General features: G+C 36.9%; 38 protein-coding genes and 1 pseudogene (1 of these 39 only partly in view). 12 read left to right on the top strand and 27 right to left on the bottom strand.

Annotated features, from left to right (window positions below):
- The 3 genes in view from K3T81_RS14715 to K3T81_RS14725 are tightly spaced (at most 5 nt apart) and all read left to right on the top strand, a layout consistent with a single transcriptional unit that may run on beyond the window.
- Window positions 1–1,731 carry the 3' portion of a tyrosine-type recombinase/integrase gene (locus tag K3T81_RS14715; protein WP_238020817.1) on the top strand. Its footprint begins 483 nt before the window's first position, so the window shows 1,731 of its 2,214 coding nt (coding positions 484–2,214); the start codon falls outside the window, past its left edge; the stop codon is at window positions 1,729–1,731.
- A complete protein-coding gene (locus tag K3T81_RS14720) occupies window positions 1,718–3,367 on the top strand; it encodes a tyrosine-type recombinase/integrase (RefSeq protein WP_238020766.1) in 1,650 nt (549 codons plus the stop codon). The genes K3T81_RS14715 and K3T81_RS14720 overlap by 14 nt, the downstream gene beginning before the upstream one ends.
- Before the next feature lie 5 nt (window positions 3,368–3,372).
- Complete coding sequence (locus tag K3T81_RS14725) at window positions 3,373–3,891, top strand: DUF6262 family protein (protein WP_238020768.1); 519 nt, start codon at window positions 3,373–3,375, stop codon at window positions 3,889–3,891.
- Window positions 3,892–3,909: 18 nt separating this feature from the next.
- On the opposite strand, the gene K3T81_RS14730 is transcribed toward K3T81_RS14725, so the two are convergent.
- The 3 genes from K3T81_RS14730 to K3T81_RS14740 form a co-directional block, all read right to left on the bottom strand.
- Window positions 3,910–4,254 carry a YolD-like family protein gene (locus K3T81_RS14730; protein ID WP_238020769.1) on the bottom strand — a complete coding sequence of 115 codons (345 nt, stop codon included), beginning with the start codon at window positions 4,252–4,254 and terminating at the stop codon, window positions 3,910–3,912.
- Window positions 4,255–4,277: 23 nt separating this feature from the next.
- A complete protein-coding gene (locus K3T81_RS14735; protein ID WP_238020770.1) occupies window positions 4,278–5,507 on the bottom strand; it encodes a DNA polymerase IV in 1,230 nt (409 codons plus the stop codon).
- A gap of 407 nt (window positions 5,508–5,914) precedes the next feature.
- Entirely contained in the window at window positions 5,915–9,565 is a 3,651-nt protein-coding gene (locus tag K3T81_RS14740) for a YobI family P-loop NTPase (RefSeq protein ID WP_476703943.1), read from the bottom strand.
- A 420-nt stretch (window positions 9,566–9,985) separates the two neighbouring features.
- On the opposite strand from K3T81_RS14740, the gene K3T81_RS14745 reads away from it, so the two are divergent.
- Entirely contained in the window at window positions 9,986–10,576 is a 591-nt protein-coding gene (locus K3T81_RS14745) for a hypothetical protein (protein WP_238020772.1), read from the top strand.
- A 626-nt stretch (window positions 10,577–11,202) separates the two neighbouring features.
- Window positions 11,203–13,116 (top strand): AAA family ATPase, encoded by a 1,914-nt coding sequence (locus tag K3T81_RS14750; RefSeq protein WP_238020774.1) that lies wholly within the window; start codon window positions 11,203–11,205, stop codon window positions 13,114–13,116.
- 595 nt (window positions 13,117–13,711) lie between these two features.
- Here the strand turns inward: K3T81_RS14750 and K3T81_RS14755 are convergent.
- Together K3T81_RS14755 and K3T81_RS14760 are read right to left on the bottom strand one after the other, a co-directional pair.
- A complete protein-coding gene (locus K3T81_RS14755; protein WP_238020775.1) occupies window positions 13,712–14,014 on the bottom strand; it encodes an HNH endonuclease in 303 nt (100 codons plus the stop codon).
- Window positions 14,007–14,600, bottom strand: a complete 594-nt coding sequence (locus K3T81_RS14760; RefSeq protein ID WP_238020776.1) for a hypothetical protein — start codon at window positions 14,598–14,600, stop codon at window positions 14,007–14,009. Before K3T81_RS14760 ends, K3T81_RS14755 begins: the two co-directional genes overlap by 8 nt.
- Window positions 14,601–14,707: 107 nt before the next feature.
- Between K3T81_RS14760 and K3T81_RS14765 the strand changes: the two genes are divergently transcribed.
- Window positions 14,708–15,067, top strand: coding sequence for a helix-turn-helix domain-containing protein (locus tag K3T81_RS14765; RefSeq protein ID WP_238020780.1), 360 nt, complete (start codon window positions 14,708–14,710; stop codon window positions 15,065–15,067).
- 247 nt (window positions 15,068–15,314) lie between these two features.
- Here the strand turns inward: K3T81_RS14765 and K3T81_RS14770 are convergent, their stop codons facing one another.
- The 4 genes and pseudogenes from K3T81_RS14770 to K3T81_RS14785 all read right to left on the bottom strand — a co-directional run bounded on the left by K3T81_RS14770 (window position 15,315) and on the right by K3T81_RS14785 (window position 20,286).
- Complete coding sequence (locus K3T81_RS14770) at window positions 15,315–17,036, bottom strand: P-loop NTPase family protein (RefSeq protein ID WP_238020782.1); 1,722 nt, start codon at window positions 17,034–17,036, stop codon at window positions 15,315–15,317.
- 144 nt (window positions 17,037–17,180) lie between these two features.
- Window positions 17,181–17,837, bottom strand: coding sequence for a hypothetical protein (locus K3T81_RS14775; protein ID WP_238020783.1), 657 nt, complete (start codon window positions 17,835–17,837; stop codon window positions 17,181–17,183).
- Between the two features lie 332 nt (window positions 17,838–18,169).
- Window positions 18,170–18,364: pseudogene (locus tag K3T81_RS14780) on the bottom strand (GNAT family N-acetyltransferase); the annotation flags it as partial.
- 47 nt (window positions 18,365–18,411) lie between these two features.
- Entirely contained in the window at window positions 18,412–20,286 is a 1,875-nt protein-coding gene (locus tag K3T81_RS14785) for a hypothetical protein (RefSeq protein WP_238020785.1), read from the bottom strand.
- A gap of 333 nt (window positions 20,287–20,619) precedes the next feature.
- On the opposite strand from K3T81_RS14785, the gene K3T81_RS14790 reads away from it, so the two are divergent.
- Window positions 20,620–21,828 (top strand): Y-family DNA polymerase, encoded by a 1,209-nt coding sequence (locus K3T81_RS14790; protein ID WP_238020818.1) that lies wholly within the window; start codon window positions 20,620–20,622, stop codon window positions 21,826–21,828.
- A 149-nt stretch (window positions 21,829–21,977) separates the two neighbouring features.
- Here K3T81_RS14790 and K3T81_RS14795 read toward each other — a convergent pair whose 3' ends face one another.
- Window positions 21,978–22,862 carry an AraC family transcriptional regulator gene (locus K3T81_RS14795; RefSeq protein WP_238020786.1) on the bottom strand — a complete coding sequence of 295 codons (885 nt, stop codon included), beginning with the start codon at window positions 22,860–22,862 and terminating at the stop codon, window positions 21,978–21,980.
- A 237-nt stretch (window positions 22,863–23,099) separates the two neighbouring features.
- On the opposite strand from K3T81_RS14795, the gene K3T81_RS14800 reads away from it, so the two are divergent.
- The gene (locus K3T81_RS14800) at window positions 23,100–23,351 is read left to right on the top strand and encodes an Atu4866 domain-containing protein (RefSeq protein ID WP_238020787.1); all 252 of its coding nucleotides are present in this window, start codon (window positions 23,100–23,102) and stop codon (window positions 23,349–23,351) included.
- 19 nt (window positions 23,352–23,370) lie between these two features.
- A complete protein-coding gene (locus tag K3T81_RS14805; RefSeq protein WP_238020788.1) occupies window positions 23,371–24,102 on the top strand; it encodes an SDR family oxidoreductase in 732 nt (243 codons plus the stop codon).
- Window positions 24,103–24,265: 163 nt separating this feature from the next.
- Here the strand turns inward: K3T81_RS14805 and K3T81_RS14810 are convergent, their stop codons facing one another.
- Genes K3T81_RS14810 through ectA form a run of 3 tightly spaced genes read right to left on the bottom strand, consistent with a single transcriptional unit; the run spans window position 24,266 to window position 26,503 of the window.
- Window positions 24,266–24,652 (bottom strand): ectoine synthase, encoded by a 387-nt coding sequence (locus K3T81_RS14810; RefSeq protein WP_238020790.1) that lies wholly within the window; start codon window positions 24,650–24,652, stop codon window positions 24,266–24,268.
- Between the two features lie 28 nt (window positions 24,653–24,680).
- Entirely contained in the window at window positions 24,681–25,955 is a 1,275-nt protein-coding gene (ectB, locus tag K3T81_RS14815) for a diaminobutyrate--2-oxoglutarate transaminase (RefSeq protein WP_238020791.1), read from the bottom strand.
- A gap of 14 nt (window positions 25,956–25,969) precedes the next feature.
- Window positions 25,970–26,503, bottom strand: a complete 534-nt coding sequence (ectA, locus tag K3T81_RS14820; RefSeq protein ID WP_338044663.1) for a diaminobutyrate acetyltransferase — start codon at window positions 26,501–26,503, stop codon at window positions 25,970–25,972.
- Window positions 26,504–26,790: 287 nt separating this feature from the next.
- Here ectA and K3T81_RS14825 point away from each other — a divergent pair, with 287 nt between their 5' ends.
- The gene (locus tag K3T81_RS14825; protein ID WP_238020793.1) at window positions 26,791–27,462 is read left to right on the top strand and encodes a peptidylprolyl isomerase; all 672 of its coding nucleotides are present in this window, start codon (window positions 26,791–26,793) and stop codon (window positions 27,460–27,462) included.
- 463 nt (window positions 27,463–27,925) lie between these two features.
- Here the strand turns inward: K3T81_RS14825 and K3T81_RS14830 are convergent, their stop codons facing one another.
- The 14 genes from K3T81_RS14830 to K3T81_RS14895 form a co-directional block, all read right to left on the bottom strand.
- Window positions 27,926–29,128, bottom strand: coding sequence for a phosphopentomutase (locus tag K3T81_RS14830; RefSeq protein ID WP_238020794.1), 1,203 nt, complete (start codon window positions 29,126–29,128; stop codon window positions 27,926–27,928).
- A 3-nt stretch (window positions 29,129–29,131) separates the two neighbouring features.
- Window positions 29,132–30,292: a YhfX family PLP-dependent enzyme gene (locus K3T81_RS14835; RefSeq protein WP_238020795.1), complete on the bottom strand. Its 1,161-nt coding sequence runs from the start codon at window positions 30,290–30,292 to the stop codon at window positions 29,132–29,134.
- Window positions 30,293–30,391: 99 nt separating this feature from the next.
- On the bottom strand, window positions 30,392–31,516 hold the full coding sequence (locus tag K3T81_RS14840; RefSeq protein ID WP_238020796.1) for an aminotransferase class V-fold PLP-dependent enzyme: 1,125 nt from the start codon (window positions 31,514–31,516) through the stop codon (window positions 30,392–30,394).
- Window positions 31,517–31,519: 3 nt separating this feature from the next.
- Window positions 31,520–32,434 carry a phosphotriesterase family protein gene (locus K3T81_RS14845; protein WP_238020797.1) on the bottom strand — a complete coding sequence of 305 codons (915 nt, stop codon included), beginning with the start codon at window positions 32,432–32,434 and terminating at the stop codon, window positions 31,520–31,522.
- Window positions 32,435–32,453: 19 nt separating this feature from the next.
- On the bottom strand, window positions 32,454–33,740 hold the full coding sequence (locus tag K3T81_RS14850; RefSeq protein WP_238020820.1) for a YhfT family protein: 1,287 nt from the start codon (window positions 33,738–33,740) through the stop codon (window positions 32,454–32,456).
- A gap of 28 nt (window positions 33,741–33,768) precedes the next feature.
- Window positions 33,769–34,128: a DUF2620 domain-containing protein gene (locus K3T81_RS14855; protein ID WP_238020798.1), complete on the bottom strand. Its 360-nt coding sequence runs from the start codon at window positions 34,126–34,128 to the stop codon at window positions 33,769–33,771.
- Entirely contained in the window at window positions 34,125–34,505 is a 381-nt protein-coding gene (locus K3T81_RS14860) for a PRD domain-containing protein (protein ID WP_106896468.1), read from the bottom strand. The genes K3T81_RS14855 and K3T81_RS14860 overlap by 4 nt, the downstream gene beginning before the upstream one ends.
- 72 nt (window positions 34,506–34,577) lie before the next feature.
- Entirely contained in the window at window positions 34,578–35,510 is a 933-nt protein-coding gene (gene yhfZ / locus K3T81_RS14865) for a GntR family transcriptional regulator YhfZ (protein ID WP_238020799.1), read from the bottom strand.
- Between the two features lie 142 nt (window positions 35,511–35,652).
- A complete protein-coding gene (locus tag K3T81_RS14870; protein ID WP_238020800.1) occupies window positions 35,653–35,994 on the bottom strand; it encodes a VOC family protein in 342 nt (113 codons plus the stop codon).
- Window positions 35,995–36,051: 57 nt separating this feature from the next.
- Entirely contained in the window at window positions 36,052–36,516 is a 465-nt protein-coding gene (locus K3T81_RS14875) for a DinB family protein (protein WP_238020801.1), read from the bottom strand.
- 98 nt (window positions 36,517–36,614) lie between these two features.
- Complete coding sequence (locus tag K3T81_RS14880; protein ID WP_238020802.1) at window positions 36,615–37,631, bottom strand: serine hydrolase domain-containing protein; 1,017 nt, start codon at window positions 37,629–37,631, stop codon at window positions 36,615–36,617.
- 186 nt (window positions 37,632–37,817) lie between these two features.
- Window positions 37,818–38,099, bottom strand: coding sequence for a hypothetical protein (locus K3T81_RS14885; protein ID WP_058951430.1), 282 nt, complete (start codon window positions 38,097–38,099; stop codon window positions 37,818–37,820).
- A 44-nt stretch (window positions 38,100–38,143) separates the two neighbouring features.
- Window positions 38,144–38,935 (bottom strand): GNAT family N-acetyltransferase, encoded by a 792-nt coding sequence (locus K3T81_RS14890; RefSeq protein WP_238020805.1) that lies wholly within the window; start codon window positions 38,933–38,935, stop codon window positions 38,144–38,146.
- Window positions 38,936–38,961: 26 nt separating this feature from the next.
- Window positions 38,962–39,723 (bottom strand): hypothetical protein, encoded by a 762-nt coding sequence (locus tag K3T81_RS14895; RefSeq protein ID WP_238020807.1) that lies wholly within the window; start codon window positions 39,721–39,723, stop codon window positions 38,962–38,964.
- 305 nt (window positions 39,724–40,028) lie between these two features.
- On the opposite strand from K3T81_RS14895, the gene dpsA reads away from it, so the two are divergent.
- Together dpsA and K3T81_RS14905 are read left to right on the top strand one after the other, a co-directional pair.
- Window positions 40,029–40,916: a dipicolinate synthase subunit DpsA gene (gene dpsA, locus K3T81_RS14900; protein WP_238020809.1), complete on the top strand. Its 888-nt coding sequence runs from the start codon at window positions 40,029–40,031 to the stop codon at window positions 40,914–40,916.
- 193 nt (window positions 40,917–41,109) lie between these two features.
- Window positions 41,110–42,243, top strand: coding sequence for an amidohydrolase (locus tag K3T81_RS14905; protein ID WP_238020810.1), 1,134 nt, complete (start codon window positions 41,110–41,112; stop codon window positions 42,241–42,243).
- Window positions 42,244–42,350 lie beyond the last annotated feature (107 nt).

Consider the following 42,350-nt stretch of genomic DNA (forward strand, 5'->3'; position numbering starts at 1 on the left):
TTTGAACAGTTCTTTAAATTAGCCACTTGTGAATTGTCTAAAGAGTTTAAAGCTTACCTTAATCATTGCATGGATCTTTTGGCACATGAGGGAAGAACAGTAAGTTTTCATGCACTTCTAATCACTGCAATACAGGTAAGAATTGAATTTCCCTGGTTAAATTTACAACAACAGGAATTCATCATAAATATCATAAAAGCTTGGCGAGACGCTAACGAGAAAAATAATCAACAACTTAGTATGGAGATTGGAGCTAATAATTGGACCATTCCTTATATCGATGTACAAACAACTCGAGTAATTAATATAGATTTTTCGAACCTCTACGAAATGAAACTTGAAGTACAACATTACTTACTTTATTGGTATGAGAATGGAGAATCACCTAAGGCTCTTTCCAGAAGGTACCACACATTATGTCGTGTAACGAATGCGATTAAAATTATCGGTGTAAAATATACTTCATTTCTTGATATAACATATGTTGAATCATTACAAATTCTCGATTGTCTTCAACTGATGAAAGCTACCAATGGAAGAAGAAAATATAACATAAGCTCAATTAGTGATGCTTTTAGTGAACTAAGGATATTATTTGACTGGTTGAAAGAAAAAAGCAATCGATCCTCCCTTCGTAATCCGTTTCGACGTATTATATTTTCTAATGTTGACGGTTTTACCAAGAACAGTGTATATATTCCAGATGAGGTTGTAAAACAAATATCAGCTGTTATTCATGATTGCCCTGTTCACGTGCAAAGAACATGGCTTATCATGATGCATACAGGAATGAGGGCTGGAGACGTATTAAAACTTAAAAGTGATTGCTTAACATTCAATGAAAAGGAAAAACTTCACTATATAAATTTCATTCCGAGCAAAACTTTTAAACAACGCAGGAAATCAGGACTTGAAGATTACCACAGTGTCCCCCTCTTAAGTCAAGAAGTGGTTGATATAATTCAACTACAAATCATGGAGACGGAATTGTTACGTGTTACTGGGAAAACGCCATTTATTTTTGTGAAATTAGCAAACAGTCGACGACACGACAAAGATATGACTATTACTGGGCACCAAGGAACTACGATTGCAAATTCTATCAATAGATGTATTAAACGACACAGTATTAAGGATGTTAATGGTCATTATTGGCATTATACAAACCACCAGTGTAGAAAAACTTTAGCCGTTAAGCTTCTTACATCCGGCAGTTCAATAGCAGATGTCGGTGAAATCCTTGGTCATCAAAATGAAAATACAACTCGTCAATATTATCAAGATGTTGATGCACTTAAGATTGCAGAATTAGATCGTGAATTATTTGAAAAACTCTTTGATGACATTGATGAGGAAATTCGTAGAGCTTATACCACAACTGAATTTGAACAACTGAAGAAGGAAATTTTGACGGGTTCACGCGAAACTCCTGAAGGGCATGGTAGTTGCCTAAAGCATGTATCTTTTGGCCCTTGTCAGAAACGCTCATGTGTTGGTTGCTCTTTGCTTTTAACAGGCCCTCAAAAGTTACCGATGTGGCGTAAACTCTATGTTGAGCAAAAAGCTTACCTGGAAGACATGATTCAAATAATGAAAAAACAAGGTATTCATAACTATGAGGTCTACCGAGATTATCAAGCTGAAAACCATTTACTTTCCTTGTATGCTGATACAATTAATAAAATAGAATCATTTATAAAAGAAAGGATGCCAAAGTATGACGAAAAATAATTTGGTGTTTGAAACCTTGCCTCTTTACAACAAACAGAGCCTGGAGGAATTACTTAAGAACCGAATAAACCAATTAGGTGATTTCTCATTTGAAGATGATAAGTGGTATTATAGCAAAAAGAATGATAACCCCTTAAGAAAAGAAGATTTCATAGTGAATTTTTATCAAGTACCTATCCAGTACAAAAATGAATTAAAATATTATGCATTATTATCAACCGGTCTTCCAAGAGTTATTAGAACCAAATGTAACAAGATATCACAATTTCTTAAATTCATTGATAAGACCTATCTTGAATTAACTATAGCAGAGATTACACGGTCTCATGTGAACGCTTACGAATATCAATTAAGACTAAAAAACTCTGCTACATACGTTAAACAGGGATATTACGCTGCTATTCAAGATTTTTTTATGAAACTTACTGATTTTGATGATACACCCAATACTGTTCCAACTAAGAACATTAATCCTTTTCGATATATTAAAGAAAAAAGTAAGAGAAAGCCTATTCCTAAAAAAGTTATACGCTCTTGGGATCGGGTAATGAAAGATCAAGATATCCCTATTCCTCTCGAATTTCGTACATTCTATTGGTTAATACGTTCCTTTCCAAACCGTATTTCTGAATTACTTTCTATGAGAAGGGATTGTTTGAAATCGTTTTACAGTGAGTACTTAATCCAGATCCCAACTACTAAGCAAAGCGGTGGTTTTATTCAAGAAGAAATTAAAACCATACCTGTAGCATACAGTGGCCATGGGAAATACGTAATTAATCTAATCCAACAACTTCAAGAGCAAACGGAAGAATTGTTGCTGAAAAATAATATAGAAGAAGATATAAGAACTGATTTTTTATTTATTGTTCAACAATGGGGGTTTAAAAATAACGGAGATAAGCCTAGTGTACGCTATTATGACCAAATATTTCACTTGAAAAAACATAAAATTAATGCATTATTTAAACAACTTGCTGAAATTTTAGATTTTCGAGACGATTTAAACCAACTTATTATTCCTACGTCACACCAATTTCGTCATAATGCAGTAACGGATCGTGCTTATGCTGTAGGTTATACTATGGAACAAATTCGACGGCTAACTGGACACAAGAATGAGGTAATGCCTAAGCACTATACACATCAACTTATTGAAAAACATAAGGAAATCCACCTTGGTATCGAGAACCTTCGTTCTTCTAATGTCAGTCCAGTTGAATTTCGTGGGAAAATAATGAATCTTGATGAACGTACTACAAAACAACTTTCAAGGGACCCAAGGCGTTATCTTACATGGGAGGCTAATGGAAAAAAAGGTGTCGGTATCTGTAGTGATATAACTGGTTGTAACCCAAAGGGAACTTCAGTTCATTTTGAGTGTTATGCTTGTGATTGGTTCGTACCCAAATTGGAATATTTAAAGGATTATAAAGCTGAATACGAGTACTGGATGGATGTGGTTGACCGAACATCTGGAGACACTAAACGTGCTGCACATTTTGAAAATGCTATTCGGAATGTAAGTTATTTAGAACGCATCTTAAAAATTTGTAAAAATGGAATTGAACATTTTAAAGAGGAGAAGCTCCAAGAACAACTTGATAAATTTAATACTCCTCCAGTTTGGGAGTGAAATATATGCCTAATGAAGGGTTACAATTGTTACAACAGAAAAAGCGTGAAGATAGTATCGAACGTGTAAGTTGGGCACTACAATACCTTAAGGATTTAGAAGGACCACATTGTCGTATTACAGCAGTCAAGCTAGCTGACATCGCTGGTTTAAGTAGGGCAGCTTTATATAAGCCCCATTTACGGATTTTGTGGGATAAAAACTGGTCTAAATCTGAAAAAGAAAGAAAAGCTAAGAAGGAGTCCGAACATTATAATCAAGAAAAGCAACAATTAGAAAAAGAAATAATTCATTTAGAGAAAAAGCTCCAAAAAGGTGATAATCAGATTACCAGATTAACTCAGTTAATAGAAAAAGAAAAAGCAAGAGCCAATGTCTACCGTGGTGATTATGAAGAACTTAAAGAAAAACATCAGAGGCTCCTTCTCCATAACCTTCGCCTTCTTCGTAAACTACATGTTCTCGGTATTGACACCTCTGATCTTACAGACCAGTCCTTATATGGGGATGAAGACATTGACTAATTCAATGTCTTCATCATTTTAAAGAAAAGATATGTCTAAAATTTCATTGAAATTAATCCACTCGTCTCTGTCTTTGCATTTTATTAGTACTTTATCCCGTTCAGGTGATATTTTCTTTACTTTCCCAACAATATAGGTGTCCTCGTATAGATTGAAGATCTGCATCTTAACATCTTTATTTCGTTTCATAGCCTCCCCAATACTGTGAGAAAATAATTCAATTTGTTGTTCATCAAGAATAGGTTTTGTTGTTTTGTGTAGCTCTTTTTGGTGTTGTTGAAGCACTTCTTTATGTTCAGGTAACACCATCCGGCTTGACTCCCATAATAAATTAGAACCTGGGGTAAGTTTGTTAAGTTTCACTTTAGCTTCCTCCTATATTAAGGTTATTTATAGTGACCACCAATTTTTTCAGCTCGGGCAAAAGCTTGACCTGATTTAGTTAGTGAAGACGCACGGACAATAGCTGTTTGACCATATTTAGAACGGATTACATCCATTGCTTGGTTTAATTCTTCTTTTCTCATGGAAAAGTCAAAAAGACTTAACTGAAATGAATCTGCTGATTGCAATTGAGATAATGTAATACCTGCACTTCTTATCGGTAATCTATCCCAATGTGTACAAAATAATTTAAAAGCAGCTTTAAAAATGTCCATCCCAAAATTAGTAGGTGTTGTTAATTTCACTTGCCGATGGAAGCCAGTAGGGTTCTCAAAATCAGCTCCCCTTACTCCCACCGATACAGTATTACCCCGATAGTTTTTCGCTCGAACTCGTTGGGCAACTTCTTCACTTAGCTCCAACAGTATTACTTTAATTTCTTCGAGTGTTCCATAGTCCCTCGGTAAGGTTGTTTGATGACCAATGGCCTTTTGGTTTACATGGGTATTTACTGTTACAGGTGAGTAGTCAATGCCGTTCGCAATTTGCCATAAAACCTCTCCATTAATCCCCCATCTCTTTTTAAGGATATGAACAGGAAATTGTGCTAACTGACCAATTCTCTGAATACCCATTCGCCCTAAATGATGTTCCATTCGACTCCCGACACCAAACATTTTTCCAATGGGGAGTGGCCACATTTGTTCTTTCATATTTGCAGAATCTAATTGGAAAATACCCTCTTTATTTTTCTTTGCAAAAGCATCACAAGCAATTTTTGCCAGCACCTTGTTTGGACCAATACCGATTCGGCTATATACACCAGTACCCTCCTGGATTGCGATTTGAAGTCTTTGAGCAATCTCTAAGGGATCCCCAAATAACCGTTGACTACCTGTAACGTCTAGGAATTGCTCGTCTATAGAAAAGGCTTCAACCAGGTCGGTAAACTGCTCTAATATCTGTGTAATTTGGTATGAAACCTCAATATATCGTTGCATACGGGGCCTTACAATAATTGCTTCTGAGCACTTTATTTTAGCCTGCCACAATGGTTCGGCAGTTTTTACTCCAGCCTCCTTTGCCAATGGACATGCAGCTAAAATAATGCCACTTCTTCTTTCTGGGTCTCCAGATACAATTAAAGGCTTACCTTGAAACTTTGGGTTATCTGCTTTCTCAACAGAAGCATAGAACGTTTGCATATCTACTAAAAAAATAACTTTTTTCATAAGAAACCTCCAAATTAAAGGGAACGAGTGTTTGCATTTATATTATATGCGAATATATGTTCTTTATTCAATAAATAATAATAAAATTTAAATGGAAATTTTAGTAATTATTGTAACTAGAGCCGAAATAAGAGTTCTCCCAACAAAATTCAAAAAACACACGCTAGGGAGAACATCAGTAAATTACAAATTTACAATTGTAAGGTAACACTTTGATGGAGAATTTCTTTGGCGTTTCAAGCAAGAAGCGTATTACGGGGAAATTAGTAAGCTATAAGGACTTAAGTAGGTGGATTGAAGAATATATCTACTGGTACCTACCATGAACGATCAGAAAAAAATTGGCTGGATTGAGCTCAGTGGAATACCGAACTCATACCAGCCAACCAGGTGCATAGAGTGAACTTTTATCTCATATACGTAAACACCCTAAGTCTTTTCTCTTCTGGTTTAAACTGTGAGATATAGTTATTTCTATCCAACTCACTTAGTAGTGCTTTATTCAGATCGTTATTGAGAATGGTTGGTCTTTTTCCACCTTCCGTGATGTCAGCATAAGGGGGGCCGAGCGCTTTTAATAACTCTGTGATTTTATCCTGTTCCAAGGTTTTCACCTGGCTTGTTAAAAGCCTTATCTTGCATTTCTTTGTAATATCGAAGGCGAACAGAGCGTCTGTTAATGCTGCGCCAGCCTCCATACCCTGATAAACGATAAACTCGGCTACTTCTACCGCAAAATCGAGCGCCTCGTCTGATTCTGATAAGATCACAGGATCGATTTGTTTCACCAGATTCTTTTTGTAGGTGTCGAGAACATCAGAGTGGAATAACGCATCGATTTCCTCTAGATTAAGGGCATAATCGTCCTGATGATTGACAAACCTCTCTATATTTTCCTCGATTAAAAACAAATGTAATTCGGGGTGATTCGCTTTAATATCCTCATAGTTTTCCACTGTTAAAGATAATACCTTATTTTTAATCATGATTCTTACGCGAGCTTCAGGTAAACCATTTGTTGTATAGAAATTCCATTTTGTGATACTGGCTGCTAACTTTTCAAACGAAGCATTTTTAATCTCCTCGGATTTCATGATCTCTTCTGAAAGCATATGGCGGTCCTCTTTCTCCATCGCATCCTCATCTGCTAAACGGTACTTAGCAAGTTCGCTGGCGTGGTAGGGATCATTTAGGTAGTCAACCATTGTCTCGTCAAAGGTTTGTCTCACTTTGAAATAATGAAAAACATTGTGCCAGCTGGTAGTAAGTTTATCTTTTTCTAGTAGAACCTTCCACAATTCCTGATCGACCTCGGTAATATCTTGAATCTGCAAGGCTTGCTGGTCAATAATGCGCTCCTTTAAGCTCTTATATAGATCGTTTCTATTTAATAATTCTATGATTTCATCTTCTGTCTCCTGGCTGATTTCTTGACCCAACAAAACCTCACTGACAAACACATTTATATTTTGGTCAATGTAAGCAAGGACATTTTCTACATTTGCATCCACTATAGCAGAATAAGTTAAGTTGCTAACTTTTCCCTGTAAAATATCAGACAGTGTTTGCTTATTAATTTGATAAAGATTTTTCTCTACAACATAATTAAACAATTCCTCCTTCGGTCTGAGGTGCGCTGTATTTGTAAATTTGACCAGGATCCTGGAGAGAATGGCTTGTTCTTTTACGGATGGTAAATCCTCTGCCACCTTGAGATAATCCTCAAGATCTGCAAGATAGGCTGACAGTTTGTCCTCCTTATTGAGTTCCTCAATATCGGCGACATCAGCGAAAAGCAGAATATCCGCTAAAAAGACTTGAATCTCCTCATCTGATAGGTTAGATGCTTCCTCGATATACACCCATATATTATCCCAGTTACGACAAAGCGCTTTTATAAACGATTGTTTATGTACTGTTCTTTCCTTAAATCCAGTAATGAATTGAAAGGAAGTGTCCTTTTCGTTCGTCAATTGGTCCAGGATCACCTTGAAAAGTTCCTGATACTGGTTTTTTTCTAGAATAAAATCCACTAAATCAAAATTGAGTATTTCTGACTGTTTAAATTCACTAATTCTTAGGCGCGAAATAATTTTTTCGACATGTTGTAAGGAATACGAGAAGTCACGAGCCTTATAATTTTTAACGCTAAGAATAAAGTCCATATCCCTTTTGGTCAAACTACCCGGGTAGAAATATGAAATATAATGATGGTAAGTATCATCGATATATCCATGCCGCAAGAGATAAACGAGCAGATCCTTCTTCAACAGCTCTGCTGGGAATACTTCCGTGTCGCTTTTAGCAATCAGTTCTTTTAAGGATAAATCATAAACTTCCGTTTTCTCACGTTTTAATTGCGAGATTTGCTGCTTAAGGGCCTCCAGTTTGTCTTCCTTTTTTAATTCAATACTTGTTTCTCTTTCAAAGTAATTGTCTTTCGAACCAAACACTGTTGCGATTTCATCAATAGTGCCAGTTTTATTGCCATTTCCGATGTTATAACTGACGTGTTGCGCATTCTTTAATTGTTCAAAAAAACTCGCCGTAATGGTTGCGTTGTTCCCAAAGTTAGTAGAGTTAATTCGAATATACTGATTATAACTACCTGTTCTAGCATTCAAGCCTAGTAAATAGATCTGCTGCAATTCCTCGATAGAAATCAGCTGTTCTTCCTTTGTCGCTTCAATTTTCTCCTCCATCTGTTTTATTCTGTCATCAAGCACCGTCAATTGTTGCTCAATGATCGTATCCTTCTGCTTCATCATTTGATAAACAAGCCCCCGACTATATTGGAGTTGGGAAAAATCAGCCGGATACAGATTTTTATAAATGATCAACCCGAGCAGCTTGTTCGTATCAAGTTCAAGGTCTCCCCCAAGTTTTTTCTTATAAATATCGAACTCCGTATAAATATTTTTTAGAATCCGCATATCATCTACATAGAGGCTAACATCCTGGAGGAAATTCGGATCTATATCGTCAATATATGGAGACTCTATTAATCTGTCATGTAACACCTCCACGGAATTGGAAGCATGTAGAATTGGAATTACAGGGATGATGAAATCAAAAAACTTTGTCCGGTTGCGGCTATGTTCAACTGTATCTATCTGGCCAAAGATATCATCCTTAATTGCATAAATAAAAACTACGCGCCTTTTTACAAGCTCGGAATTATTAATAAGTGCATTGAGCTCCCTTAACCGTTCAAAAATGTCAAGACTATCAAACCGATCTAGGTCCTCAAATAGCACAACATCATATTTAGTTGCTTGAAAGAAATAAAGGATTTCATCAATGAACCTATCAAAAATCGAATTGTCAAAATTGGTTTTATCCATCTCTAGTGAAGCATTCGCAATTGTTACCTTATTAAAATTGAAGTTGCCACGCAAAAATCGGTACATTTGTTTTAACAGGAAAAAACCATAGACACTAATGAAAAAGAGCAATAGAATAGATCCCATCAATGACAACGTTTCCTCACTCTGATTGAGGACAGTATTTTCATAGAGTGTCCCAAATAGATTTGGGACAAAAAAATAGATAGCCCCTGCAATAAAAGCGAGAAATAAGAAGAGCTGCTGAATCGTTTGTCTACTCTTCATATGTTTAATCTTTCTGAACCTAGAGAATGGGATAGTCCTATCCCGGACTCTATATATCATTTGCTGAAGGATACTCTTTTCTAACGCTCGTTCATCCTCCAGGCCGCCCCCTACTTCGTTATTGCCAGATGGTATGTTGATTTTACTCCCAAAGGTTGCAAGAGAAATGTTCAAAAAGTGATAGGTCTGCTTGTGATTTTTCTCAAAGGTTTTCAAAATACTACTTTTTCCCGAGCCATACGGACCGGTAATCGCAATGTTTTGTACCTTCTCATTTTCTAAGCCAGACCGAATGGCCCTAGCATAAATGCCATCCTTATCAATATCATCATTTGGCGTCAAATCATCATATAAGGGTGTAACAGGAGGGTCTTTTAATTTGCCGATAATCTTCTCCAACGAACAAACCACCCACCTCTTCCACCTACCTTTCCACGAACCCAACATAGAAGCCTCCTTCGTTCTATAAGAATATGTCTATTATACCATTTTGTAGGGGAGGCTGTTGCTGGGAGTGCGGAATTCGTATCTCCATAGACTGGCTCCAGTGCTCAATATCCAGTTTTTCGGCCAGTAATTGATTCGAAATTTGTACTGTCATTAACCGAGTGGAAAAATCTCTTGCACAGTGGGTTCGAATAAGAAAGACGAACACCCAAAAAGTGATCGTGTTCTAGATGTTTAAATTATTTCCAGTATTCTTGTACTGTGATAAAAAATTCCATTTAGAATTATAACTTTTGTTGAACTAAAGCACTCGTTAGTTCAACAATAGTAAGTAAGGATTTAAGCAAAAGTGAATCTTAATGCGAGCTTCTAACGTATTAACATGTATTGAAGTAATTAATGCAGTTTAGGAGAATGCTTATGGAACATATAGAATTTATAGAGTATATAGAAGTTGTTAAAGATATACTGCCGACTTTTGTTACTAGTCTTACCGTAGGTATAATTGGTGCATATTTAGGTAGTATATTTACTAAAAAATGGACAGTTCAAACGCAAAAAAAATTTTATCTAAATGAATTGAAAATAAACAAGCTGCAAGAAATTTCTCTTGATACTTCTCATTTAAATAGAGAAATTGCTAGTATATTAGGTAGGATGGTATCTTTAGAAAAAGGGGAAATAACACCAGTTGAATTTAAAATAAAACAAGATCAGCACCAAGAGAACCATGGTAGAATTTACAGGAGAATCTTAGTAAATTTGGTCTTTATTGAAGGAAAATACTCGGATAAAATAAAAGAAATTCATGAGACTGATTTTCTTGATATTGGTAACATGGTTTATGATAGATACCATGAAGAGAAGGAAGGTAGAAGATATTTCCCAAAAGAGGTTACTACTTTTAAAAATATAGAAGAAAGAATTATTAATTGCACTTTAAAATATTCATCTATTATAGATGATTTAAATTTAAAAATAAAAAATGAACTAGAGGACCTCAAAAAATAAACTGTCCTGCCCTTCTATTTATGATATAGGGATTTTTAGTTTCACCAAAGAAGGTGCTTATCTTTCTTTATGATAAGCACCCATTGGTGCAATACTTCTTGCACTCTTTTTGAAATATAATTCCTTAGATATATAAGTTTTTCTTTATTAAAGAGATCGGTAGTTTTCCTCCTACATAACTTCCAATTCCTTTTCTAACCGTGCTTCCTAATTCTTTTGGCGAATTTTTTAATCGAATAACTCGCTAAGCTAATAGGAGAAATTAGGCTTTTTCTTTCTTATTGATTACGGCGATAAGAATGTATTATCTTTGCCATGTTCTTCACCAATAATTGCCGTAGAATTTAACATTTGATGTCAATGCGTACACCATAGATTAAATATAATTTAAAGATGAAAAGCTTAATCTTCTTATTTTTATCGAGGAATTTAGCTAATGAATAGTATGGTTGCACTACGAAGTAAAAGACTTTTTGTTAGTTGCTTCTCCTTAAAGATTTGCCCTGTGATTGAATATCTTATCATTCCTATTTTAAATAAGTATTCAAAAAAATCACATCAACGATAAATTTTCCGAGAAATAGCTTATAATTAATATTAACATTTACAGGAAATGAGTGAGTAATTTGGGACATCACATAAAAACACTAAGTGTTAATAGTAATTTACGAAACGAATATAAATTAAATGTTCTTAATAACCTGTCGAAAGTCAATATTTTTGTAGGATCTAATAATTCAGGTAAAAGTAGATTCCTTAGAAGAATATTTGCAATCGATGGAAGTCTTTCCTTTCTGCCTCCAGAAGAAATGGTAGACGTTGAGAAGTATTATAATAACCTAATCGAATTCACGGATGCAATAATAAGCCTTATAACAAAAAGTTCTCTAGGGGGAATCGGTAATCTTAATTTAAACGAATTAATTAGTGAGATTGAAGATTCAAGACTTACCCCATTTTTAAAGGAAGATAGGGATTTATTTAAGGACTTTTATAGATTAGTTGATGAAATAAATGAACTGAATACGTCATCGATTGTGACTATAAATACAGCCACTGCAAGAGCAGCAGATACACGTGATCAGTTAATGGATCAGTTAATAGCTAACTTAAAAGCATTACCTAATGTATACCAATCAAAAATTGTTGAAATACCCCCTTCCGGTAGAACAAGTTATAAAATAAATTTTAAACGTGTTTATATACCCACTTTACGTGGCCTTAGAGGATATTCAGATACAATCGATACCGGGAAAGATGTTTATAAAGAAAGAACGAAAAACGATTATTTCAAAGAAGCTTCGAAAGCATTAGAAATACACACTGGGCTTAATCTCTATGATGAAATAACAGACATGTTATTAGGAACTGTCCAACAAAGATATAACATGCTGAAATTTCAAGAATTCTTGTCGGAAAGCTTCTTCGATAGACAACAAGTTACACTTACACCCGTTAGAGATTCCGATGTTATAAAAGTGAAAATAGGGACAGAAAAAGAAAAAAACATATTTGAATTAGGGGATGGCATACAATCCCTAATCATCCTAACATTCCCGTTATTTAAGTTTTTAGAAGAAAACTTGCTATTATTTATCGAGGAACCTGAGTTGTATTTACATCCAGGTATGCAGAGGAAATTTATTGAGGTTATTATGGATGAGCAATTTTCACATCACCAATTTTTCTTCACAACCCATTCAAATCATTTTTTAGATATGACACTTGATATAGATATGATATCCGTATATAAATTCAACAAAGAATTAGGAGAACATTCCGGAAGCCCTACTGAAGAACTAGATGCAGCTTTCTCTATAGAAAATGTTAGTAATGAGGACAAGAGCGTGTTACAAGAACTTGGAGTTAGAAATTCAGCTGTTCTTCTATCTAACTGTACCATATGGGTTGAAGGTATTACAGACAGGTTCTATATAAGACAGTTTCTAAAAGTATTTCAAGAATACCACTCTTCTTTAAAACAATTTAAAGAGGATATACACTATTCATTCGTTGAATATAGTGGTGGCAATATAACTCATTGGTCATTCTTAGAAAATGAAACAGAAGCTGATGCTAGACATGCTTCTATGAATGCTGAAAAAATCTGTAGCACTCTTTTTTTGATTTCAGACAAAGACGGTGATGATAAGCGCCCACGACAAGAAAAGTTAAAAGAAATTCTAGGAGAAAGGTATTATTGTTTGGAATGTAAAGAAATTGAGAATATACTTTCCGCAGATACAATTAGAAAGGTAATTGCTGAGTATGAAAAGAGTACACTAGAACACCTAGCCAAAAAAGACTTTACTCAAGAAGAATACAATAACATGTATTTAGGTACCTTTATAAATTCTCTTTTTGAAGAAGGGGCTAGGAAAAGAAGAGGTAGTTACGCTGCAGATTCAGGAACTATAGTAAATAAGTTGGATTTCTGCAAAAAAGCTATTGATCATATAACTACGTATGCTCAATTAAGTGAAGAAGCCCAGAAATTAAGTCAAGTTCTATACAACTTTATAAAAGGACACAATGAGTAACAAGATTTATCCGAAAGCTCTCAATTAGAGAGCTTTTTTCTTTTGTCGAATATGGATAATAATGAACTTATTGAATCAGCTAAAAATATATTAATATACTTTGCCCAAACTTGGTTATTGTATGAATCTCCAAACCCGAAAGATATCTCATGCCACATTCATATAAATGTTATCTGAATCAAGAAAGATCTCAGTTACTTATGATACAAGCCATCGTTTTAAATTGTTGATAATAATGTACAATCCATTATTCAATAATCTGGTCCGATCGCAGAAATTAATTATAAAATCGCTTTACTATAACTACATTTTTATACCAGAGACGTTATATTGCACAGTATAGTCTACTCGAAGTATAAAATTTCTATCACAGTTTCTATTGTGCTAATTAACTTAATAGCTTTCACCGTTGACGTGTTAGTTTATACCGAATCTAAAATTTCATGATGCTTGTTATGTATTTCACCGTACCGAACCTTAACGTGCCATACTATACCGAAGCGCACCGGACCTGACCCAACCTAGTCGAACCAAATTGACCTATATCATCAGCAATAAGGAGGTCACCCTTATTGAACGGTAACTGATACCGTTTCTACTCTTTGTCTTCATCCCAAACCATGTTCCTCCAATTTGGCGGAATTAGCTCATTTTTAATTGCAGCTTGTATCATTCCTCTATGATTATGATCTAATCGAAGTACGTGACATTTTTTGCAAAGCGTCCTCAAATTCTGCAATTTATTACTGCCTTTCACCCCGCTTATAATATGATCTATATGGCATTCATATAATAATAGTTGAACACCACAATTACAACAAACTCCACCGTCTCTTTTCCAAACAATTGGTCGGATAATTTTAAACCAAGTTTCTCTAGGTGGTCTTATTTTAGGCATTTAATTTTTCTCTCAAGATATTGAAGTTTACTACCTCAAACCTTCCGTACCCAATTTTTCTTCCATCTCCGAGTCCGGCAAATGCCCCAGCATCCAAACAAAATGCTTCCATTTGTTGACGATTTATTAGGGTATTCTCCCACATGATTACAAACTTCGATTCCCATCCTGCTGAACTTGCCAAACGATATCTAATGTTCTTTACTCCTCTTCTCGAAACTGGTCTTACATCGATATATACATCTTTTGAATTATCATTAGTTAATTCATCTTCATTTGGTACAAATCTATTCAAGAGAATTCTCTCATCGATAACTTGTAATGATGCAGATACTATAGATTCCATTGTTCCTCTACCTTTAGGTGTATATCTTGCTCCAGATCTTATACAAGAAAAAATATAATCAGGATTAAGGTATAACTGACCTTCCGAAGTTACCTGGTAGGTCTTCTTCCATTCTTCAGGATTATTTCCAGCAACACCTGGTTTTTCTTCTTTTATAAGAGGAATCGAATTAATGGTGAAATTATTAAATAGTAATGGTCTAATTCCTTTAATTTTTACTTCTGCTCTTATTAGAGACATATAATCCTCCTTTAGATACTTATAAGTACAATATTTGCTTATTTTTATATTTTATACATCTTATATAATTTTTACCCCTTTCTTAGTCTAAGAGAGAGGTGATATACATGTCAGATTTTCTAAAGTTAGTTGGAGAAAGAATTCGTATAATTAGAAAAGCCCAAGGCCTAACACAAGAGGTGCTTGCAGAGAAAGCAGAATTACAACATTCATATATAGGTGGTATCGAACGTGGGGAAAGGAACATTTCATTACTCACTTTAGAGAAAATTATAAACTCTTTAAATATATCTTCAGCAACTCTTTTTGATTTTAGTGATATCAATACAGCAAATAGTACTAACATAAACGAAATATTAGATATACATGTAAACTTACTTCGAAAACGAGATATTAGTGACATTAAATTAATACATAAATTTGCAAAAGAATTACTTGCTCATATGGATGAAAGAGACGAAATATAGATACGTCTTTCTGGTTTCGTAAACTTTTGATATGAGTATTGTTAGTCATTGTTAGTCAGTGCTATTAATCCTCTTGACCATCACTCTGTTAGATTCGACAAAACCTACGGTATGGCTGGCAAGGCTTTTTTCTGAAAAAGATGTGCAGAGTTATTTACGTTTTCCTTGCACAACTCTGTACTTCTTTTTTGCACCTACACAACTGGTTTCTGTTCGGTAATTTATTGTAATACTTTTAATCATTTTGTTAAAAGTATTGCTTAATTAAATGCTCTAATCGATATTTAAATACTTTATCTGAATAATTATTAATTTCTTGTTTGAAATATTGACCTGCGCCCTCTATTAAAGTTCTTTCTTCTCCCCAGCTCCCCATATCTACAATACATTTAAATACTTCATGACAATAAGTCCAATGAGAATGCGATATCTCCCCCAGAGGTAATGGTAGAAACCATTTATTACTTTTCATTGTTATTATTACTTTATTTATATCTTCATTCTCATCATTTTTCAATCTAGCGATAAACCTTTTAAATTCAGCTATTTTATCTATTTCATTTTGGGTGAAATTTTGTTTTTGTGTATTTACGACCATTTCACTTAAAAGTCTATCTCTTTCATGGTTCTTTACCGTAATTTGCAACGTTGATATAACTTTATTTACAAAACTAGATTCTCTTTTTATAAAAGCATCAAAATAATTATCATCATAATTATTAAAACCTTTATTATTCATTATCCAGTCAACAACTTCATCAATTGTATATTTAAAATCAAAATTTAATTTTTCAGATATATCTGCTAATTCATCCAATCGTTGTAAATAACCATTCATAGGTATGGTTTCATCTACATTTTCAATAAATGATGAAAAATCCTCAATCTCTTTCTTTATTTGTTCGTCTGACATAAATAAAGGAGTTAATAATTGAGTTCTTGTTTCTACATATGTATTAACCTGTTTGGCTATTTCTTTAAATTGATCTTTGGAAAAATCACCTGTTAAAAACCATTCTAAAATAATCGGTGTAAAATTTTGCATCATACTATTATTTAAATTCTTTTTTAATATATAATGCCATATATAATTCGGAATATTATCTTCTGAATTATACGCCTCATAAAATGTATCAAGATTTCCCTCATCATTTTTTGGCAATAACTTCATTTCACTTTTATGCTCCACTACAAATAAAACAACAGAAAAGCAAATCTTATAAATATCTTCCTTATTAAATCTATCGGTAAATACATCAAAATGATCTATTTCATAGATTACTTCTTTTATAAATAAATCTGTTTTTTCTAAGGTACGTAAATTCCTAAACTCATTATCTAGATAAATCTCACTAATTTTTGGCCAAATAGTATCTCCCATTATTTTTTGGGGTGCATCTCCTGAATAAGTAGTAATTTTGTAGATACGATCTATAGATTTTTCGGCGTATTCTTTGAATGTTTTCTTAGTCGTATCAGAAAAATTATCCGAGGAGGCTACTAAAACAATTTTAATCTCCTTATTTGGTTTTGTAATAGAATCTATAAAACCAAATATTTCTTTAAGATCAAAATCATTACTTTTCCTTTCTAAATCATCGATAATAATAGTTATATTTGATTTAGTCTTCAACCTTTTATGAATATCTTTAAATATATCGGAGATCAATGGTATTGATATATTAAATCCAAATTTAGATAAATTTATTTTCCCCATATGATTTAATATCTTTTTAAATTTAACTTCATGTTTGGATAATAAGAGATAATATAATTCTTGATATAAAGCATTTATATCTCTTTTTCCAAACAATGAAATATAGTGAATATTATTTTTGTTTTCTATTGATTCAATTATATGCTTTGTTTTTCCGACACCCCATGTACCGTCAAACAGTATTTTTTGATAGGGCAAATCGTCAAGTTTATCCATAACTTCAATAATTTTTGTGGCTTCTATTTTTAACACCTTCTTATAAAATTATATTTTTTGTTTCATGTTAGTATAACAAAACTTATATTATTGTCAGTATCCAAGACAGCCAAATAGCATACAATTCATTTCACTAAAGCACACGATTTTTTAAGTGCAGGGTTTCATAAATAAAGAATGTTAATTTCCTTTTAAAAATTCTCGCAAATATTCACATAACTGACCCCATTCTTTAGGGTTACCTACATAAGTAGGGCTGGATTGAAGTTCTGCTATTAGAAACTCAGGAGTTTCACCGACTTTTCTGTAAAAAATATTATTTTCATCAAACAAGTTAATAGTTTTTACTGGCACCAAATCTTCTTTCTCGTAGAATTGCCATTTAATACAATCAGTTAGTATTACTTTGTCGTTTACCTCTAAATAAGTTTTCACCCGATCATTGAAGTCATTCTTATTGTTATAAATAGGGGCTGATTTAGGTGATTTTACTTCTACGACAGCAAGATACTCAATTTCGTCATTATTTTTATTGGCATAATTCCAATGACGAGCTATTAACAAGTCTGGCGATGCAGCCTTTTCTTTTTTGTAAAAACGAGTATTATGTATATCAGTATCATTTCTATCACTTTGTGTCGAAATATCAATAATAGATATGTCTTTTTCGTTAATAAACAACTTATCTAAAAGTGGAGTCACAACACGATTTTGAAAGGTAATCTCTCTCCAATCAATTTCCCAATATTTATCAATCAAGCTTTTGTAGTTACTATATGAGACATTTACATCCTGAACAATTTTATCTTTCAAATTGTCATTCATAGTTTTTTTCATCCCCCTTTACTATTTTCCAGTTTTATATTTTTTAACAATATGTAACACCTCGGTTTTTTACATAACTTTTTAGAACATTAAAATGTCGTAACGAAATTTAGAGAGTTCGTTTGGTATTTTTCAGTTTCTTGATGTGAACAAACGCCCGATAGTTGAATAACATGTCTCAAGTTTAACATTAACTCCCATTTCACTCATTAGAAATATTTTAAGGGATACTTTTGAATATTAAAGAGCAACGCATATATTAACACGTTGCTCTTTTCAACTATTACACCTGTTAACTCAGTAACACTCTAGCTGTTAAACTCAATAAAATGACTTGAATTTGGTTAAAGATTTTCTTTTGAAAATCCAATAGAAGTATAAAATCTATCAGCTTGTTGGGTATCTGTATGAAGAACCAAAATTTTATAATATCTTTTTGCTTCGTCAATAATCCTTTGTACCAATAGACTCCCTATACCGTTTCTCCTATACTCTTTACTAACATAAAACCTCCTAATCCTACCAATAATTGGATTTTTTCCACACAAATTTTTGCAGCATATTAATTAATTCCAAAATTCAATATTTATCTTAATCTATGCAGTATTCCCTTTTCTTTAGCAATCTCCAACTGCTGTTCTCTTACCTCTTTATTTATTGTAGATACATTTATGTTCTTCATCAACATATAAAGCTGCCTTATAGATGAATCTTTTACTTGCATTGAAGGTATATCAACTTTATGCCTCTTCATTTCTATTGCGCTTTTAGCTCTCATTATATCTTCAAACTGATTTTGAGATAACCATACGTCATAATAGGGAAAAACGCCTGTTCTTAAAAGCGTTTCTTTTATTATATGAGTATTGTACTTTAAATTATTGTAGTTCCATTCTAGCAACTTGGCTAAAATGAGTTTTAAATAGAATTTTACTTTCTCTAATTCGTCTTTGTTAGTACTCTTTAGCAAATCAATTAATTTACCTACAACAATAAGACAGGCTAAATAAATAGATTTGCTGTTAAAATCACTTAAGAAATACATTAACCTTGCTTTTTTTTCTTCTTTTATCAATTCTATTAGTAGCGCACTTAAAGGTATCCCCATTAATAATAATTCTCCATCATATTGGCCCCTGATATATTCCTCTACTTTATTCAATTTCGGATTTACTTTTCGGGGAATATAAAAATGGTGAGAGTGGTAGAGATCGACTGACATCATCCTTATATCCTCAAAGTACTCAAGTATAATATTGGAATAGAAATGCTTATTAGAAGTCAAATCGGTTTTCTTATTTAGGATTTTATAATAATCTACAAAGAACCTTCCATAAATACCCCAAGTTCTCAATAAATCATTCCTTAGCTTTCCAAGTCGTGTGTATGATAGATCGTTATTCAATAGAAGATAACAATACTCCATACTTAATTTCATAGCTCTCTTTATTTCTTCGTATTGTGTTGAAGTAATTTCGTCTTTAGAAATTGCTATAAGACCCATAATTTCTTCAAAATGATTACCAATCTGAAATGATGAAATTATTACTTCGTTTTTAATAAAAATCCTTAACATCTGATTGTATTGTTCTAAGGCTTCATCTATTTTTCTTTTCTTAACTAATTCACTAATACAATTAGACCATAAAGAGATAATATCAGGTTTGTTCAGTGTCTCTGTATGGTTTTCCTGTATCTCCTTTCCATAATTCCTTAATGATAGATCAGTTATCTTTTCGAAAACTTTTAAATTCCTTTTATATTCGATATCATCACGCCAGATTCTCTCCACTGTATCGTTAACTAATTCAAATAGATTATTAGACAATTCATAAGTTGGGTCAAATGATTCTTTTGCATACTTTTTTATAATTTTCCTATTTTCCAAGTAATATTGTGCGATGATCTTGTTTCTTGTTAAAGTTGGAAAATTAGTATATGTGATCACTCTTAGAATTAAGATTGTTATTGCTAACATTGAAGACAAAAATAAGAAGACAATACTTCCTGAGTCTGGATCAGTCATCATCAGGTATAAATTTATAAATAAAAGAACAAATATAAACGGTGTTAGGAAAAGAATATTGCTTATTACCGAATTTGAAAAAGCTATGCTATAAATTGAAGTTCCTAAAATCTTTTCTTTTTTTATATTTGAGATAAGAGAAAATAAAGTAAGAATCAGAAACGTTATACTTATTTGAGCTATTACAAGTCTTATATTGGTTTCGGAATTAGTTATAGGAATGTAAGATAGTATTTCCTGCAGGACACCAACGTTTATTAATTTTGTTAATTGAAGTACTAAACCAATATATATAATCAGAAAAATAATACCTAATGTTCTGAAAATAAACATTATCCAATTAAATAATGGAAATCTTACCTTTAAATCTAAATGATTTTTCCCTCTTATTATATTGTACTTAAGTCTTTTGATTCTATGTTTAAATTTCTTCAATATCAATCTTCCTTTATATCATCCTTTTTAATTAAAGCTTATCACACTACATTCAAATAAGTATAGTAAATCCTGGTTCAACTATCCTGCCTCTTTAATTTAAGTAACAGTTCACAAAGCTAGCTTACCCTATATTAATAACTATAAAAAATTTACATTATCCTAAATAGAATCTCCTAGAAGCCAAGTATATTTGTCATTAGAATATATTTTTTAAAGTCACCTCAACCCTGAATACCTATATCTAGTAATCAAATCCAATATCATAATTTTTAAAGTAACAGTAGATTAAATAGTTTACTAATCATAAACAAACTATTGACAACAGAAGATATGCGCTCCTTCTATGCAAGCGTGGAGGCAGTAAAATTGAACCTAGATCCTATGTCTGCACTGCTGGCCGTTGTCGGGGATCCCGATCGACCGGGAAGTATTGTCCTGGCCGCATCGCCGGCACTAAAGCAAAAATATGGTATCAGCAATGTTAGCCGTTTCTTCGATCTACCGAAACATGACCCCGAGTTGTACATCGTGCAGGCTCATATGGCAGACTATTTATACGTTTCATCAGAGATTACGAAGCTGCTATATCAGTACGTACCAAAGGAAGCCATCCACCAATATTCTGTTGACGAAGTTTGGGTAACGGTTAATGGGATGGAAAGATTATTTGGGACCCGTTGGGAAATCGCCGAAAAAATAAAAGAAGATATCTTAGAAAACTTTGGCATCACTTGCTCTATTGGGATTGGGGATAATAAATTCCTCGCAAAAGTGGTGATGGATTTGCATGCAAAAAAAGTTGGCATTGCCGAGTGTCGCTATGAAGATGTAGAAGAGAAGCTTTGGCCATTCCCTGTGGAAAAAATCTGGGGAATTGGCGGCAGGATGAAACGTAATTTAAATCGTATGGGAATTGTCACGCTTGGCCAAATTGCCCGTTTCAGTCTTGACCAGCTAAAGAAACGATTTGGTGTGATGGGAGAGCAGTTGTACTGGCATGCATGGGGAATTGATCTTAGCCCAGTGTTTGGCAACTTTACGAAAACGGAACAAAAAGGCTTCGGCCATGGTATTTCCCTCTTAAGGGATTATTCGGCAGAAGAGGCCCCTATTTGCATCCTGGATTTATGTGAAGAGGTATGCCGCCGTGCCCGCACAGCTGACCAAGCTGGGAGAACGATTCATCTTGGGGTCTCTTATTCAAAGAAAACAGGTGGCGGCTTTTCTCGTTCCCAATCTGTCAGTATTCCGACAAATGTAACGATGGATGTTTATGGCGTCTGTCTCCAACTTTTCCGCAAATTTTATGATGGAAAAAGCAATATTCGCCATGTCTACGTCACATTAGGGAATTTATTTGCCAAAGGGGAAACCCAGCTAGATCTTTTTGAAGATCGACCTAAGAAAAATGATATTGGCTATGCAATGGATGCCATTCGTGACAAATTTGGCACGACCGCCATCCTCCGTGCCACTAGCTATACAAACGCAGGTATCACCATTGGTCGGAGTAAGAAAATTGGTGGACATAGAGCATAGGTAGTGATCATTAAAAGCCATCTCATTTTGAATAAGAGGACTTAAAAAACAATTATAGCGTGTCCCAGACTTTAGTTAGCCTTCACTTATCACTACCCATATAATTCTAAGGTGCTCGTCACAAAGGAAATATAGAATGAAATAATTTCTTATAAAGTTTCACGTAGACGGCGAATGTCTTTCCCCGGTGGTAAACCGAATTTGCGGGTATATTCTCGACTAAAATGTGAGGGACTTTCGTATCCGACTTGGAACGAAACCTCTGCCGCATTTAGTTCTTCTGCAAGTAATAGCCTGCGAGCTTCCTGAAGACGAAGCTGTTTCTGGTACTGAATCGGGCTCATTCCTGTGACTTCCTTAAAATAACTATAAAAGGAAGATGAACTCATTCGTACTTCTTTCGCCAGCTCTTCAACTCGGATAGGCTGATGGAAATTGTGATTTAGCCTCTCAACCACCTTTGCAATCCGCTGAGCTTGACTGCCAATAAGCGCAAAATGCTTCAAGGTATTGTTCTGTTCACTCTGCAAAATTCGGTAAAGGATCTCACGATAGAGGCCGGCATAAAGCACTGGAATATCTTCTGGGTTGTCCAAAAGTCGGACGAGCCGAAAAACAGCGTCGAGAAGCGATTCATTCATCCGACTAATTACCAGACCACGTCTTGAATCACATCTAAGGCTCTCCGTTTGTTGCGACGATTGAAGGATATCAAGAATCTGAATCATATCAAGTTGTAACTGCAAACTTAAATAGGGGGCTTCCGGAGAAGCCTCTACGACTTGACCAGTGATTGGCAAGTGGACAGAAGCCGTCAAATAGCTAGTTGGATCGTATTGAAAACTCTTGTTTCCAAGCATGACTACTTTTGAACCTTGTGCCACTATACATAGAGAAGGCTCGTAAACAGAATATACCGGTTCAGAAATCTGAGAGATGCGAATAAAGCGCAAACCAGGAATAGCTGTCTCCCAAGTACCATCGACTTGTATACTTTTATTAATTGTCTCAATTAATTCTTCATTTCGTTTCACAAGTCCTCCTCCTTTTACCCTTACTATACTATAGTTAGAGGATTAGGCAAGAATCATGTAAATTCCAGCTACCGCCCTGATTAGAAATTAATTCATAATAAAGCTGTAATCATCAATTCCAATTGGAGGTGAACATTAATTTCGATTCAGTTACTAGTTCTTTATTGGCATTTAATAATGCAAGCTAATTAAGATCCAGATGCATAGCACTACTCGAAAATGAAAGGGGAAATGGAAATGAACACCGAGCAAGTATCACCTCCGTATGTCGGCATGTGGGTCACCAAAGATGGCCATATCCGGCATGAACTACTGACAAACGGAAGGTATAAGGAGTCCCGAGGTGATCGCAAGGACGCTTACCAGGGAAGTTATACTATCGAAGGAAATCATATCGAATATATCGATGACACAGGCTTTACAGCAGACGGTGACTTTATCAATGGTGTCCTGTACCACGCAGGAATGGTTCTATATCTGGAAAAATAATAGGAGAGGGAGAATTTTAATGTCTTCGCTAAAAGGAAGGACAGTTATTATTACAGGTGCCAGCAGTGGAATCGGGGAAGAAACAGCACGTCTACTTGCTAGCAGATCTGCCAATATTGTAATTGGCGCAAGACGCGTAGAAAGGCTGGAAGCCCTGGCATCCAAAATTCAACAAGATGGAGGTTCTGTAACAGTACAAAGACTTGACGTTACAGCACTCGAAGAAATGCAGGAAATCATTAAATTGGCCCAGAGCCGTTACGGACAGGTAGATGCAATTGTAAACAATGCCGGGGTAATGCCTCTCTCTCCATTAGAAGCTTTAAAGATCGAAGAATGGAATAGAATGATTGACGTTAATATCCGGGGCGTTCTTCATGGTATTGCTGCAGGACTTCCGGTTATGAAGGAGCAAGGTTTTGGACAGTTCGTTAACGTTGCCTCCATCGGTGCCTATGAAGTATCTCCTACAGCCACAGTTTACTCCGCAACAAAATACGCAGTACGTGCTATTACGGACGGGTTACGACAAGAGACTGCGGGACAAAATATTCGGGCGACGCTTATATCGCCTGGTGTAACGGAATCAGAGCTTGCTGATAGCATTACACACAAAGAGACAATAGATTTTATGAAAGAATACCGGCGTATTGCTTTACCGGCAGCAGCAATCGCTCGATCGATCGCTTATGCAATTGAGCAGCCAACTGATGTTGATGTAAATGAAGTGGTGATTAGACCGTTGGTTTAGCTTGGGTTTTTATGCGTGAATAGTATGATAGCGAGAGATATGTTATATTAAACTATACTCCGAATTATGGGATGGGGCTCGTATGGATCCTTACTATGAGTTCCAGTTATTTAAGATGATTAAAAGCACCTAGCCAAATTGGCCAGGTGCTCTCTCTGTAAACCTATTCTGTCAGTAGTGGATAATATCCTTCTTCATTATGTGTTTCTGTTCCAACTAGAGGGGGATTGAACACACAGACCATGCGCATTTGCGTTTTTGCTCGTAAATGATGTTTATCATTTTTATCTAGAATATACATCGTCCCCGGCTTTAGTGGATGTACCTTTCCGTTCTCCACCTCTTCAATCTCGCCTTCTCCTTCAATACAGTAAACTGCTTCAATGTGATTCTTATACCAGAAGTAATTATCCGTACCAGCTTTAATAATTGTATCATTCATACTGAATCCACAATTATCTTTCTTCATCAAGAATCTGCGACTCGTCCAGTTATCACCAGATGTTTCGTCCTCTGTACCGATAATATCTTCAAGTGATTTTACAATCATTATTATTCCCCTTTCTATCGTCTCTCTGTTATGCGGTTACTTGGATTATGCTTTCTTCTAGTATAGACAAGCCTTTTTCCAGACCTTCCCTATCAATAACTAACGGTGGGAGAAACTTTACAACTTCATCATTTGGTCCGGAAGTTTCCACGATTAGCCCTCGCTGGAATGCTTCCGCACAGATTTTGCCAGCAAGCCCTTCCTCTTCAATGGCTATTCCCTGCATCAAGCCTCTGCCTCTGGCTTCTCCTTTTAGCTGTGGGTATTTTTCAATTAGCTTCTGTACTGTTTCTCGCAAGAAATTTGCTTTTTCCTGCACTGCTTCACTGAATTCTACGCTTTCCCAATTTTTCAATGCTTCCGTAGCTGCGATAAATGCCAGGTTGTTTCCACGGAAGGTACCATTATGTTCACCAGGCCCCCATTGGTCATACTCTGGTTTAATCAGAGTTATAGCCATAGGCAAACCAATACCACCAATTGACTTGGATAGACAAACCACATCCGGCTTAATGCCTGCTGGCTCAAAGCTGAAATAGGTGCCCGTTCTTCCGTTGCCAGCCTGTACGTCATCAATAATCAACAAGATATCCCACCGCTTACAAAGTGCTTCCACTTTTTTTAGCCAGATCATTCTAGCAGCATTTATACCACCTTCGCCCTGTACGGTTTCTAATATAATGGCAGCTGGTAGGGCTACACCACTTCCACTATCCTCTAAAAACCTTTCCAAATATGAAATAGAATCCTGATCTTCGACATAATCATCAAAAGGCATAGATACCGTATGATGTAGTGGTACACCTGCCCCATGTCGCTTAAAGGAGTTCGCAGTAACCGAAAGGGAGCCAATCGTCATCCCGTGAAACGCGTTTGTAAAGCTAATAACCGAATCTCTTCCTGTTACCTTACGAGCAATTTTCAATGCACTTTCCACGGTATTTGTACCTGTGGGTCCAGGAAACATAATTTTATAATCGAGATTACGAGGTTTTAAAATCACTTCATTGAAGCGTTCAAGGAAGTTTTTTCTAGGAGTCGTTCCCATATCGAGGCTGTGAATGATCCCGTCATTCTGTATATATTCAATGATTTTATTCTGCATTGCTTGATCATTATGACCGTAGTTTAATGTTCCAGCACCAGCAAAAAAGTCAATATACTCTTTACCATCTGTATCCCAAAGCTTATATCCTTTCGCTTTGTTAAAAATAGTTGGCCAGCCCCTGCTGTAGCTTCGAACTGCCGATTCCATTTCTTCAAACGTTTTCATTTTCGTATCTTGTATCACTGCAGTAGTCATGAAATCATCCTTTATCATTTTTTGGTCGGACCGATTTTAAACAATAACTCATCTTCATGGCCATCCTGTGGGAAATCCATCGAGGAAAAATAGTCTGTAATCAGACAGTTCGTATCCAAATCCCGAGCAAGCCCCTTAAAAAGATTAGTAGATGCTATATTCGATGGAGAGACTGTTGCCTCAATGTATCGTACTTCATCACATACAGTACGCTTCAATATATTCCTCAACATGCTGGTGGCCAGCCCTTTTCCTCTACCTGACTCATGAACCGCCACCTGCCAAATGAATAACGTATCAGTCTTTTTTGGATGTAGATATCCAGAAATGAAGCCACATACTTTTCTCCCATCTATTGCGACAACCGATGTATCGGAAAAAATATCGCACCACATTAAATAGCTATAAGAGGAATTTAAATCCAATACACCAGTATGTTTAATGAGTTCCCAAACCGCTGCGCCATCTTTCTTTACAGGATTACGAAATGTTACATTTGTTTCTATCTCAGCAGGACTCGCTGCCGAATTTACCTTCTGATTATAAATGCTCTCACCTCCTGTTTTTCATGTAAAAACACGTACTTTATAAGACTAATAGGAATCGATTCGCACGTCAAAATGGATTAAGCATGGTATAGCGTGTTTAATCAGGATATAGTGGGATGAGAGTAAGATGAGTATAACGATGCTATTATTATCTGGGAAATGGTAACGAATAGAGCGAATTTTACGTAATTGGTAATAATCAGACTAATTCATAGCCTAACTAGGGATTTTTTTTGAGAACATGCTATACTTGTATAAGAAAAATAGTAAAGAGGTGACTTACATAGATGAAATCATTGCGAAATCGCTACAAGCTGATGATCGCTTTTCTAGCTATCATGTTACTTATTGCCCTCCTAAACGGTTGTGGCAGCAACACTGAAACAGAAGAAAATGATACAGAACAAGATAACGGGGAAGAATCCACGAACGATGTCACAGATTATCCTGAAGTGGATGAGAACCCAATCGTGACGATTACGATGGAAAATGATGACCAAATTATCGCAGAACTATATCCAAAGGTTGCTCCTAATACGGTGGCGAATTTCATATCACTTATAGAAGACGGTTTTTACGATGGTCTGACTTTTCACAGAATTGAACCAGGCTTCGTCATTCAGGGAGGAGATCCAGAAGGAAATGGTACCGGTGGCCCCGGTTATTCCATCGCTGGCGAATTCGAATCAAATGGTGTTAAAAATGATTTAATACATGATCGAGGTGTTCTATCCATGGCAAGGTCTCAATCGCCCGATTCGGCCGGCTCCCAATTTTTTATCATGCTAGAAAGCTCTCCTCATCTGGACGGAGACTATGCAGCATTTGGTGAAGTTACAGAGGGAATGGATACAGTAGATGAGATTGTTGCAGCAGGTAATTCAGGAGATACGCCTGTTATGAAAAAAGTAGAAGTAGACACAAAAGGCTACGATTACCCAGAACCAGAAAAACAATAATGGCTTTTACACAGAACAAAAGCGCAAGCGCCCGTTTTAAGGAACGCCGACCAAGTTCGCCTCGTCCTGAGGCAACGTCGGCATGACCCGGATCCTCCGGGCCCACGTAGCGAGTGGAGCGAATCAACTGAGATAAAGGAATCATGCCCCTGCAAAAGGGGTATGTCGGCGTTGGCCGGCAAGGACGTTTTTAGTCGACCGACCTTAATTGAGGAACCGATGATGACTTTCACCCTCCGGGTATAAGGGCGACTAGGCCTCTGGTTCTCACCAGTCGGCAAGTCTTCTTTATCGTAGGGCGACTTCGTGAAGTCGCCTAGTTTCTGGGCTCTGGAGCTGGAGATAGCTAATTCAGTTACTTGGTTATCCACAGTACTCACAATCTATAATTTCCTAGACAATTAGAAAAAGAACAGAGACGCGCAAAAGTTGCTGGCGTCTCTGTTCTTTTTTTGGTTTGATTTTAGCGATCTAGTATTTCTCCTAAAAAGCTCTTTCCCTCAGCAGTGGGAGGAAGCTTGAAGAAATCACAGAATGTGGCACCAACATCTGCCATGGTCGATCGTTCACCAATTGATACCTCTTTTACCATGTCACCGAATATCATGATAGGTACAAACTCTCTTGTATGGTTAGAATGGCCAATTGTAGGATCATTTCCATGATCCGCCATTACGATCAAAATATCATCTTGTTCCATTAATGGTATAAATGACTCCCGTAGCCATTGGTCTGTTTCATTTAAAAGTGCAGCATACCAGTCTGTGTCTTCTGCATGTCCAGCTAGATCTGTTTCCTGAATATTCACTAGGAATGCAGCCTCCCCAGGCTCCTCTCGATAAGTCTCTGAAACTGTCTTTAGTAGTTCTGTCGTATTGACGAGTGGGTTTGCAGGACCTACCCCGTGAAGCACATCTGCGGTTTTGCCCAATCGATAAACTTTCAGCTTATGCGCGGCCGCGATCATCGGAAACTGCTTATCTATTTCCACCCCATATCCCATATGAAAAACATTGTATCCATCACCATAAACATTTGCTTTCGGGGTATCAACTCCCCATTGCTCCTTATTCTTTTGTTTCACACACGAAAGAATGTGCTCAATGGATGTGAAGGGCCCTCCGAATGCGATAACCCTTGTCGTGTCAACATTTTCGCGAACAGTTTGACCGAGTTTTTTCACTTCATCAAACGGCATTTTTTTAAAATCAGCGGTAACATTTACAATATTTCCAACAGCTGATTCAAGGTTATCTGCTACTACTGCAGCATTATTTACCAAGAGTACTGGGCAACCAGCAATGGGGTAGCTTACGGAGTATCCACTTGCCTCTAATGCTTCTTTTATTTCTCCATGAATAGCTGACATTAGCCGTCTATTTGATTTCTTCGGACAGCTTCCCGCGATCTCTTGATGTCCAAGATAAGTGTCCGCACCATGATGTGCAAGCCTCGCATAGCCGTAAGCATTTTTAGGTTCTGGCTCGTTATCTACCAGTGTACCTAAACCAGATGCATACATAAATGGAATCTTAAGGTCTTCTCGTTTTATATCCCGAATATGTTTATAAGTATTCGCGTGAGAGTCAGAGGGAACATACTGCTCATAATCATCCATGGCGCCAATCCCAAAGCTATCAATTACGATAAGTGTCATTTTCGCCATGTACTACCACTTCCTTTCCAGGTGAATGAGCTTTGGTTCGCCAGATTGTATTCCTTGCACTAGTGCTATATGGGCGCGGGTAACGAAAATCTGCGTCCTGAAAGAAAAAATTGCTGTATCTCCAATATCGATTGTAAAACTACTTGGAGCATCTATCGTCCCATAATAATCAATCGACTCAGGGCTGTGCTCTTGGACTGTTGTCTGTTGTTTGAGAATGGTAGCTGAATCATGCCCAACAAGACATCCCTCCATGTTGGATCGACCGTAATAGCCACCCGCTATCACCTGAAAGTTCCCCTTGTACGTATGAGAGACTTCCGATACATAAATGATGGCAGGTTCTTCTGGCAAATCTTTAAAAGCATGAAGCGGTGTCGTTCCAGTCAGTGCATGTCCCGGTTCTCCGTGCGTAACTCCTTGAGCTGCCAAAAATGGAATAGTCTCACTGCTAGTGCCACTTGGACCATTAATCTGCTTTATCGTAATACCTTTTTGTTCTAAAGTTTTTTTTGCTCGTAATAATGTGGTTAGATTATTAGTTGGTATCATTTTCGATTTATTCGGAGCCAGTTGCAGGTTTGGAAAACTAGTTATTCCAACAATCGTTACGTGGGAGAGATCCTGAATTCGATCTATCGTCTCTTCCAAGTCCCTAAGAGGGATACCACCTTCCTGAGCACGGTATAAACTATCATTTTCGTCCATTACCTTTAAGATAATCTCTTGGTCGACACCAGCGAAGGCTGCAGCAGTTGCTAGCTGCACTGCACGTTCATAAGAAAAAATTGTTACAACTTCCGGATTCCAGCTAAGAACTTCCTCCCATTGATGTTTACCTGGTTGTACGAGATGTCCGATATTGCCTATAGGAATATCATTGTCGGCAAGCAGCTTCCCTTCGTCAAAATCTACCGCTACCGCTTTTTTAATGCCACTTTGTGTAATCACCTCTGCAATTTTCGGCAATCTTCCCAGCTGCTTACTCATAAAATAAAGTTTCATTCCATAAGCGGAAGCTTTTTCTTGCAGCAGACGTGTATTCTTTTTTAATGCATCCACATCAATTATATAAGTGTTGGGAGGAATTTCTCCATTTTGATGAAGGGACATTCCGGCTTGTATTAGCGCAGGATTGCGTCTTTTTGTTACATCTAAAAACATGGAAGCACCCCCCTATCTTTATGTCTGTTCCATTAGTAGTACTTTTAGAAAAACTCGCATTCGCTGGTCCTTTAGCGAAACCTTAAAGCCTCCTTGATGCTAGTTACAGGACTGGATTGCCTCGTCTATAATTTGTAATACTGTATTTGCGCCAGATTTCATTGGGTTTATACGCAAACCATATTCTTTAAGTCTTGGTTGTGCTTCTATAAAACTTCCAGAGACACGATAAACCATGGGTATAATTTCATATTTTGATTCTGCGCCTACAGGATGCGTTGCAGCTCCTAATTCATTGCTTTTTCTAATTACTTCCTGTGCAATCGGTTCTTTCAATTCTACAATGACATTTTTGGATTGCGCATTCGTCATATAGGCTGCTTCTATTCCTTCTATCGCGCCTTCATTAAGCCTCCAGCACACTGCCTCAACCTGCTCATTTTGAGTAGCCAGCGAAACGGGTGCAAATGTCATCATTCGCAGAAGTTCCATTGCTTCGTAGCCTTGAACTTGGCCACCGCCAGAATAGTTTCGTTGTTGTAATACGTTAACTGCTTCTGCTTTCCCAACGATGATCCCTACTCCCTCTGGTCCCAACAATTTAAAGCCACTAAATGTAGAATAATCTGCTCCATATTCCACACCAATTCCATAAGCCTTCATTGCACAGTAGTTATCATCTACCACCACGGGAAGATCTGGTCTAGTCTGTTTTACTATGGAGATTACCTCTTTTAAATTGTATGTGTCAGTTGGCTGCTGGCGCGCATGCTGCACATAGAAAACGCGGCAATCTTGGTCGTTTTTCACTGCTTCCGCAATAGCTTCCAAATCGTTGTAGTCAACAGCTTTCGTTTTCAAACCAAGAATGCGTAGTGTATCTTTTGTCGTCGTGTAAACTGGTGCCGTATGAATAAACATGCTATCACCAGGGTCCATTAATGTACTTAGGATGATACGTATTGCGCCAGTTCCAGCCCCCCGGACCAATGCCGCTTTTTCTGTATTAAAGAAATCGGCCAATACACGTTCTACCCGTTCGGTTTGCTCTGGTTTTTTAAAACGGGGGGCGACCCCAAGATCACCCATTGATAAAAATTGATCCCCAGTGAAATGAGCACTCATTTTATCTACTAGTTTAAATTGCAATGCTTGTGCTTCTAGAATAGATAGTGTCGGTAGGACGGAATCTGCGTATTTTAATTTAGTTGTATCATAGACCATTTATCACATCTCCTTTATTGCAAAAGCATTTGCGGGATTATTAATAAGCAGATCCATGATCACTTCTTCACTAACACCACGTTTACGGAGTTCTGGAATGAAATCACGTAATACAAGGTCATACCCAGGTCCGTCATGTTTATGCCAATGGGATTTGCGTGTAAGATCTGCAGATAATAGCACTTGTTTGTGATACCCTAGCTCAATAAAGTCGAGCAGGAAAGCAAGACGCTCTTCGTTTGGCCGATAATTATTTTTGCCAATCGTATCAAAGCCAATGTATACACCGGATTGTAGAACATCAAGTACTTCTTCTTTATTCGGATTTAAATCCTGGTGGCCAATAATGATTTGTTCTTTATCGACTCCAAGTCCAAATAACATCTCCACCTGTTTACTTCCAAGTGTGCCAAGTGAGGTGTGAGTAGATACTGGAAGCCCAGATTCCCTTGCAGCATGCCCTGCGCCTAAGATCAGTTCCTTTTCAATTGGTTTGATCTCATTTACACTTGTGCCAACTTCGCCTATAACGCCAGGGTAGATGTCTGTTGTCTCTATCCCTTCCTTAATCTCTTTTAAAAAATGTGTTGCAAATTCGTCTCGTCCCCAGTCTGCTGCAAATTCCGGAATGAACGGGTCCTTATAAAAGCCCGTACACGTTACGATATGCACTCCCGATTGTTCACTTAATCGCTTAAGACGATTAACATCTCGCCCCATTCCGTCATTGGTAAGCTCTACCATAGATTTACCTTTCGCTTCATAAAAGAACGATAGCTCTGACAACATTCCTACCTCATCATCTAAAATGGTGTCAGGGTCCCCTTTGATCCTGGACAAGTCGATTGATAGATGCTCATGTGCGGCACATATACCAAAAGCTCCTTTTTCAATTTTTCCTAATACAGTCTGTATCATCAAGTAGCCTCCTAGGTTATTATTGCGGTAATGTCATAATCCCCATTAGCACCAAAATGTTTGCGATAATCCCCACTGCTATGGCGCCGACAGGTCCTACGGCCATCCGTACAATTGGCCGACCAGCAATTTCATTTAATAGGTAAAAACCAGCTATAAAGAAGAAGCCGAAGCCCGGTGCAATCATATTTGCCGCGTTAGCTCCCCCAATAAGTAAAGCCACTTCAAGCAATTTCGTCATTGCACTTCGGATATTCTCCCCAGAGTTTCTCACACCCGGATATTTATCTAGGAATCTAGCAATAACACTTAATAGCATTACTTCGAGGAAGATGACAATCGCACCAACAATGACAGCAATCCACACATTAGGTACAAATAGTCCCACAACGAAAATCAGTGTAAAGCCAACAGGACTATAAACCCCTGTCGCAATGGCTGTACTGGCAACAAGCGGGATAAAACCAATCGCTCTTGCAGCTGCTGCAATCCCTGCATCTGCCTGTTTTCCTTCCGCAAGAAGGCTTAATGAAATGGGATCACCTGCCATAAGCAGCAAATTCGTTGCCCCCGCGATAAGCGCTCCAATAATCATGAAGAATACAACATTTTTCTTAATTGCTTTTACCTTTTCACTGAAAATAGAAGCAAGATCCACAGAACTGCCTTCTTCTTGTTTTTCCCGCATCGCAAAACCAAACAAGAAGATCATACCAGCAATCAATGCCATCCCTTCTTGATTAAGCGTAATAGCATTCCCACCAATCGAAAGGAATCCACCTTCGTTCATAAATACAGCAAGCTGCCTAACGAGTGCCGCTACTAAAAAGGTAAGAATCCCTTTTTTAATCGTAAACTGCATAGCAACCGCTAATGCTGGAAAAGCCATAAAGGTGACAACAACGGGTGTTCCAACTTCCCCCATTGGCTCAAGAAAATTCACCGGCAAATGTTCGAATAATTTCACGAAACCTTCCAGGCCTATTAGTAAGCCCCAGCCATATACTGCCCCAATAGCTGCTGCCAAAGGTGTCCCCCATTTGTTTTTTGGTGTAATGAGTCCAATAATATCAGTACCAAGTAAAATACTGTGGATTAAAATAATACTAGCTGTTACTGTAAATGGAATGCCGAAACCAACAACGAGGCCAAAGCTCATTGCAAATGCTGTAAGTCCCAATTCTCTTCGTTTTAACCTGCCTTCAATATGTTCCCCAACAATTGGTCGTAATCCATCATTGAATACTGCGATATTCAGATTTGCTAGCACCGCTGCCACTGCACCTATTAAAATAACAAAAATCATATCCACTCTCTTTTCCCCCTTTTGTTATCTACGCTTTATTTTTTAATGCATTTACAATCATAGGGATTGCCTTTTCCATATGGTCGCCAGTAAACCCGAATGCCTTTTTGCCGGCATTTACGGCTTCTATTACTTTTTCCTCTTGGGGCTGCTTCCCCGGTATGGAAACGGTTTCACATTGATCCCGGCCAATCATAGCAATAGCCATAGCTAAAGCTCCCCCGCCGCCAGTGTGACAGGCGCCAACATAATAATCCGCCTGACCGGTTTTGATTGCCATAGCTGCGTCCAAATCAGACTTCACGGATGTTTCAATACTTGCATCTAATTCTTTAATTAACCCTTCAATTGCCTTCTTTTCTACTTGGCCTCCGATAACAATTTTCATTTTTTATCTCCCCCTTGATTTGCTTTTATTATGGTAGTATAGTGCATTGATAAAAACGCTTTCTCTTCTTCCGGCAGTGTGTGTCCCCATATCTGTTCAATATTTTTAATGTGATTTTCCGCAGTGGAATAATAATCTGAATTTCTTACTTCTTTCATAATTTCGGAAGATGGGCCTTCCAACGTCTCACCTTCCCCAATCCGTGTAATTGCGGAAGGCAAATGGGTGAAAAGCATCTCCGATTGTTGTAAATCTTCCGTCTTTAATTCTGTTACTAAATAATCAAACGCTCTTACCGTGACTTCGCATGCTGGCTTTGAAATAACATTACCTAACGCTAAGATCTGCAACCTATCCTTCAATTGTTCTAGATTCATTCCTAAACCTCCATTAATATACAGTTTTCTGTATATTGATTGAAAAAGAAAAACCGCTATCTCTTTTACTGTCTAATAATGCGGCAATTTCTCTTTTCTAACAACCTTCCTTTGTGTTTCCACAATATCCATTATATCTAATTTCCCTAGATATTTTTTTACATCTGAACGATCCTTTTCAATCAGCACTACTGAACTTGTGGCTTTCTCAGAAATTTCCCTAGCTTTAGGAGAACGAAATGTACCGACACCCATATCACCATTCGTGCGGTTTTCATCAGCATTCCACACTGCTGCATCGATATCACCGCTAAGAAGCATATCAAAAAGTTGCATATAATTTACCGGAACCAACTCGATTTCAAGTCCTTCACATTCAAGCAACGTTATTTTTGACTGATCTATCGATGTATAATCTACCCCAACCCTCATACCATCTATGACTCTGTCATTCTGTTTATTAGCAAAGAAAACCTGGTGAGTAGACACATACGTATGGGGACCAAAATTGACTGCTATTTCTAATTTAATGTCTTTCGCTATTTCCTCTTCTGCTGCTAGCTGTGACATAATGATAAAATCATAGCGGCGAGTTTTTAGTGCATCCAGTCTTTGTTTAGATCCTCTCATATAAGCCAAATTAATGTGGTTTATCATGGATTCTGACGCCTCAATCAATCCGGTGGCTAGCCCTTCATATTTTGTAGAATATGGTAGCGGCATCGCTCCTATAAATGATCCGTCTCCAGCTATTTCCTTTAATAAGTGTACATCTTTTTTAAGCAAGAAAGTACCCATATGACCTCTTGCTTCAAGTTTTATCGCATGAATATTTTCCAATACTTTAAGGGCACCTTGCACAGTACCATTGCCGATGGAGAACTCCTCCGCAAAATCACTCACCCTGGGAATGCGACTTCCTTCCCTTATATGCAACATTTTGCTAGCAATTTCTTTTGCCGCCAGCCCATTCTTTGAATATAAACCTTCCAAAATTCTACTCATTTTAACCTCACAAGTTTACAAAATATTGTATATTGTAAATTATAACGTTTTCATAGGTATAGTGCAATAAAATAGCTATTTTTTAAAATATATGCACTTGTAACAATCACATATGATACTTATGTTAGTTGACCTTAAATTCTTACTCCCAGAAACAAACTTGCAACTTATTATTATCCCGGTCATAAAAGTCAAAAAATCTATTATCACCGTCATCTTGAATTCCTGTTACTAAAACACCTTTTTCTTGTAATTCCCTATATGTATGCTGAATATCTTTAGTGAAAAAAATAGGGTATGCTTGATTTTCTTTTACTAAATTACTCCCTTCCTCAAGCGTAAGTGGCACTTCACTGTTTCCAACGGTTAATACTTGGTAATTATCACCCTTATAGTTTATTGTAAACCCTAATTGTTGATACCACGTACTCGATTCTGGGAGATTACTAACTGTTAAACAGATCGTGTCTATTCTTTCAAACATTTAAACGACCTTCCTCTCTCATCTACTTTTAAATTATATTTAAATTCCCTATGGAATTTACTCAAACATTAAAATCCTAGGATCCTTATCATAACAGTGTACAAGCATAGCATGTAATTGTCCCCTGTGATGATAAACGTGTGCTAAAATCTCTAATAGCCATTCATATCTTGTGTAGGTTACACCCCAATACGAAGTGGTTTTAGATTGGAGTTCCTCTTCTGACAATTTCATATAGTTACTCTTTAACGCTCTAAAATTTTTTCGCATACCTTTCCTTATAGAATTCAAGTTTTTATATGATACTCCTGAATAGAAATTCCTCATTTCTTCTTCAGATGCTTCATTGGAAATACGCCAATCAGCTTCAAAAATAACTGCTAAATGCTCTAATAATTCTCCAACTGAATGTTTGTTAGGCGTCGGTCTTTTTTTCAGATCTTCCTCTTCTAATTGATCAATAATTTCAAGCACCGTATTTACAGCTACTTTAATTTGGTTTAGTACATTTACGCAATGCATCACAAGCTCCTTCACTAGGTACAAACATATACAAAAAAATTTTTTTAAAAGGAGAAGAGACCAAAACATTCTCCTGGTCTCTATGCTGAGTGATTTTATCAGATTATTAACTTCTCCAGTTCCTTCAATACTTCAAACGCACCGTCCGATTCATTTGAGCAAACTACAATACTTATAGAGTTCTCTGGATAGTATACAGAACGGAAGTTACAACCTGGGTCATACCCTATTAGAATATGCTTTTTCACTTTCCCTTGGTCCATATCCACATAGCCACCATAGCTGTAATAAAGATCTTCCTCTACTTCTATTTGTGGCTGGAAAAGTTTTTCCGTCATCTTTTCGGACACTAATCGGTGGTTGAAAAGAGCATCCCAAAAGGTGACCATATCTTCAGCTGTTACAAACGCACCACCATCTGCTCCACCTTTTGCTGGTACGGAAAATACATTCGTTTTGTAACTGCCATCAGGCTCTTCAATATAACCGAGTGCTGTGTTATCTGGCAGTTTATCCATTTCGAAATAGCCTGAATGCATCATTCCTGCCTTTTCAAAAATAAATCGCTCCACATAATCAGTAAATTTCATTTCGCTAATCTGTTCAACAATTAGGCCTAAGAGAATATACCCTGCATTATTGTAGTGAAATTCACTACTTGGTAAAGACGTCATTTCTCTATTTTGGAACAACGGAAGAAAGTCATGTAGGCTACGTATTGCGTATACTGGATTGTCTATCCAGAGTTCTTCGTAATCATCCATCTTTTCCTCATCAAAATAGTCCGGGACCCCGGAAGTGTGTGTCAGCAATTGATGAATGTTTACTTCTTTGCTGTAAGCAGGAAAATCAATAGGCAGGCATTCATGGAGCTTTGTTTGGAAACTTAAAAGTCCCTGCTCAACAAGCTGACAAACTGCGATAGACGTAAAAATTTTACAACCTGAAGCAATGCCAAATCGCGTTTGACTGTTATTTTTTATTCGGTCGGAACGGTTTGCATAACCAAAGCTTCCGCTATAATCGATTTCCTTCTTTTTCGCATGATATACCCCTGAAAAATGCATTTCCTTTTGTAGTAATTGAATTTTACCTTTTACTTCATTAGCATTCATTTAAATCCCCCTCCATTATTTAAGTTTTTATTAGAGAGGGTTAATTAGTACATCCCTCACATTTGAATGGTAATCATCATGTTCATCAACTCCCTACAGATTTAAAATACTCCTTAATATATTAGCACATAATTTTGAATATAGTTAAAAAAATAAAAAAAGACTTCATCTGAAGCCTTTCATTGTTTATAATACATCATTGTTATTTTGCTGTGCTTCTTGTACCTGTTGTCTAATATCATGCAGTTCCTCATATGCTTGCTGGAATTGCGGATTTTCTGTTAACTCAGTGCCTTCATTTGTCTGTAATGCTTGCAATGCTTGTTCCGCCTGTATTAATTGCTGCTCAGCTTGTTCAATCAATTTGTTATTCGCACCTTGTGCATCTAAGATTGCCTGTTGTGCGCTTATGATTTGTTTATGTGCCTGCTGAAGCTTCTGATGAGTACTCTCTTCCACCACATACATCCCCTTTAATTAATAAGATTAGTTATAGTTTCCCAGAAAATAACCTATTTATGTACGAGATGGGGAGAATGTGTATGAATGTAATACGTATCATAAGAACCAATTGACACATAGCCGAGTTTGGTAGCCAATTTAGCTGATTTTAAATTAGCGGCATCCCAGCTTGGATATTGCCCTCTCTCCAGACAATTCACTATTAAAGCAGCAGCAACACAAGTGGCAAGCCCCTTATTACGGTGGTTATCATCCGTCACAATCTCTATCTCTATTCCCTCATCATAAATACTGTATGATGCGGCAGCACTTACTACTTTTTCATCAAACAAAATAGCAAAGCCGACCCCTCTTTCCAGGAAATCTGCAATCGAATCAAATTGCTTAATAAAATCTGGTGACACTTCAAATAAAGAAGGCATGCTTACAATACTTTTGTCTATCTTACGTAATTCATATCCTACAGGTAAATTTCCAGTAAGTTTTCGGAGATAAGTGGAATCCAGATCCTTATGTTCTTTCCGAAAAGCATGGCGCTGAATTCTTTCAGCATTTCCTTTATGTACTTCCTCAATGAGCATTTTCCATTCATCATTATCGACTATAGCGAGAATGTGTTCCGGCACGTTTTTCAGAAGGGCTTCTACCCCTTCAGCAGCGGGATTACCGGCAAAAAATGTAAAATCACCTACCATTATTTGTGCAGCCTCTGGATTCTCCCTGTTATTCACCCATGCTTTTCCCATATGTCCTTGCAAGCAGGAAAGGATAGTGGTGTCCTCCATTCCGGTAAAATATTTAGCAACTTTTTGCTTTATTTCTTGATCGGCCTCGTATACCATGTCTTAACCTTCTCTCTTTATCTCTATTAAGCAAGTTTCTCATACTCTTTTAATACGACCTCTAGAAACTGTTTGTTATATCGTGTGTGAAAATGAAGTATTTCTACCCATTGATCCACATATTTAAGTGCCGGCTCTTTGATCAATCCTTCTTCTGTAGAAAGAAAGCTCTCCCAGTTATAAAATTCCCAATGTGCCACCCCTGATTTGTATGGTATTCTGCATTCAAGTAATGGGTGTGGCTTTACCGTCTTTTGAGAATGCTCAGCTGCCTTTAAGCAATCACGCATTAAAATAGGAGTTAGCTCAAAAATTTGCCTGGAAGCTTTTCCATTTGGTCGGTAATATTGTACTTCTAGTTGCTCCCCATGTTTTTCAAATTGGATCTCGGCTGCAGGAAAATACCCCTTCAGTCTTCCGCCACCGTAATTTTCTTGCCCTGCATCAATTGGTAAAGGTCTCAACCATTGATCTCCCAGATCACAAAAATAACGCTTTCCTTCGCTATCCAAAGCAATAACAGCTATATGTGCATGCTCACTCTCCAGATGATGCCCAATAGGATATGCCGAAATTCCTGCACGCTTAAATTCATCCAATAACCAAAGCGAAAGATCAAAACAATTTCCTGTGATCCCAAACTGCTCTCTATGCTCTCTCATTTCTGTGACTTCTCGTTGCCTCCCGTCTTCTTCTTGTAAATGAATCCAAAACTTCGTTAAAGTTTCCATTGGAAAATCATCAAACTTTCCCCATACAGCCTGGATATAATTGGGTACATGAAGCATATAGGTACCTCCTTTTAAGTCATTATATCAAAAGTAATACTTTAAACAGTATTCTAAATAAAAACAAAGGTTTGAAACGATTCTGCATTGCTGTCATATTAAACGTATCGTTCCTGTAAAATATAGGGATAAAGTGAAACTGCAATCAGTGGGGGATTCGTTCTTCCCTTCACTTATTGTTAGTTAAATGAATCGGGGTGTTAGTGTCCGTTTTCTCCCACTAAGAACTTACGGTTTCACCTCATGTTTTGAAGTGGGTGTCTTACGGAAGGATGCTTGGGGATAAAAGGAAAGAGGGTGAGCAATTGATTAATGGAATGAAAATACTTATTGCTGGTGGTGACGCAAGATATATAGAAGTCATTGATATGTTGACGGAACATAATGCCCAGCTTTACCTCGCAGGCTTTTCACAACTGAATATAAATAAACAAGGCGTAACGAGGGTTAATGATCTACACCAGCACATAGAAAATATGGATGCGATCGTATTACCAGTTGCCGGAATAGATGATGAAGGAAATGTAGAAGCTCCATACTCTGATAAACCAGTTAAAATAACCGATGTGTTATTTAAAAAGACCCCCGATCATTGTAGGATTTATAGTGGAACCGCAAAGCACCAACTAAAAGAGATGGCTAAATCGGCAAATCGAAAACTAACTACTTTATTTTCCAGAGACGATCTTGCCATATATAACTCCATCCCAACAGCTGAAGGAGCCTTAAAATTAGCAATAGAGAATACAAAAGAAACGGTGCATGGTTCAACTATTACTGTCCTCGGGTTTGGGAGGGTTGGTGTAACGGTAGCCAGGTTATTTTCAGCTGTTGGAGCAAACGTAACCGTAGCGGTCAGAAAAAAAGCGGCCTTTGCACGCTTATATGAGTTAGGAATAGAAGCAATAGATATGACAGATCTTGAGCAACATGCTAGCAAGACAGACATTTTTATTAATACAATCCCCTCACCTGTGCTTACAAACAGTATAATACTAAAAATGAAACAAAGCGGATTAATTATTGATCTTGCATCAAAACCCGGAGGAACGGATTTTAACTTTGCAAAACAACAAGGGATACAGGCATTGCACGCGTTAGGTTTACCAGGGAAAACGGCTCCTAAAACAGCAGGGAGAATTATTGCTACTATTCTTCAAGACGAACTACTTTCTGACCTCACTATAGATTAAAATAATAAAGTGAAACTTCATTTGGTTGGGGTTTTACTGCCAGTTGAGGCGGGAAAAATCATGACTATCTTTAAAACATAGTACTATTTTTCAAATCCTGTACAATATTGCCAAAATAATTTATTATCAATTACAGACTCGATCAGTAATTATTTTCTGAATTTATTGTTCACTATTATTTGGAGGTTTCAATATGTATGCAATTAAAAATGCAATAATTTATGACGGAAATGGAAATGTACTAAAAAACCACACCGTTCTCGTAAAAGATAGAAAATTTCAATCCATTGAATCCGGCATAGCTGTTCCACATGGTTATGAAGTGATTGATGCAGAGGGAAAGATAGTCACACCTGGTTTGATAGATGTACATACCCATTTAGGTGTATCAGAGGAAGGGGTAGGTCGTGAAGGTAGTGATTTTAATGAGACTAGCGATCCAGTTACACCGCAGGTTCGAGCAATTGACGGAATTAACCCAATGGAAACTGGTTTTGCCGATGCCAGAAAGGCAGGAATCACTACCGTTCAAATAATGCCAGGAAGCGCTAATGTTATCGGTGGTGAAATGGCTGTCTTAAAGACAAACGGAAATATCGTGGATGAAATGATTCTGCGAGCTCCTTCTGGAATGAAAGCAGCTACAGGGGAAAACCCTAAAATGTTTCATGGTGGTAAAGGAAAGATGCCGACCACCCGTATGGGTGTTGCAGCAAGGCTTCGGGAGAAACTAATCGAAACACAGAATTACATGGACAAAGAAAAAACAGAGAGAGATTTAAGTCTCGAAAATCTTACAAAGGTATTAAAAAAGGAAATACCGTTACGGGTGCACGCCCATCGCGCAGATGATATTGTAACAGTTTTACGTATTAAAAAAGAGTTTAATATAGACATTACGATCGAACATTGTACGGAAGGTCATAAGATTGCCGAATATATAGCAAAGCATGACGTATGTGTATCGGTTGGTCCCACGATGTCAACTCGTTCAAAAGTAGAATTGAAGGATAAAAGTTGGTCCACCGCGAAAGTACTCATGGATGCTGGGATTTCCTGCTCTCTCACAACTGATCATCCTGTAGTAGGAATTGAATACTTAGTAACAAGTGCAATCCATGCAATAAAACATGGTTTAACTGAACAGCAAGCATTGCAAATGCTCACAAGCAATGCTGCAAAGCATCTTGGTGTTGAAGACCAAGTTGGTTCCATTGAAACCGGTAAAGATGCAGACCTTGTCATCTGGAACGGTAACTTGTTTGATTTGCGAAGTAAAATTGAAACAGTGTTTATTAATGGGGAAATAGTTAATACGGAACAATAAAAAAATGTCAGCAGACCTGCTTAACAGGCTGCTGACATTTTTGCCTATACCCAAACAAAAAGGGTTATGCATTTTGTATGCATAACCCTTTTTCCATTCGCCTGGCG

This window comes from Oceanobacillus jordanicus (assembly GCF_022095695.1).
GTDB lineage: Bacteria > Bacillota > Bacilli > Bacillales > Amphibacillaceae > Oceanobacillus_B > Oceanobacillus_B jordanicus.

What these genes read in the sequence shown, in the direction of transcription:
- K3T81_RS14775 (WP_238020783.1), bottom strand. Translation starts at nt 17,837, where the DNA reads ATGAAAAAAACTATGAATGACAATTTGAAAGATAAAATTGTTCAGGAT.
- K3T81_RS14855 (WP_238020798.1), bottom strand. Translation starts at nt 34,128, where the DNA reads ATGAAAATTGTTATCGGAGGCCAAGTAGAAAAGAAGGCAATTGAAGGG.
- K3T81_RS14735 (WP_238020770.1), bottom strand. Translation starts at nt 5,507, where the DNA reads ATGAAAAAAGTTATTTTTTTAGTAGATATGCAAACGTTCTATGCTTCT.
- K3T81_RS14895 (WP_238020807.1), bottom strand. Translation starts at nt 39,723, where the DNA reads ATGCTTCATGTACCCAATTATATCCAGGCTGTATGGGGAAAGTTTGAT.
- K3T81_RS14870 (WP_238020800.1), bottom strand. Translation starts at nt 35,994, where the DNA reads ATGTTTGAAAGAATAGACACGATCTGTTTAACAGTTAGTAATCTCCCA.
- K3T81_RS14740 (WP_476703943.1), bottom strand. Translation starts at nt 9,565, where the DNA reads ATGTTGGGTTCGTGGAAAGGTAGGTGGAAGAGGTGGGTGGTTTGTTCG.
- K3T81_RS14825 (WP_238020793.1), top strand. Translation starts at nt 26,791, where the DNA reads ATGAAATCATTGCGAAATCGCTACAAGCTGATGATCGCTTTTCTAGCT.
- K3T81_RS14830 (WP_238020794.1), bottom strand. Translation starts at nt 29,128, where the DNA reads ATGGCGAAAATGACACTTATCGTAATTGATAGCTTTGGGATTGGCGCC.
- K3T81_RS14880 (WP_238020802.1), bottom strand. Translation starts at nt 37,631, where the DNA reads ATGAATGCTAATGAAGTAAAAGGTAAAATTCAATTACTACAAAAGGAA.
- K3T81_RS14885 (WP_058951430.1), bottom strand. Translation starts at nt 38,099, where the DNA reads ATGTATGTGGTGGAAGAGAGTACTCATCAGAAGCTTCAGCAGGCACAT.
- K3T81_RS14760 (WP_238020776.1), bottom strand. Translation starts at nt 14,600, where the DNA reads ATGTCTCTAATAAGAGCAGAAGTAAAAATTAAAGGAATTAGACCATTA.
- K3T81_RS14840 (WP_238020796.1), bottom strand. Translation starts at nt 31,516, where the DNA reads ATGGTCTATGATACAACTAAATTAAAATACGCAGATTCCGTCCTACCG.
- K3T81_RS14755 (WP_238020775.1), bottom strand. Translation starts at nt 14,014, where the DNA reads ATGCCTAAAATAAGACCACCTAGAGAAACTTGGTTTAAAATTATCCGA.
- K3T81_RS14845 (WP_238020797.1), bottom strand. Translation starts at nt 32,434, where the DNA reads ATGATACAGACTGTATTAGGAAAAATTGAAAAAGGAGCTTTTGGTATA.
- K3T81_RS14790 (WP_238020818.1), top strand. Translation starts at nt 20,620, where the DNA reads ATGCGCTCCTTCTATGCAAGCGTGGAGGCAGTAAAATTGAACCTAGAT.
- yhfZ (WP_238020799.1), bottom strand. Translation starts at nt 35,510, where the DNA reads ATGAGTAGAATTTTGGAAGGTTTATATTCAAAGAATGGGCTGGCGGCA.
- K3T81_RS14720 (WP_238020766.1), top strand. Translation starts at nt 1,718, where the DNA reads ATGACGAAAAATAATTTGGTGTTTGAAACCTTGCCTCTTTACAACAAA.
- K3T81_RS14765 (WP_238020780.1), top strand. Translation starts at nt 14,708, where the DNA reads ATGTCAGATTTTCTAAAGTTAGTTGGAGAAAGAATTCGTATAATTAGA.
- ectB (WP_238020791.1), bottom strand. Translation starts at nt 25,955, where the DNA reads ATGACTACTGCAGTGATACAAGATACGAAAATGAAAACGTTTGAAGAA.
- K3T81_RS14860 (WP_106896468.1), bottom strand. Translation starts at nt 34,505, where the DNA reads ATGAATCTAGAACAATTGAAGGATAGGTTGCAGATCTTAGCGTTAGGT.
- K3T81_RS14805 (WP_238020788.1), top strand. Translation starts at nt 23,371, where the DNA reads ATGTCTTCGCTAAAAGGAAGGACAGTTATTATTACAGGTGCCAGCAGT.
- K3T81_RS14835 (WP_238020795.1), bottom strand. Translation starts at nt 30,292, where the DNA reads ATGTTTTTAGATGTAACAAAAAGACGCAATCCTGCGCTAATACAAGCC.
- K3T81_RS14850 (WP_238020820.1), bottom strand. Translation starts at nt 33,740, where the DNA reads ATGATTTTTGTTATTTTAATAGGTGCAGTGGCAGCGGTGCTAGCAAAT.
- K3T81_RS14800 (WP_238020787.1), top strand. Translation starts at nt 23,100, where the DNA reads ATGAACACCGAGCAAGTATCACCTCCGTATGTCGGCATGTGGGTCACC.
- K3T81_RS14745 (WP_238020772.1), top strand. Translation starts at nt 9,986, where the DNA reads ATGGAACATATAGAATTTATAGAGTATATAGAAGTTGTTAAAGATATA.
- K3T81_RS14810 (WP_238020790.1), bottom strand. Translation starts at nt 24,652, where the DNA reads ATGATTGTAAAATCACTTGAAGATATTATCGGTACAGAGGACGAAACA.
- K3T81_RS14725 (WP_238020768.1), top strand. Translation starts at nt 3,373, where the DNA reads ATGCCTAATGAAGGGTTACAATTGTTACAACAGAAAAAGCGTGAAGAT.
- K3T81_RS14890 (WP_238020805.1), bottom strand. Translation starts at nt 38,935, where the DNA reads ATGGTATACGAGGCCGATCAAGAAATAAAGCAAAAAGTTGCTAAATAT.
- K3T81_RS14875 (WP_238020801.1), bottom strand. Translation starts at nt 36,516, where the DNA reads ATGCATTGCGTAAATGTACTAAACCAAATTAAAGTAGCTGTAAATACG.
- K3T81_RS14905 (WP_238020810.1), top strand. Translation starts at nt 41,110, where the DNA reads ATGTATGCAATTAAAAATGCAATAATTTATGACGGAAATGGAAATGTA.